Source organism: Paraburkholderia phymatum (assembly GCF_040965635.1).
GTDB classification, from domain to species: domain Bacteria; phylum Pseudomonadota; class Gammaproteobacteria; order Burkholderiales; family Burkholderiaceae; genus Paraburkholderia; species Paraburkholderia phymatum_B.
On record NZ_JBFRCH010000006.1, the window covers coordinates 1 to 57671 of the forward strand.

Genomic DNA, 57671 nt, shown 5'->3' on the forward strand with positions numbered 1-57671 from the left:
CGGATGTCGAGCCGCTGGGTAAAAGACGCGACCGGTAGTGGTCTGACGCCGTGCCAGTGATACCGCGATCCCTGTCTCGGGCGCTCGGCAGAAGTGCGATAAAAAAACGGGTTGTTCAGACCTTCCCTTACTTTCTTTGCGGCGGCAAAGAAAGTGAGTGCCGCCCCGCACAGGGGCAACGCCCGCGCCGCGAGGCGCATCGCGGATGCCAGCGACAAAGGCAAAAATCCAACCAGCGTCGCAAGCATCACCCCACCCCAAGCCACTCATGCATCACATCGGGACGCTGGCGAAACAGTTCGAGCGGCCCGTCGAACACGATCTCCCCGTGCCCCATCACAGCGACTCGGCTAGCGAGCCGATCTGCAATCACGAGCCGCTGTTCGATCAGCAGCATCGCGACGCCGCGTTCGCGCAACAGCTTCAACGCGGCCGCAAGCTGCTCGACGACCTGGCCCGCGAGCCCTTCCGTCGGTTCGTCGATCACGACGAGATCGGGATCGCCAAGCAATGCGCGCGCAACCGACAGCATCTGCTGCTCGCCGCCCGACAATGCGCCCGCCTTCGTGCGCGCACGTTCGCGCAACGCGGGAAACAACGCATAAGCATCGTCGGGCGTGAAGCGTGCCGCGCGCTGCATGCTGCGCGGCTTCAGGCCGAGCTGCAGATTCTCGCGCACGGAGAGCGTCGGAAACACGTCGCGCTGCTCGGGCACGTAGCCGATGCCGAGCCTCGCGATTTCGAACGCGCGCCGTCCCGCGAGCGATCGGCCCGCGAACTCCATCGCGCCCTGCGTGCGCACGAAGCCCATGATCGCCTTCGCGAGCGTCGAGCGACCCGAGCCGTTGCGGCCCGCGAGCGCCACGGCCTCGCCGGCTTCGATATGCAGGTTCACGCCATGCAGCACCTGGCTCGCGCCATACCACGCGCACAGATCGCGCATCGCCAGCAACGCGGTCATCGCGCGTCCCCTGGTAGCGCGCCGCCGAGGTACGCGGCGCGCACAGCGGGATCGGCGCGGATCGCGTCCGGCGTGCCCGTCGCGATCACCTGCCCTTGCACGAGCACGCTGATGCGATCCGCCAGTCCGAACACTACGTCCATGTCGTGCTCTACCATCAACAACGTGCGACCCGCCGTCGCCACGCGGATCAGCTCGACCGCGCGCGCTGCCTCTGCGCGGTTCATGCCCGCCGTCGGTTCGTCGAGCAGCAATGTGTGCGCGCCGCTCGCAAGCGCGAGCCCGAGATCGAGCGCGCGCTGTTCCGCGTAGCTCAGCGTTCCCGCGATCGCGTCGCGCCGCGCGCCGAGCCCGACGGCATCGAGCACTTCTTCGGCGTGCGCATCGGCGCCGCGCGTGACGGTGAAGCGCTGCCACCAGCGCGCGCGGTCGCGATTCGCGATCTGCGCGGCGCAGCGCAAATTGTCGAACACGCTGAGCTTCGCGAAGAAACTCGTCGTCTGGAAACTGCGCGCAAGACCGCGACGGCAGATCGCGGCGGGCGCGAGACGCGTGATGTCGGCGCCGTATAGTTCGATGCGCCCGGCGCTCGGCCGCTTTGCGCCCGCGATCAGATTGAAGAGCGTCGATTTGCCCGCGCCGTTCGGTCCGATCAACGCATGACGTTCGTGCGGCTCGATCGACAGATCGACGCCGCGCAAGATACGAGTCGCGCCGAAGCGCTTTTCGATGCCGCGCACCGCAATCGCGGGAATCATGTGCGGACTCCTGCGCGGGCATCGGCAGAAGTCCTTCTTTCGAAGCGCCGCGCGATGTTCAACGCGAGCCAGCCGATCGCAGCGAGACACGGCACGCCGATTGCCAGCCACGTGAAATCGATCGTCGAGAAGAACGCCGCCTGTTCTTCCGTGCCGAAGCGTCGCGCGTAGGCCCATTGCACGCACAGCGCGACCGCGAGCGACCACGCGCATGCGCTCGCCACTCGCAGGACGAGGGACGGCAGCGACGCGCGCCAGCCGTTGCGCGCGAAACGGGCCGCCTGGCGTTGCAACCATCCGGCGATGCCATCGGGCGAAGCCATCACGACGACGACGAACAACAGCCCGAGATACAGGAGCCATGCGCGCGTCGCGCTCGCGACGACGACGCTGAAGAACGCCAGCACGACGGCACCCGCGACGGGCCCGAAGAACGCGCCGCTGCCGCCGATCACCGTCGCGATCAGCACTGAGCCCGAGCGCAGCATGCCGACGCTTTCCGTCGATACCAGCTCGACATTGATCAGCCCCAGCGTGCCCGCGATGCCCGCAAAGAACGACGACCACACGACGACCTCGTAACGCATGCGCCCGGGAAAGCAGCCGATGGCCGCCGCGCGCACCGGGTTGTCGCGCACTGCATGCGCGAGCCGCATGAACGGCGTGCGCGACAGTGCGTACATTGCGAGCACGGACAGCGCGCACCATAGCGCGATCAGCGCGTACGCTTCGCGCGCGGGTCCGAATGTGAAGCCCGGCACCGCGACACCTGCCGTGCGATCGATCGCGACGCCCGCTTCGCCGCCGAACCAGTCCGGCAAGGTCCACGCGGCAGCCGCGACGAGTTCGCCGATGCCGAGCGTGATCATCGCGAATGTGGTGCCTGCGCGGCGTGTCGCGACGAGGCCGTACAACGCGCCGAACAGTGCGCCGCCGATGCCGCCCAGCAATGGCAGCAACGGCAAGGCCACGCCGATCCGATTGAACAGATGCGCCGCGATCAGCGCGCCGATACCCGACGATGCCGAATGCCCGAACGACAGCAGCCCCGCGCCGCCGAGCAGCAGGTTGTACGAGAGAGCGAACACGATCATCGACGCTGTCTGCGCGAGCCACGCGACGAGCCAGCTCTGCGTCGACACGCAAGGCGGCACGACGAGCAGCAACGCGAGCACGGCCCATGGCACGATGGCGCGCCAACGCAGCACGCGCGAAGAAGAACGCGGCGCATCGTGAACGTTACGCATCGTCTTCGCGCTGTCCGAAGAGTCCGCGCGACCGCACGGCGAGCGTCGCGACGAGCAGCAGATACGGCAAGAGCGGCGCGAGTTGCGCGACGGTCAGCGCGCTCCATGCGGAGGGCAGCGCGCGGTCGTAATCGCCGGGCAGAACACCCGGCAGAACGCCGAGCAGATCGCCGAGCGAGAGGTCGCTCGCGACGGCCAGCGTCTGCACGCAGCCGATCATGAGCGACGCGACGAGCGCGCCGCCCAGCGAGCCCAGTCCCCCCATCACGACGACGACGAACACGATCGAGCCCACTGATTCCGCCATCGCCGGCTCGAGCACGAAGAGCGGCGCGCCGATCACGCCAGCCAGCGCCGCGAGCGCGGTGCCCGCCGCGAACACGCAGGTGAACACGCGCGGCACATCGTGGCCGAGCGCCTGGACGGCATCGGGATGCGTGAGCGCCGCGCGCACGACGAGGCCTGCTTTCGACACGCGCAGCACCGCATGAAGCGCGACGAGCATCGCGACGGCCACGGCCATCATGAACGCGCGATAACGCGAGAACGCAATGCCGTACACGTCGAACAAAGGACCATCGAGCGCCTTGGGCACGACTGCGTTGAACGCCTGCAAGCCCCAGACGAGCTTCACGCCCTCGCCGATCAGATACGCCGCGCCGAAGGTCAGCAGCAGTTCCGCGAGATGTCCGTGCGGCCGCACGCGCCGCAGCAGCCAGCGTTCGAGCGCAGCGCCCATCAGCCCGACGGCGAGCGGCGCAACGACGAGCGCCCACCAGAATCCCGCGCGCGCCGCGACGGAAAAGCCGACATACGCGCCGAGCATGTAGAAGCTCGCGTGCGCGAAGTTCAGCACGCCGAGCATGCTGAAGATCAGCGTCAGCCCCGCCGATAGCATGAACAGCAGCAGCCCATAGCTGACGCCGTTCAGCGCATCGATGACGAACGACTGCACGCGTCAGTCCGCCCGCGCCTTATGCACGACGGGCACGTTGGGCACGACGAGCGGTTCGAGCGCAGCGCGCAGCTTCTCGGGCAGCGCGACGGGACGGCGCGTCTCGCGATCCACGTAGACGTGAACGAAATGGCCTTGCGCGGCGGGCGCGTCGTCGCCTTCCCTGAAGAGACCCACTTCGTAGCGCACGCTCGAAGTGCCGAGTCGCACGACGCGCAGTCCCGCGTCGATGCGATCAGGAAACACGAGCGGCGCGAAGTAGTTGCACTGCGTCTCGACGACGAGCCCGATCGTCGTGCTGTGCTCGATATCGAGCGCGCCCGCGCGGATCAGATACTCGTTCACGACAGTATCGAAGTAGCTGTAGTAGACGACGTTGTTCACGTGGCCGTAGACGTCGTTGTCCATCCAGCGCGTGCCGATGGCGAGGAAGTGCGGATAGGCGGCGCGCGCCGCGGGAACCGGTTTATTCATGTCGTGTGCTTCAGGCGTAAAAGTGGCGCGCTTACATCGACTCGATCAGCATCCGACGATAGTCGTCGGCCGTCGCTTCGCGTGGGTTCGTCTTGTGACAATGATCGGCGAGCGCGCCCTTGATCACCTTGTCGAACACGCTTTCGTCGACGCCCATTTGCCTGAGACCCGTCGGCAGCCCGAGGCGCGCCGTCATGTCGTGCAGCGCCTGCGCGAGATCGGCATTGTCCGGCAGGTTCATCACGCGCCGCATCCGCGCATAGCGCCGATTCGCGACGACCGTCTCCGCGCTTTCGTTGAAGCGCAGCACAGCGGGCAGCACGACCGCGTTCAGCGTGCCGTGATGCAGCGACGTGCGCCCGTTCACGGGCACGCCGCCGAGCGGATGCGACAGCGAGTGCACGCAGCCCAGTCCCTTCTGGAAAGCCATCGCGCCCTGCATCGACGCGCTCATCATGTGCAGGCGCGCGTCGCGGTTCTGGCCGTCGTGCGTCGCGAGCTCGATGTTCGCCCACGCGCGCTCCAGCCCGTCCAGCGCGATGCCGTCGGCGGGCGGATTGAACGACGGCGCGAGAAACGTCTCGATGCAATGCGCGATCGCGTCCATGCCCGTCGCGGCCGTCAGCGTCGAGGGCAGGCCGAGCGTCAGGCCGGGATCGCAGATGGCCGCCTTCGGCAGCAGATGCCACGAGTGAAACCCGAGCTTGCGCCCGTCGTTCAGAATCACGATCGCGCCGCGCGCCACTTCGCTGCCCGTGCCCGCCGTGGTCGGCACGGCGACCAGCGGCGCGGCCTTGTCGGTGATCCGGTTGCTGCCGCCTTCGACGGTCGCGTACTCCGTCATCGTGCCCGGATGCGCCGCCATGATCGCGACGCCTTTCGCCAGATCGATCGACGAACCGCCGCCGATCGCGACCAGTCCGTCGCAACCTTCGTCGCGATAACGCTGCGCGGCCGCCATCACCATCGCTTCCGTGGGGTTCGACGGCGTGTCGTCGAAGACGGGCACCCCGGGCACCTTCAGCGCGTCGATCGCCTGCTGCGCGACGCCCGCCGCCATCACGCCCTTGTCCGTCACCACGAGCGGCCGTTTGATGCCCGAGCGCTCGCATTCCGCAGGCAACTGCGCGAGCGCGTCGTAGCCGAGATGAATGTGCGTCAGATAGTAGATGTAGGCCATGTCAATGTGTCTCCTTTGTTATCGAAGATGAAGCACCGCTGCCTTTCAAAGAAGCCGCCGCGTGCGGCTACGACCCTCGCGGCGACGGGTTCTCGCGTGTTGCAACCGCTTGTTTGTCTCGTCTGCCAGATTCGACTAGCGGTTTCGTGGACGCAGCGCATGCTCGTGCTCGGGCTGCCCAGGGCCGGGTTCACGCGCATGCCGCGACCGCCGACGCGCCCGCTCACGCACACAGCGCGCGGACGTCGGCGGCGAAGCGCTCGACGGTCTCGGGCTGCGTGTCCCACGCGCACATCAGCCGGCAGCCGCCCGCGCCGATGAACTCATAGAACTTCCAGCCGCTCGTGCGCATCGCCTTCGCGGCGTGCGCCGGCAACTGCGCGAACACAGCATTCGATTCCGTCGGGAACATGATGCTGACGCCCGGAATCTCCGCGAGCCGCGATTCCATCAGCTTCGCCATCGCATTCGCGTGGCGCGCGTTGCGCAGCCAGACGTCGTTGTCCAGCAGGCCGAGCCACGGCGCGGAAATGAAGCGCATCTTCGACGCGAGCTGGCCCGCCTGCTTCAGCCGATACGCGAAATCGTCGGCGAGCGCGCGGTCGAAGAACACGACCGCCTCGCCGACGGGCAAGCCGTTCTTCGTGCCGCCGAAGCACAGCACGTCAACGCCCGCACGCCACGTGATCTCCGACGGATGCACGTCGAGCGCGGCAACCGCGTTCGCGAAGCGCGCGCCGTCCATGTGCACCTTCAGATGGCGGCGTTTCGCAATCGCCGCGATCGCGCGGATTTCCTCGACGCTGTAGACGGTTCCCACCTCCGTCGATTGCGTGAGCGTGACGACCTTGGGCTTCGGGTAGTGAATGTCGGCGCGGCGCGTGACGACGGCTTCGATCGCGTCCGGCGTGAGCTTGCCCGCGACGCCCGGCGCCGTCAGCAGCTTGGAGCCGTTCGAGAAGAATTCGGGGCCGCCGCATTCGTCGGTTTCGATGTGCGCGAGTTCGTGGCAGATCACCGAGTGATACGACTGGCACAGCGACGCCAGCGCCAGCGAGTTCGCCGCAGTGCCGTTGAAGACGAAGAACACTTCGCAGTCGGTCTGGAACAGGTTGCGCAGGCGGTCGCAGACCTGCTGCGTCCATGAGTCGTCGCCATAGGCCGGCTCGTGGCCGCTGTTGTTGGCGGCGATCAGCGCTTCGAGCGCCTCGGGGCAGATGCCGGCGTAATTGTCCGACGCGAAATGTTGCATGGCAGGCGGCGCACCCGGCGACAGGCGCGCGGAGATGACAGGAAAGCGCTCATTCTAGTGCGGCGGGTGCTGAATTTGTTTTTGTCGGATGCCGCCACCCGTTTCCTGCGCGCTTGCTTGTCCCTCCTGTCACGCCCTTTTTGCTCAGGCGCGCGGCCGCCGACGCACGAGTGCGACCACGACGAGGCCCACCGCGCCCGCAAGCAGAGCGCCCGCCGCCAGCAACAAGGCGGGCGTGAAAGAACCGGTGTGCGCGGCGATTGGCGCGGCGACAAGCGGGCCGGCGATCTGTCCGAGACCATAAGCGGCCGTCGCGTAACCCATCAGGCCCGCGGCGTCGTCGCCGTGCAAACGGCGTGCTTCGCGCATGGCGAACAGCGTGATCGCGGTGAACGGCAAGCCGATCAGCGCGCTGCCGATGGCGAAGCCGCCCGCCGTCGGCGATGCGATGCCCGCGACGATGCCGAGTGCCTGCAGCACATAGCAGCCCGCCAAAAGCGTGCGGTTGTCCCAGTGTCCGGGAAGTCGCGCGCCCGCGAGTGCGCCGACGACCAGCGCGCCGCCGAACATCGGCCAGAACAGATCCGGCCACGGCGAGCCTGCCGGCAGCGCCGCGCGGGCGATCACGGGAAGAAACGTCGCCGTGATGATGTAGCCGAAGCCGGGCACACCGTAGAGGACGATCAGCCAGAAAGCGTCGGCACGGTGCAGACGTGCGAGATGCGTTTGAGCGCGCGTCCGTTGCGCCGCATCGCGCGCATTGCGCGATGCGGCCGTCATGGTCGGCGTCGAAGCGAACGTGCGCCACACGAGCGCCGTCAGCACGGCCGACACGAGCCCGAAACCGATCCAGCCCGCCGACGCGCCGTATGCACCATGTGCGCCATGTGCGCCATGTGCGCCCGCCGCGCTGACGAGCAGCCCCGTCGCGGCAATCCCGACGCCCGGCCCCGTGTAGATCACGCCGCCCCACTCGTTTGCGCCGAGTTCGGCGAGCCGCCGCAAGCCCCATTGCGACGCGAACACGAAGGTCCACGCGCTGACGGCGCCCGCGACGAAACGCACGGCCGCCCAGATCCAGAACTGGTCCGTGACGCCCATGGCCAGCACCAGCAGCACCGTCAGCGCAAGGCCCGTCTTGACCATGCGCGCGGCATCGACACGCAATGCTGCGCAAGCGATCGCGCCGAGAAAATAGCCCGCGTAGTTCAGCGACGCGAGCCAGCCGCCAAGTCTGATATCGAGCGCGCCGCTATTAAGCATCAGTGGCAGGAGCGGCGTGAACGCAAAACGCCCGACGCCCAGTGCGACGGCCAGCGCCGCCATGCAGGCGAGCGCGGCGCGGCGGGCGGCGTGCGGCGACGCGTGAGGCTCAAAGGTATGGGCAGCGAAATCGGTCATCGTTGACAGCGTGATGGTGGCTCGCCGGCCGGATCGGCGGAGACGTGAAGCCGGCTTTTCAACGTCCCATCTTAGCTTGACCGTTCAATCTCATAAAATGAATAATAGGGATAGGTTGAATCTCATGGAGAGATCAATGGATCTTGCCGCCCTGACCATTTTCCGCGCCGTCGTGCGCGAAAACGGCGTGACGCGTGCAGCCGCGAAGCTCAACCGCGTGCAATCGAACGTGACGACGCGCATCAAGCAGCTCGAAGAGCAGTTGGGCACCGAGCTCTTTATCCGCGACGGACGCCGTCTCGTGCTGACGCCCGCGGGCGAAACGCTTCTGCCCTATGCCGAACGGCTACTCGCGCTCGCCGACGAGGCGCGGCACGCCGTCAAGGATGCGCGCCCGAGCGGACGTCTGCGGCTCGGCACGATGGAGAGCGTCGCCGCGACGCGACTGCCCGGACTGCTCGCGCAATACCATCAGACATGGCCCGACGTCGCGCTCGAACTGGAGACAGGCACGACGGGCAAGCTGATCGAGCGCGTGCGCGAATTCGAGGTAGATGCGGCCATCGTCTCCAGGCCGCTCGATCCTGCAGCGCTCGGCGGTCTGTTCGAGATCGTGCCCGTGTATCGCGAGGAACTCGTCATGCTGAGTCCGCGCGGACATCGCCCCATACGCGATCCCCGCGATATCGCGCTATCGACGCTGGTCGCGTTCGAACATGGCTGCGCGTATCGGATCTATGTCGAGAACTGGTACATGCAGCATGGCATCCGGCCAGCGCGCGTGCTGGAACTCGGCTCGTATCACGCGATCGTCGCGTGTGTCGCGGCGGGCGCGGGCGTGGCCGTCGCGCCGCGCTCGGTGCTCGCGCTGCTGCCCGAATCGAACGATATCGCCGTGCATACACCGGAAGGACTCGGCGGCATCGATACGCTGCTGGTCTGGCGACGCGGGCATTTTTCTTCGGCATTGAATGCGTTGCGCGGGATGCTGGTCGAGAGCAGCAATGCCGATGACGCCGTCACAACGACGATGGCGGTGGCCGTCTGATACCGGGCCAAGGCGCCGGATCGCTCGTCTGAAAGCAAAAAAGCCGCGAGTTTCATCGACTCGCGGCTTTTTATCGCTTGATGCGAATGCTGTCTAACGCGCTTAAAGCTGCGCCTCGACCCAGCCCTTCACGCCAGCCAGCGCGGCGGGCAGATTGGCCGGCTCGGTGCCGCCTGCCTGCGCCATGTCCGGACGGCCGCCGCCCTTGCCGCCGACCTGCTGCGCAACGAAGTTCACCAGTTCGCCTGCCTTCACCTTCTTGCTCGCATCGGCGGTGACGCCCGCGATCAGGCTGACCTTGCCGCCTTCGACGGACGCGAGCACGATGGCCGCGCTCTTGAGCTTGTCCTTCAGCTTGTCGACGGTTTCGCGCAGCGTCTTGACGTCCGCGCCTTCCAGCGTCGCAGCGAGCACCTGCACGCCCGACACGTCGATCGCCTGGCCCGCCAGTTCATCGCCCTGGCTCGACGCGAGCTTCGACTTCAGCGCGCCCAGTTCTTTTTCCAGCGACTTCACCTGATCCTGAACCTGCGCGATGCGCTGCGTCAGTTCCGCCGGCTGTGCCTTCAGTGCAGCGGCTGCGGCATTGACGCGCGCGTCCAGTTCCTGCACGAAGCGCACGGCGTTATCGCCCGTGATCGCCTCGACGCGACGGATGCCCGCCGCGACGCCGCCTTCCATCACGATCTTGAAGAAGCCGATATCGCCCGTGCGATGCACGTGCGTGCCGCCGCACAGTTCGCGCGAAAAGCCCAGATCGAGCACGCGCACTTCGTCGCCGTACTTCTCGCCGAAGAGCGCCATCGCGCCGCCCTTCACCGCCTCGTCGTACGGCATCACGCGCACGATGCCCGGCGCGTTCGCCAGCACTTCGGCGTTGACAATTTGTTCGACGCGGCGGATTTCGTCGTCCGTCATCGGCGCATTGTGCGCGAAGTCGAAGCGGGTCTTGTCCGCGTCGACGAGCGAGCCCTTCTGCTGCACATGGCCACCGAGCACCTCGCGCAGCGCCTTGTGCATCAGGTGCGTAGCCGAGTGATTGCGGGCCGTGCGCGCGCGGCGCACTGCGTCGATTTCCGCCTTCACGACTTCGCCGACTTTCAGCGTGCCCTGTTCCAGCGTGCCGTGGTGGCCGACGACGTCCGCCTGCACCTTCAACGTGTCGGCGACGGCAAAGCGGACGTTCGCGTTCGCGAGCACGCCCTGGTCGCCGACCTGCCCGCCCGATTCCGCGTAGAACGGCGTGTGGTCGAGCACGACGACAGCCTGCTGGCCCTTCGACACTTCATTGACGGGCGAGCCGTCGACGTACAGCGCCGTCACCTTCGCGTCGTCGAAGACGATCTCTTCGTAGCCGTGGAACGTGGTCTTCGCGCCCGTGTATTCGAGGCCTTGCGCCATCTTGAACTTGCCGGCCGCGCGCGCCTGTTCGCGCTGACGGGCCATCGCCTCGTCGAAAGCCGTTTCGTCGACGCTCACGCTCCGCTCGCGGCACACGTCCGCCGTCAGATCGAGCGGGAAGCCGTAGGTGTCGTGCAGCTTGAACGCGACTTCGCCGTCGAGCGTCTTGCCGCCCTTGGCTTCGAGATCGGCCAGCGCGCTTTCGAGAATCGACATGCCATGCTCGATGGTCTCGAAGAAGCGCTCTTCTTCCTGACGCAGCACGTCGGTCACGCGCTGCTCGGCGTCTTTCAGTTCCGGATACGCGCCGCCCATCTGCTCGACGAGGTCCGCGACCAGCTTGTGAAAGAACGAACCCTTGCGGCCCAGCTTGTAGCCGTGGCGGATCGCGCGGCGCACGATACGGCGCAGCACGTAGCCGCGGCCTTCGTTGCCGGGGATCACGCCGTCGACGATCAGGAACGAGCACGCGCGGATGTGATCGGCGATCACCTTCAGCGAGTTGTTCGACAGATCGGCGACGCCCGTTTCGCGCGCGGCGGCCTTGATCAGCGCCTGGAACAGGTCGATCTCGTAGTTGCTGTGCACGTGCTGCAACACGGCCGCGATGCGCTCGAGACCCATACCAGTATCCACGCACTGCTTGGGCAGCGGCGTCATGTTGCCCTGCGCGTCGCGGTTGAACTGCATGAACACGAGGTTCCAGATTTCGATGTAGCGGTCGCCGTCTTCTTCCGGCGATCCGGGCGGGCCGCCCCACACGTCCGGGCCGTGGTCGTAGAAAATTTCCGAGCAAGGGCCGCACGGGCCCGTGTCGGCCATCTGCCAGAAGTTGTCCGATGCGTAGCGCGCGCCCTTGTTGTCACCGATGCGGATGATGCGCTCGGGCGGCACGCCCACTTCCTTCGCCCACATGTCGTAGGCTTCGTCGTCTTCCTTGTAGACGGTGACCCAGAGCTTTTCTTTCGGCAGCTTGTAGACGCCCGTCAGCAACTCCCACGCGTAGTGGATCGCGTCGCGCTTGAAATAGTCGCCGAACGAGAAGTTGCCCAGCATTTCGAAGAACGTGTGGTGACGCGCGGTGTAGCCGACGTTTTCCAGGTCGTTGTGCTTGCCGCCCGCGCGCACGCTGCGCTGCGCCGTCGTGGCCCGCGAGTACGGACGCGATTCGGCGCCGAGAAACACATCTTTGAACTGCACCATGCCCGAATTGGTGAAGAGCAGCGTCGGGTCGTTGCCGGGCACGAGGCTCGACGAGCGGACGATCGTATGGCCCTTCGATTCGAAGAACTTGAGGAATTTCTCGCGGATTTCGGCGGCTTTCATAGCGTGCTTGGGGACGGTCCTGGCTTGAGCCGACGGCTGCGGAAGACTTACCGGCCGTCGCAATAGATTGTTTCCTGAACGGTCGATTATACGGGATCGGCGCCTCCGCGCGACGCCGCGGCGCGGCTTGCGCCCGGCATTGGCCATCCGGCCAGGTTTTCGACATGGAAGCGCCCGGAGCCAGGCCTGGCGGTCATTTGTCCTATGCCGTCAGGCCGAATGGGCGAGCCGCGTCCGATCGCTTAAGATGCACCACATCGATCGAATCGGGCGGCGCCCGTGCGGCGCGCCTCATCACATTGGAGACAGAGACACAACATGGGCGCACTCAGTCATATCCGCGTGCTGGACCTTACCCGCGTGCTCGCCGGTCCGTGGTGCGCGCAAACCCTCGCCGACTTCGGCGCCGACGTGATCAAGGTCGAGCGGCCAGGAGCCGGCGACGACACGCGCCACTGGGGGCCGCCGTACCTGAAGACGCCGGACGGCGCGGACACCCGCGAGGCGGCCTACTACCTCGCGGCGAACCGCAACAAGCGCTCGGTGACGATCGACATCTCGACGCCGGAAGGGCAAAAGATCGTCCGCGAGCTGGCGGCGCAAAGCGATGTCGTGCTCGAGAACTACAAGGTCGGGCAGTTGAAGAAGTACGGGCTCGACTACGAATCGCTGAAGGCCGTGAAGCCGGACATCATTTACTGCTCGGTGACAGGCTTTGGGCAGACGGGTCCGTACGCGCAGCGCGCCGGTTACGACTTCATCATCCAGGGCATCGGCGGCTTCATGAGCATCACGGGCGAACGCGACGGGCTGCCAGGCGGCGGCCCGCAGAAGGCCGGCGTCGCCATCGCGGACCTGATGACGGGCATGTACTCGAGCGTCGCCGTGCTGACGGCGCTCGCACATCGCGAGCGAACGGGCGAAGGCCAGTACATCGACATGGCGCTGCTCGACGTGCAGGTCGCGATGCTCGCCAACATGAACTCGAATTTCCTTGCGAGCGGCACGCCGCCCGTGCGCTGGGGCAACGCGCATGCGAACATCGTCCCGTATCAGACGTTCCAGACGAGCGACAGCTGGATCATCGTCGCGGTCGGCAACGATGGTCAGTTCCGCAAGTTCGTCGAAGCGGGCAATCGCGCCGATCTCGCCGACGACGACCGCTTTGCGACGAACCCCGCGCGCGTGCGCAACCGCGAAGTTCTGGTGCCGATACTCGCGGAGATGGTCCGCACGCGCGGCAAGCACGAATGGATCGACGCGCTCGAAGCCGCGGGCGTGCCGTGCGGCCCGATCAACGATCTGGGCGAAGTGTTCGACAACGAGCAGGTGGTCGCGCGCGGGATGCAGGTACAGTTGCCGCATCCGTCGGGCGGCACGGTAAAGCTGGTGCGCAATCCGATCCGGATGAGCGCGACGCCGCCCGAAGCGCAAGCCCATCCGCCGACGCTCGGCGAGCACACGGAGGCCATCCTGCGCGACGTGCTCGGCTACGACGATGCGCGCATCGAGGCGCTGCGGGAGCAGTCGGTGATCTGAGGGGGCGCCGGTGCGCCTGGAAGATGGCGTAGCCGACGGATGCGGCCGCGGCGCAACGCCTCAAGCCATCGTCGACGCGCCGGCGCAACGCGTCATGCGATCGCCGCATTCGACGCAGGTTGGCGCGAAGCCTCCGGCATCGATCTCAAGCCATCGACGCGAGCCAGCGCTGCCCTTCTTCCCAGTCGCCGAGCCCGCTATCGGCATTGATGTGGCCGCGCGGGCCGATGCTCTCCCAGCGGCTGCCCCATGCCGCCGCGCATGCCTGCGAGAACGGCACGCCACCGTACGGATCGTCGGTGCTGGCGACGACGATCGATCTGAACGGAAGCCTCTGCTGAGGCACGGCATCGAAGCCGCTTGCATCGGCGGGAAATTCAGGCCCTGCCGGATCGGGCACCGCGACGAGCAATGCGCCCGCCACTTTCGCCAGCGCATCCTTCGACGCATGGCGCGCCGCCCAGAACGCCACCGTCAGGCAACCGAGGCTATGCGCCGCAAAAAGAACGGGCCCCTTCGACGCGGCAACTGTCGCGTCGAGCGTCTCGCACCACGCGTCGCAAACGGGATGGTCCCAGTCGCGCATCGGCGCGCGGTCGAAATTCGGATACCGCGCTTCCCAGCGGGTCTGCCAATGCCCTGCGCCGGAATTCATATAACCCGGCAACACGATCACGTTCTGCTGCTCCAGCGCCATTCCTTTCCCCGTTATTCGTTTTGTTGTCGACAGGCGGCAGCGCGCCGCCAGCGCTATTGAATCACACGGCCCACGCCCGCGCCGCGCGGATCGGCGGCCGGCTGCGGCGTCGTGCCGTCGATGCGGATCATCTGCACGTCGCCGTTGAAGGTCTGGCCCTGCAGCGTATAGCCGCGCGCCTTCAGTTGCGCGGCGAGATCGCCGTCGATCGGCTGATACGGCTCGTAGTAGATCGTCTTCTGCGGCAGCAGCTGATGGTGAAAGCGCATCGCCGCGAGCGCATCGGCGGGCGGCATATTGAAGTCGTACAGGTTCGTCATCACCTGGAAGATCGTCGTGAGGATCCGCGACGCGCCCGGGGTGCCGATCACGAGCGACACCTTGCCGTCCTTGAGCAGGATGGTCGGCGTCATCGACGACAGCGGCCGGCGGTTCGGCGCGATCGTGTTGGCGTCGCCGCTCGTCACGCCCGACTGGTTCGGCACGCCCGCCTTCGCTTCGAAGTCGTCCATCTCGTCGTTCAGCACGAAGCCGCCGCCGTCCACCACCACGCCCGAGCCGAACGGCCCGTTCAGCGTGTACGTGTTCGAGACGGCGTTGCCCCACTTGTCGACGACGGAGAAATGCGTCGTCTGCGCCTTCTCCGGCATCGAGTCGCCGAGGCCCGGCTTGACGGATGCGGCGCCCAGCACTTCGTCGGGCGTGATTTCTTCGACGCGCTTCGCCAGGTAGGCGTCGTCGATCAGCCTGTCGACGGGGACGCGATACGAATCGGGATCGCCCATGTACTGCTGGCGATCGGCGAACACGCGGTCTTCGATCTGCGCGATCAGATGGATGTACGGCTCCGAGTTGAGCGCGAGCCCGTCGAACTGCGGCTTCAGGTCCGCCTTCATCTTCAGCATCTGGATCAGCCCGATGCCGCCCGAGCTGGGCGGCGGCGCGGTGACGATCCGGTAGCCGTTCCAGTCGGCCGCGAGCGGCTGACGCCAGACGGCCTTGTACTGCACGAGGTCCGTCTTCGTGATCAGGCCGTGTCCGTACATCTGCTTCGCGATCAGGTCGGCCGTCTGTCCCTCGTAGAATTCGCGGCCGCCGTCGGCAGCAATACGCGACAGCGTCTGCGCGAGTTCGGGCTGGCGGAACACGACGCCTGTCTTCAGGTTCGAGAAGTACGCGTCGAAATTGGTCTTGCCGGCGAACCCCTTCGCGGCAAGATCGCGGCGCTGCTGGAGCCACGCGTCGACAGTGAAGCCGTCGGTCGCGTATTTGATCGCCGGCGCGAGCACCTGCTTCCATTTCAGCTTGCCGAAGCGCTTTTGCGCCTCCCACATGCCGGCGACGGTGCCCGGCACCGCCACCGCACGATGCCCGACGAGGCTCAGGCCAGGGATCACATTGCCCTTCTCGTCCAGATACATGTCGCGCGTCGCGCGCTGCGGCGCCGTCTCGCGGTAGTCGAGAAAGTACGGCTTGCCGTCCACGTACAGCGTCATGAACCCGCCACCGCCGATATTGCCCGCGTCCGGATACGTGACGGCGAGCGTGAACGAGATCGCGACGGCCGCATCGACGGCATTGCCGCCCGCCGCGAAAATCTGCTGCGCGGTGTCGGCGGCATAGCGGTCGGGTACGGCAACGGCCGACGCGTCGAGCGCCGCCTTCGGTTGCGGCGTCTTTGCATCGGCGACGGGCGCGGCGACGAAGCCGGCTGTCAGTACGGCCGTCAGCGACAGGGCCGCCGCGACACTCGCGGCACGCGCGAGGCGCGCCGAGCGCCAGCTCACGTTCGAGCGGGAGTCGGCAAGGGCCGGTGCATGACCATCGGCGCAAAAACAGGCGCGGTCATCGGCATCAAAAAGCGCGCGAAATGCGCGCAGCGTCGGAAAAGACATCCGAGAAACTCCGGGCTCGGTGGACCTGTCCCTCGCGTGCGCAGCGGCAGAGGCTTCTTCAAGGCTCAAGGCGAGGACAGATCGCGTCATGCGGCTGGACCAGCCGCCGCGTCACCCGGGCGCAGCATGCCCGGGCCCTGGACAGAATAACGGAAACGCGGCGTTGGCCGGAAAGACGGCGCCCAGCGCGAAGGCCACGCGAATCGGATCATGCGCGGCCAGCACGCGATGGCGCGCGTCGCATGCTAAGCGTCTCCCGCCTGTGGCGCCAACGCGATTTACCTCCTGTTACAGCACCCGTTGCTGCCCCAAAAAGCGCCGATCCCGCGCCGATGTGGACCGCGCGCCGTACACGCAAGCCTAAAGACTGTCGTCGAATGTGTCGTCAGGTAGAATTGACAGACCAACGGACGCATATAGTGTCCACGACCGACTTTCTCCTTCTCGCATGAACAACGAACGCAAAGACGCCGAGCGCAACGACGCGCCGGTTTCCAACTTCATCCGCAACATCATCGACGACGACAACCGCTCCGGAAAGTGGGGCCAGCGGGTGGAAACGCGCTTCCCGCCCGAGCCGAACGGTTATCTGCACATCGGCCATGCGAAGAGCATCTGCCTGAACTTCGGCATCGCGCAGAGCTACGGCGGCGTCTGCCATCTGCGCTTCGACGATACCAACCCGGAAAAAGAAAGCTTCGAGTACGTCGAGTCGATCATCGACGCCGTGAAGTGGCTCGGCTTCGAATGGAACAAGGAAGGCAACGAGCATCTCTACTTCGCGAGCGACTACTACGACAGGCTCTACGAGTTCGCCGAGCTGCTGATCACGCGCGGCAAGGCGTACGTCGATAGCCAGACGGCCGAAGAGATGCGCCTGAACCGCGGCTCCGCGACGGAAGTCGGCAAGCCGTCGCCGTTCCGCGAGCGCAGCGTCGAAGAGAACCTCGACCTGTTCCGCCGCATGAAGGCGGGCGAGTTCAAGGAAGGCGAGCACGTGCTGCGCGCGAAGATCGACATGTCGTCGCCGAACTTCAACATGCGCGATCCGGTCATCTACCGCATCCGCTTCGCGCATCACTACCGGACGGGCGACAAATGGTGCGTGTACCCGATGTACGACTACACGCACTGCATCTCGGACGCGCTCGAAAACATCACGCATTCGCTCTGCACGCTCGAGTTCGAAGACCACCGGCCGCTCTACGACTGGATTCTCAACGAACTCGCCGACGCCGGCATCTTCACGCGTCCGCTGCCACAGCAAATCGAGTTCTCGCGTCTGAACCTCACGTATGCGATCACGAGCAAGCGCAAGCTGCTGCAACTGGTCAACGAAGGCCATGTCGACGGCTGGGACGACCCGCGCATGCCGACCATCGTCGGCGTGCGCCGGCGCGGCTTCACGCCGGACAGCGTCAAGCTGTTCTGCGAGCGCATCGGCATCACGAAGGTCGATTCGTGGATCGACATGAGCGTGTTCGAAGGCGCGCTGCGCGACGATCTCGACGAAAAGGCGCCGCGCGCGACGTGCGTGCTCGATCCGCTCAAGCTGATCATCGACAACTATCCTGAAGGCCAGACGGAAGCGTGCAGCGCGCCCGTCCATCCGCATCATCCCGATCGCGGCGTGCGCACGTTTCCGTTCTCGCGCGAACTGTGGATCGAGCGCGAAGACTTCAACGAGGCCGCGCCGAAGGGCTACTTCCGCCTGTTCCCGGGCAACCGCGTGCGGCTGAAGTACGGCTATGTCGTCGAATGCACGGGCGCGGACAAGGACGAGAACGGCAACGTGATTGCCGTGCACTGCAACTACTTCCCCGACAGCCGCTCGGGCACGGAAGGCGCGAACAGCTACAAGGTCAAGGGCAACATCCACTGGATCAGCGCCATCGAGGCCGTGCCCGTCGAAGTGCGCGTCTACGATCGCCTTTTCAAGGAAGCACAGCCCGACGCGGGCGGACGCGATTTCCTCGAAGCGCTCAACCCGGATTCGAAGCGAATCGTCAATGCGTACGTCGAGCCGGGCCTGCGCGACGTCGAGCCGGAGCAGCGCTATCAGTTCGAGCGTCACGGCTACTTCGTCGCGGACCGCTACGACACGAAACCGGGCAAACCCGTATTCAATCGCATCGTCAGTCTGCGCGACAGTTGGGGAAAGCCGGCGTAAGCCGCATGTCTGGCTGCCCGTCGCGTGTGTCGATGATCCGGCACTGTCCGGCATGCTGCGCCTGATGCGCCTAAGGCGCACGCATGCTGGCAAGCTGACGCCGCGCACGACGACACGCGGCGGGCGTCACGTTGCAGCCGGGTGATCGCCGCCGGCCCAGGGGGAACGATGAAGGTTGCAATCAAGAAAAAACTGGCGGCGATCGGGACTGTGGCAGCCGTGGCGCTGACGTCGCTCGCACCGTCCGCGCATGCTGACGAACTCACGGGCACGCTCAAGAAAATCCACGACGACGGCACGATCGTGCTCGGCGTGCGCGAAGCGTCGATCCCGTTCTCGTATGCGAACGGCGACCGCACGATCGGCTATTCGCAGACGATCGCACTCGCCATCGTCGACGAAATCAGGAAGACACTCGGCATGCCGAACCTGCGCGTGCGCGAAGTGACGATCACATCGGCGAACCGCTTTCTGATGCTGGTCAACAATCAGATCGACCTGGAGTGCGGCTCGACCACGCACACGCGCGAGCGCGAAAACGTCGCCGCGTTTTCTAACAGCTTCTTCCAGTACGCCGTGCGGATGATCGCGCGCAGGAACGCGGGCATCACCGATTTCGCCGATCTCGCGGGCAAGCCGGTCGTGACGACGGCGGGCACGTCGGACGAACGCCTCGTGCGTCAGCTGAACAGCGACAAGCAGTTGAACATGCGCATCGCGAGCGCGAAGGATCATTCGGACGCGTTCGCCGCCGTGAAGGCCGACCGCGCGGTCGCGTTCGTGATGGACGAACCGATTCTCTACGGCTTTCGCGCGACCGACCCGCGCCCAAACGACTTCATCGTGACGGGCACGCCGCTCGGCTATGAAACCTACGCATGCATGTTCCGCAAGGGCGACGAGCCGTTCCGCGAACTGGTGAATCGCGTCATCGCGAAGATGCAGACGTCGGGCGAGGCCGAGCGCCTCTACAACATCTGGTTCACGCAGCCGATTCCGCCGCACGGCATCAATCTCAACTATCCGCTGTCGGCGGAAATGCGCACGCTGTTCGCGCATCCAAACGACAAGGCGCTCGATTGACGCGCAGTTGTCTGGAACAACGGGTGTGCGTGAAGACGCGGTTATTGCGCGTCGAGTGTCCGGTGCAACTCGGCGAGCGATAGCGTCGTCTCAAAGAGCCGCGTGAGACTGCGGCTCGCGTAGTGCTCGACTTCATCGGGCGCGCACCAGCGGAACGCGTCCATCTCCGGAATCATCGTGCCGTCGAAGCGGCGCGGAAACATCGACGTGCACGTGCAACGCGTGAGGTCGAGTTCGTCGGCGCAGGCGCGCGCGGCGAACAGATGCAGGTCCTTGTCGCGCCGGTAGACGAAAAGGCCGAGGTCCTTCAGACGCCCGGCCGCCACGACGATGCCCGTTTCCTCTTCCAGTTCGCGCAGCGCGGCGACGTGCGGCGCTTCGCCCTCTTCGCCCTGGCCTTTCGGAATGTCCCAGTGATTGGTGTCCGTGGCGTGCGCCAGCAGCACTCGACCGTCCGGGTCGAGCAGCACGACGCCACAGGAAACCGTACGCGCGCTCAATGCTTCTTCTGCAGCACCCACGAGCCGCTGCCTTCGCGGCAGTACTGCGGGTTCAGGTTCATCGACTGCCCTTTGGCGCTCAGCACGACGCGCAGTGAACGGCACGTGCGGTCGCCCGTCTTCGACGTGGCGTCGGGCGTGATCTGCGCATCGATTTTCGTGCTGTTGCGCAGGCCGTCGTTGTTCCATGTGGCCGTTTCGCTGTCCTGCTTCTTGTTGAGCGCGTCGATGGCAGCCGCTCTCAAGGAGTCGATATCGGCCTGCTTCATGTACGACATCGGCGTGTCGTTCAGAAAACCGAGATTGGCAGCGTGCGCGCCGATTGCGCTCGCGAGCAGCAGCCCGCCCAGGGAAAGTTGAAACGCGGCTCGGGTTCGCATCGACATGAAGAGTCTCCGGAGAAGATCAGATTCGGCGGCAATTGGCGGCCATGCTACCGGCTCGCGATCTGGACCTCAAAAGAATAGCACGTGTGAATAGCTCGCCGCCGACACGCACGCTGCATGCGGACAGCCGTAGGCTCGCTCAGATCGAGCTTCGCGCGTAAGCGAAAACGAGATGTCGTTTTCGGCGTCGCGCCTATGCCGGTCAACCTCTTGAGCGCAATTTTAGGACACGTCTCATAGGCGCTGGAGCGGGCGATCCCTAACATGAGCCGCGTCAAATCCCGCAGCCGTTTCTGCTCGCGCGTCGAGACTCACGCTCATGGACCTCTTGTTCGCTCTCCAGTTTTTTGCCGCGATGCTGACGCTGATCTGCGTCGCGCTCGGCATCATCGTGATGCGTATCGAACCCGCGCCGATGCCGACCGTCGTGCGCATCCACGGCATGCGCCGCAGCAAGTGGCCATGCGTGGCGACGCGGGCAGGCCTCGTGTGTCTGCTCGCATCGTTCGCGTTGCCGGTCGGCGGCTGCTATTTGCTGCTGACGAGATGAGCGTCGGCATGTTGCTCGGGCGCGTCGGGCTGATAGCCGTCCGTCAGCGTCTTAAGGAACGCGACCACATCCTTGATCTCTGACTCATCCAATGCCGGCTTGTCACCCGGCTTGCGATCGAACGGCGGATCGGTATTCAGATTCGCCCAATACTTCTTCGGCAGATCGTCGAACTTCTGCACCTTCCCCTTCACGACCGGATAGAACTTTTCCGGATTCGTATCGCGCTGTGCGTAAAAGCGGACCACGTCTTCCAGCGAGTGATAAATTCCGTTGTGGAAAAACGTCTCGCGCAACGCGACGTTGCGCAGCGTCGGCGTACGGAAGATTCCGCAGTACTCGTCGCGTCCCTTCAGATCCGTACGCTCGGGACCGCATGCGCCCAGATCGTAGAAATGCGAATCGCGGTTCGCCGACAGCGCGCGATTGCGCGGCACGCCGATCGCGATCAGGCCGAAGTCGGTGAACGCGGGAGGCGCGCCGTCGAGTGCGCGCTGGCTCAGGTGACAGCTCGCGCAGTTGCCCTTCTTTTCATCGTTGAAGAGTTGCAGGCCGCGCATCTCGGCCTTGGTCAACTGCGCCTTGCCCGCGAGGTATGCGTCGTACTTGCTCGAATACGGATAGAACAGTTCCGGCGTCTGCTCGAACACTTCGAGCGCCTGTAGCACCGCCTTGAACGTCGCGTCGTCGCTGTCGAAGACGTGCTCGCCGAACGCGTCGCGAAACTGGGCCGCATACGGCGCGGCCTTTACGGCCGCCGCCACTTTCTGCGGATTGCTGCCCATTTCGAACGACGACATCAGCGGAAAGCGCGCCTGCGCATGCGCGCTATTCACGCGGCCGTCCCACATCAGGCCGCCCGTCGGCCCGGCATCGACGCTCTCGTCGCCTTCGTCGTCCGAATCGTGGTAGTGCTCGGTGAACGCCGGCACGTTCTGCAGATACTTGATGTTCGGCGCCGCGCGCAAACCCTGCTGGCGCATGTCGTGGCCGCCCAGTTGCACGGAGAGCGCATTCGGCGGGCCGAACGCATGCTGTGGGCTATGACACGACGCGCATGCCAGCTTGCCCGAGCCAGATAGCGACGGATCGAAGAATAGCTGCTTGCCGACAGCCGTCATTTTCCTGACGGACTCGAACACCTGGGCGCGCGTCTGGCCGCCTGCGGGCACGGGAGCAGCGCCGTTCGCCGCCACCTTTTGCGTCTGCGCGCCGCTCGCGTTCGCTGCCGCTACCACTGCCGCTGTCGCTGTCGCTGCTTTAGTCGACCCGGCCGCGCCGTCCTCAGATGTCGCTCGCGCATCGCACGCCGACAGCATCGCCGCGAGCATCGCGGTCAGGCAAGCCGCGCCGATCCATCCGGCGCGCCGCGCCCCTTCCTTCGACAACCACTCTTTCCGAATCCCCGTTACATCGCGCCACATGGTCTTGTTACCTGCTCGTTGAATCGACGCGACGAGCGTATTTCACGGACATGTCGTCCAAATGACATAAAGCCGACGCCGCACGGAAGGCCACAAGCTGAACAGAAGTTATATGTAAGAAATTAATCGTTCTGTCAAAAACGCTTGCGACACTCTCGCCGCCGGGCGTCCGACAAGGACTCGCCGCCGGTCCCCCTACGCGAGAGAGAGAAACCATGAACAAAAAACTGATCTGCGCGGCGCCTATTGCGCTCGCCGCAGCTGTCGGGCTGTACGCTTGTGGCGGTAATTCGGATTCCACACCGACGCTCTCGTCGGTCAAGAACGTCGTAGTCATCTATGCGGAAAACCGCAGCTTTGACAACCTCTATGGCAATTTCCCGGGCGCCAACGGCCTGCAGAACGTGACGGCCGCGAACTCGCGCCAGATCGACCGCGACGGCTCCGTGCTCGCGACGCTGCCGCAGGTCTGGGGCGGCCTGACGATCGCGGGCGTAACGCCCGTCATCACCCAGGCGATGACGGCGAACCTGCCGAATGCACCGTTCGCGATCGACGATCCGAACGGCTTCAACGTGCCGCTCAACGTCACGACGCGCGACCTATATCACCGTTTCTACGAGAACCAGATGCAGATCCATGGCGGCAAGAACGACATGTTCGCCGCGTGGGCCGATTCGGGCGGCCTCGTGATGGGCCATTACACGGCCAACGCCGACAAGCTGCCGCTCTACAAGCTCGCGCAGCAATACACGCTCGCCGACAACTTCTTCATGGGCGCGTTCGGCGGCTCGTTCCTGAATCACCAGTGGCTGGTCTGCGCGTGCACGCCGTTCTATGCGAACGCGAACGCGAGCCCGGCCAAGGGCTCGATCTCGGCAGTCAATGCCGACGGCGTGAGCCTGACGCTCGCGGCGACGTCCGCGGCATCGGCGCTGACCAACAAGCCCACCTTCGTCAACTCGGGCAACCTCACGCCGGATTTCTACGCGATCAACACGATGCAGCCGCCGTATCAGCCGAGCGGCAACAAGGCGGCGGCCGGCGGCGACGCGACGCTCGCCGATCCCTCCGCCGCGACGACGCTGCCGCCGCAGACCAGCCAGCACATCGGCGATCTGCTGAACAACGCGGGCGTCTCGTGGGCGTGGTATGGCGGCGCGTGGGGCCAGGCGCTGAGCGCGGCGCAAAGCGGCACGTCGGGCGTGATCTACGGCGCGAACAACAGCGCGCCTAACTTCCAGCCGCATCACCAGCCGTTCAACTACTTCGCCGATCTCGCGCCGGGCACCGACAACCGCGCGAAGCATCTGCTCGACGGCGGCGTGAACGGTTCGGAGTTCATCAAGGCCATCGACGCCGGCACGTTGCCGCAAGTCACGTTCTACAAGCCGCAGGGTAACCTGAACGAGCACGCTGGCTACACCGACGTCGCGCAAGGCGACCAGCACATCGCCGACGTGATCGCGCATCTGCAGAAGAGCCCACAGTGGAACAACATGGTCGTGATCGTCACGTACGACGAGAACGGCGGCTTCTGGGACCACGTCGCGCCGCCGAAGGGCGACCGCTGGGGTCCGGGCTCGCGGATTCCCGCGATCATCGTGTCGCCGTACGCGAAGAAGGGCTTCGTCGATCATACGCAGTACGACACGACGTCGATCCTGCGCTTCATCACGCAGCGTTTCAATCTGCCGGCTCTGCCGGGTCTGACGGCGCGCGACAACGCGCTCGTCGCCAACGGCGGCCAGGCGATGGGCGACCTGACGAACGCGCTCGACATCAAGAAGTAATCACGCAGGCAGGTCCGTCACCGGTAACGGGCACGCAACAGTCGCGCACTCATCCACGTTCGGTGCGCAACGCTTCGGGGCAGCTTCGGCTGCCCTTTTTTGTGGGCGCTCGCTGCTCGCTCGCGCGATGGACGCGGAGCGTGAAAAGACGTCAACGTTGGCAGAGAGGAGGAGGAGGAGGAGATGAATCTGCGCCGAACGGCGCAAGGACTGGATGGCCCCCCCACGAGGAATCGAACCTCGATTTCAGGTTTAGAAGACCCGTGTTCTATCCGTTGAACTATGGGGAGGCGAAGCCAAAATTTTAACCTGGCCAGCGACGGCAGGTTGAGCGCCAGACGCGCATCGGATATCGCGGGTTGCAAGCCCGAACATGCACGCGCCGGGTGACACACGCGTTCACGGCAGCGCGCTTCGACACACGGAATGTTGCGAAACGACGCGTCGCCCGAAAACAAAAACAAAAAGGCCCGGCGTCGCCGCCGGGCCCGCGATTATAACCGATCGCTTTAGCCGATCGCAGCAGTCGTCAGACCGGCTGTGGATGCGTCATGAACCAGCCGAGAAAGGCCACGCCCGCGAGCACGCAGTACACGCCGAACGACGCCAGCCGCCCGCGCCCTTCGAAATAGCGCATCAGGAAACGCACGCTCAGATACGCGGCGATGGCTGTCAGCACGCCGCCGAGCAACGCGTCGGCGAGCTGGTCCGGTGCATGGAAGAGCTTCGGCAGTTCGAGCACGCCCGCCGCGAAGATGATCGGCGTGCCGAGCAGGAACGAGAATTCGGCCGCCTTCTCCGCGGTGAGTCCGGCGCCGTTGCCGGCGATCATCGTCAGGCCGCTGCGCGAAAAACCTGGGATCAGCGCGCCGATCTGTGCAAGGCCGACCAGGAACGCCTGCTTGAACGTCAGCTTCTCGGGCGGACGATGCGCGCGTGCGCGCTGCAGGCGGTCGCCGAGCCACAGCAGGATGCCGTTGACGATCAGCGCGATCGCCACGATCCGCAGATCGTGGAAGACGCGTTCGAGCCGCTTTTCGAGCACCAGGCCCACCAAACCCGCTGGAACCGTCCCGATGATGAGGGCCCACATCATATGACCTTCGTCATTGCGGCGGCCCGACAGCGAGGCGAAAAAGCCGCTGAAAAGGGCAATCCAGCGATCACGGAAGTACCACAGCAGCGCGAACGCGGTGCCGAGATGCAGCGCGACGAGGAACGGCAGCAGTTGCGGCGCATGCTTGTCGATATGCATGCCGAAGACAGCGGGAACGAGCAGCGTGTGACCAAGGCTGCTCACGGGAAACAGTTCCGTGACGCCCTGCAGCACGCTCAAAAAGATCAAAAACGACAGGCTCACGCGTCGGTCCTTTTGAAAAGTAGGGAGGGAGAACAGCACGCCGGAGCAGGTGTCCGGCGTACGAAGTCGGGTCCGATTATGCCGGTGCGGCCTGGTCGCGCCAAGGACAAAAGTTCGCCTTTACGCGAACTTCGCCGCGCCGCAACAATTTCGAAAGACTCATTACGGCGATGAAAGCAAAAAGGCCCGCCTGGAAGGCGGGCCCGTGTGCGGAGGCTGCGTGGACCGTCGGTTCGTGCCGACGGCTCAACGTGGAATCTCGTCGCCCCGTTTCAGCGTGTAAATTTATAGAAGAAATAGATCGTACTGCCCGTAAACATGCCGAACAGTGCCACGCTCATTGCCATTGCGAGATCCATCGCCCCTCCTGAAAACCGAGTGTTCGCAACCGACGGCTACCCGTCGCAATACACATTATCGATTGCGCCGACTGTGCGGTAACACCCGCAATTTCCCCAGAAGGGTTTCCCCGTAGCCCAAAGGGGCGCAAAATCGGCGTTCGCCGCGCCGCTGCGTCGGAACCGTGTACGCCGACTCCTGTCTCAACCGCTTTCTATCGCCCATTGCCATGCCTCAATTCCAGCAACAGGACATCATCGAAATCGCCAGGGACGGCTCCCTGCTCCGCTTCGCGCCGCAAGCGGGCGGCCGCCTGCTGTCGTGGGACATCGACGGCCAGTCGGTGATCTTCTGGCCCGAGCGCGCCGACTGGAGCCAGCCCGCGCGCGTGCGCGGCGGCAATCCGCTGCTCTTTCCGTTTCTAGGACGGCATTTCGTCGACGGCCAGATCGGCCGCTGGAAGGACGCGCAAGGCACCGTGCGCGATCTGCCCATGCACGGCTTCGCGCGCGATCTGCCGTTCGAGGCGACCGTCGACGAAGCCACCCGCTCGATCAGCATGACGCTGACCGACGGCGATGCGACGCGCACGGGCTATCCGTTCAGCTTCCGCTTCGAAGCGACGTACACGCTCGTCGACGCGCACACGCTCGACGTCGATTTCGTCACGACCAACACGGGCGCCGCCGGCAGCGAGCCGCTGCCCTATTACGCCGGCCATCACTTCTACTTCACGCTGCCGCATACGCAGCGCGGCGAGACGGTGCTCGAGCTGCCGCGCACGGTGCGCCGGCACCAGGAGCCGGACGGCTCGCTCAGCGCCGGCGAAGCGGGCCAGCCGGATTACCGGCTCGACGATCCGGGCATTCTGGACCGCTTCCATTGCCTCGACGGCGCGCCTGACCATGTCGTGCGCGTGGTGGCGCTCGGCCTGAACCGCAGCATCACGATCGATCTGCAACGCCCCGGCTCGGTGCCCTGGTTCGCCGTTACGACGTGGACCGAAAAGCCCGACTCGGATTTCTTCTGCATCGAACCGTGGCTGGGTTTGCCCGATGCGATCCACAATCGTCAGGGTCTGCGCTGGCTCGAGCCAGGCGACACCGAAACGGCTTCGCTGCGTATCGTCGTCGGCATGCTGCCCTGAGCGCGCGATGCCGCGCTCGGCCCGTTCTTCGCGCCGCGCTGCGGCGAAAACGCGGCATGCCTTGCAAACCCGTTAGAATTGGACGTTTTTGCATCTGTCGCGTGATCGGGATCGCGCGCGGCAGCGTCTTGCGAGGTCCAATGTTGACAACAAGAATCCGACGGCTGGTCTGCGTGTCGATGATCGCAGCACTGGCCGCATGCGGCTCGGCCCCCGCGGGTCCGGGCTACTATCGCGTCGAACGGGGCGACACGCTGTACAAGATCGCGCGCAGCAACCGCACGTCGGTCCAGAACATCGCACGCTGGAACAACCTGTCGAACCCCGACTCGCTCGAGGTCGGCCAGGTGCTGCGCGTTGCGCCGCCGCCCGGAACGGCAACGGCGAGCACGGGCTCGGCAGGTTCGGCAAAGAGCAGTGGCAGCGCGGGAGCTTCGGCGAGTTCGTCATCGTCATCGACGCGCAGCGCCGCCGACGAGACGCCTTCGACACCCGCATCGTCGATCTCGCTAATCTGGCCGGCGAGCGGCAATGTGATCCGCAGCTTCGACGGAACGAACTCGAAGGGCATCGACATCGCCAACGTCGCGGGCACGCCCGTGTTCGCCGCGGCGGGCGGCACGGTCGTCTATGCGAGCAATGGTCTGCGCGGCTACGGCAACCTGCTGATCATCAAGCACAACGCGGACTACCTGACGGCGTATGCGCATAATCGCACGTTGCTCGTGAAGGAAGGCGAGACGGTGCAGCAAGGCCAGAAGGTCGCCGAGATGGGCGACTCCGACAACGACCGCGTGATGCTGCATTTCGAGCTGCGCTACGACGGCCGCTCGATCGATCCGGCGCGCTCGCTGCCGCCGCGCTGAGCGCGCAGGCCTGCTCGCGATGCAGCACAAGAGACGTCGCGCGCGGCGTGCGGCGCGCGTGGGACACAGACCACGGACGAGAGCCACGGGCTAAGGGCCACGGCAAAGACGCGCAACCGCGCGCACCGCGCAAGGTAACCCGGCGGCCCTTGCGCGGCTCCATCAGTCAGTCAGGCACGCGAGCACGTTCCGTGCGACGCGCGCCGGCACCGCGCGAATGCGCGCAACGATACAGAGAGGACATTCCGATGAAAAACGCCCTTGCGGCAGTTCGCGCGGTGGCGGCCAGCGCCGCGATCGTGGCATTGGCCGGCCTTGCGGGCTGCGCCAGCTCCGGCTCGACGACGCTCACCTATTTGCCGAACGGCGACACCGGCTTCGCGATCAACTGCAGCGGCAGCGATGCGAGCCAGAACTGGGGCGAGTGCTACAAGCGCGCCGGCGAAACATGCGGCGCGTACGGCTACGACGTAATCTCTAAGGACGTCGACAACGGCGCGACGGCGGGCGGATCGCTCGGCGGCGTGCTCGGCGCGAACGTGAAGAACCGTTCGATGGTGGTTCGCTGCAAGCAGTAGCGGCTAATACGTTAGCCGTCGCCGTATTGTTGTCTGATGTTTATCGCGCATGGCAAAAAAAGGCCCGGCGCAAAGGCCGGGCAAACGGGGGTTCGGCGCATATCGGCAAAGGACCGGTTCACCATGCGCCGAAACGAAATCTAGCAACGCGCCTATAGCCACGCAATCGATTAATTGTGCGAATAGTGTGAGTCGGCGCACGGTTTGAAGCCGGACTGAATGACGCGGCACTCAGTTTGGAAACCGAATCAACTCGACTCCTTTAGTCCGATGGTTAGTCCGAGCAATGGCCGATTGCCCGCAAACCCAGGCATAGCGGGCTTTCAGAAGTTCATAAAAATAGCGCGTGCGAATCGGCTGACACTGGCGCATTGCACGGATTCACGCATTTCACTTCGATGATGACATGCATGAAACTTGGTGCGCCAACGCACCCTTCCGTTGCGATTCTTTGCGGGATTTTTGTCAGATTTAATAAATGAAGATCTAGCGTCATTAGGCCATTCTCGTCGGTTATTGGAGCGGTATTAAAGCGCAAACGTTCGGCGGCTAATCGGCTTATTGACGTCGCAGTTCGAGCATCGCGCGGAACTGGCTTCGATATTGCATGGCGCTTCATGACGGCAAAGAAAAGCCGCGCGGCCAAAAGGTCGAGTCGTCGCCTATGGTTTATAGTTACGCCCGCCCGTGTCGGCGCTCGCCGCCCGCACGCCCAGTCACATCATGCTGTTCAACGATCGCCATGACTTCCTCCGATACGCCACAAAGCCCGCTCTACGAGAAACTGCTCGGTGAAACCGCGAAGATCGGCTGGACGGAACTCGAACGCTTCTTCGCGCGCGGCATGCTGTTGCGCGTCGCGCGCGATCTCGATCTCGTGAGTGTCGCCGAGGCGATCGCCAACGACGATACGACGCAGGTCACGCAATGGCTGTCGGCGGGCCTCGTCGAGCGTGTGCAGTCGGAGACGGCCGCTGACTTCGCCGCACGCGATCCGGACCTGTGGGCCGTCGTCGTGTCGCCGTGGGTTTGCGTGCAGGAACGCGATTGAACGATCGCGCGAACGATCGCGCCGAAGTCCCGGCCGCGCTGGACGCTCCGTCTGCCTCCGCCGTGCCCGCCGCCGTGCCCGTGCGCTGGCATCGGCGCGTGCTGACGCTTGCGTTTCCGATCGTCCTCGCCAATCTGACCCAGCCGATTCTCGGTGCTGTCGATACCGCCGTCGCCGGGCATCTGGACAGCCCGTCGTATCTCGGCGGCGTGGCCTTGGGCGGACTCTTCTTCAACTTCGTGTTCTGGGGATTCGGCTTTCTGCGCATGGGCACGACGGGGCTTGTCGCGCAGTCGTTCGGCGCCGACGATCAAGCCAGCCTGCGCATGAACATCGTGCGCGCGTTGCTGCTCGCATTCGCGATCGGCGCCGTGGTGCTGGCCCTGCAGGTGCCGCTGATCGACTTCGCGGTGCGCGCGATCGGCGGCAGCGATGAAGTGCAGGGCCATGCGCGCACCTACTGTCACGCGCGCATCTGGGCCGCGCCGCTCGCGCTCGCGAACTATGTCGTGCTCGGCTGGCTGCTAGGCACACAACGCGTGCGTGTCGCGCTCGTCACGCAGGTGTTCATCAACGCGGTGAACATCGTCGCCGTGCTGCTGTACGTGTACGCGTTCCATTGGGGCGTCGCGGGCATCGGCGCGGCGACCGCGACGGCCGACGCGCTCGGCTTCGCGTTCGGCGCCGTGCTGTTGTGGCAGATGCGTCCGCGCGGCCTGCCGCCGCTCGAACGCGCGGCGCTGCTCGATCGCGATGCGTTGACGCGCATGGTCGCGATCAACCGCGATATCTTCGTGCGCACGATGTGCCTGCTCGGCACGTTCGGCTGGTTCGCGCATCTCGGCGCGCGGCAAGGCGATGCCACGCTCGCCGCGAATGCGCTGCTGCTCAATTTTCAGACCTTCATGGCGTACGGGCTCGACGGCTTCGCGCACGCAGCCGAGGCGCTCGTCGGTGCGGCGATCGGCGCGCGCAATCGCGATGCGTTCCGCCACGCCGTCAAGGCGACGATGCTCTGGTCGGCGCTCGGCGCGCTGTGCTTCGCGATCGTCTACTGGGCGGCGGGAGCGTGGATCGTCGAGGGGCTCACCGACCAGCCCTCCGTCCGAGCGACGGCGCAAGCCTTCCTGCCATGGTCGGCGCTTTCGCCCGTCGTTTCGGTGTGGGGTTTTCTGCTCGACGGCGTGTTCATCGGCGCGACGCGCACGCGCGATCTGATGACGTCGATGATCGTGTCGCTGGGCGTGTTTCTCGCGGCGTCATGGGCGCTCGTCGGCGCATACGGCAACCATGGACTCTGGGCTGCGCTGCTGCTCTTCATGGCCGCTCGCGGCCTCACGCTGGCACGCTTGCTGCCGCGTCTCGCGCGCTGTGTCGGGCCCGACAGCGGGCCAGACACAGCGGGCCGTCACAGCTGAGCGGCGGCTGCCTCATGTCGATGCGAATCGCGCGCTCGGAGCGCGCTTCATTTCGGTGCGACGGGTGCGTCGATCATTGCGGGCGGGCGATCGTCGGTCGGCACGCCGTGATAGTCCGCCGGGTCCTTCGGCGGCACGCGATGATGAATGGTCGTATCGTCGGCACACGCCGATAGGGCGAACAGCGAAAACAGCGAGGCGGACAGCAGGAAGCGCTTCATAAACAGGTCGAAGAGATGTGAGCATCGACGGATGACGTTGGGGCCACGAGTCTACCCGCAAAGCGCATTGTGCGCCGCGTAAGCGGTCTTTATCCGCGTTGTGCCAACTGGCGGCGGTTGTTCTACTATGTAGCCATCGTTGCAGTCGCCGAAGGAGACAGCCATGGATGCCGAATCGATCGCAGGCCTGATTGGACTTGCCGTGGGATTGCTGGTGCTCGTCGCACTGTCGGTTTTCGAATCGCGCACCTATCGCCGTGAACATCACGGCGAAGGGATGATGCACCACTGGCTCGCCGAGCATCACGTCTTCGACAAGATGCACCGCAGGCACTGAGTCCGACGCGCCGCACTTGCGGCGCGCGTTTTTTGTTCGCCTGAATTTTCGCCGGGCGCGTGCGTCGGTCTGACGGGCGTACGATTCCGGCATGCTTGCGTCCGCGCTTGCCGAGCGCGGCGTTTATGCACGTTGAACGCGCGCTTTCCTCCCGCATTTCGCCTTCTCTCCCGTCGTCTCCGCTACACGTCGGGTATATGCCTTGCTCATTTGTAAGCCATGAAACGCGCATCGTGCGCGTTCGACGATCCCGCGGCGCGCGTCGTCATGCTGCTCTCGCGCACGTCGAGCGGTCTCCATTCGTGGCGCGGCCATATAAGGAGAGATAACATGACCCTTGGAACCATTCTGTTGATCGTGGTAATCCTGCTCCTGATCGGCGCCCTCCCAAGCTGGCCCTATAGCCGCGGGTGGGGCTACCGTCCGACGGGACTCGTCGGCGTGGTGCTGATCGTCGTGATCGTGCTGCTGTTGATAGGGCAGATATGACCGTCGTGCGACAGCGATCGATGTTAAGTGGTCCGTCGCCATCCCGGTCGTCTTTTCTGCCTTGCTTTGTGGGCTCGTTGCGGCCGAGATTGACGGGCGAACATCAATGCGGATAGAATCTCTGGCTCGCGTCGGAGCGTAGCGCAGCCTGGTAGCGCATCTGATTTGGGATCAGAGGGTCGAAGGTTCGAATCCTTTCGCTCCGACCACCAATAAAGCTGTCGATAAAACCCGTGTCGCCTTTGGTGCCACGGGTTTTTCTTTTTCGGCGTTGTCTGCGCGCGACGCTCGAAGCCGCCGACCGCATTCCCCGAAAACACCGACAAAACAAAACTCCCCTCACCGCACGTTGTCCATACTGTCGATATCAGCCGATACGTGTCTTGGAGACAACGCAATGAACCTGATCCTCTGGCGTCACGCCGAAGCCGAAGACGTCGCGTCGAGCGACCTCGCCCGCCAGCTGACGGCGCGCGGCCGCAAGCAGGCGCAGGCGTCCGCGAAATGGCTGCGCGCGCGCCTCCCCGACGATGCCGTCATCCTCGCGAGCCCTGCCACGCGCACGGTGCAGACAGCCGAATCGCTGACGGACCAATACCGTGTCGCGCGCGAAATCGCGCCGGACGCCAGCGCCACCGATATCCTCACGGCCGCCGGCTGGCCCGACGGCATCGCGCCCACCGTCGTCGTCGTCGGCCATCAGCCGACACTCGGCCATGTCGCCGCGCGCCTGCTCGCCGATAGCGGAGCGAGCTGGTCGATCAAGAAATCGGCGATCTGGTGGCTCGAAAGCCGCAACCGCGGCAATCACGAAACGGCCGTCCTGCGCGCGGTGATCGGCCCCGACTTTCTCTGATCCGCGCCGCGTGGCAGAAAAACAGCGAATGACCGTCGAAGGCCCCGCGAAAGCGTCGGCCTTACGACACGTCATCGAATCGTCATAGCATTGCCACGTGAGCGTCACCGGGCGTTACTACATTGGCGTCGAAGCGAATTTCACATTTTCGACCAGGAACGCCAATGCGAGAACTGCCGACGCCAACCCTGCCCTTCGCATCGATCCTCGAGCCGCGTCGCCGCCTGCCGCGCACGGAAGAAACGGTCACTGCCCAGCATCGTCTGCAAGTGTCGTGGGCGCGCACCGACGAGGAGCTTCGTGAAGCGCAGCGTCTGCGTTACCGCGTCTTCGCCGAGGAAATGGGCGCGCGCCTGTCCGGTCCCGCCGGCCTCGACGTCGATTCGTTCGACGCTTACTGCGATCACCTGATCGTCCGCGATCTCGACACGCTCAAGGTGGTGGGCACCTACCGCGTGCTGCCGCCGCACCAGGCGGCGCGCATCGGCCGCCTGTACGCCGAGGGCGAGTTCGACATCTCGCGCCTCACGCATCTGCGCTCGAAGATGGTCGAAGTGGGCCGCTCGTGCGTGCACCCCGACTATCGCAGCGGCTCGGTGATCATGTCGCTGTGGGCGGGTCTCGGCTCGTACATGCAGCACAACGGCTACGAAACCATGCTCGGCTGCGCGAGCGTCGCGATGGCCGACGGTGGCCACTACGCGGCGAACCTGTACGCGTCGCTGCAAGACGATGCACTGACCGCGCCGGAATATCGCGCGTTCCCGCACACGCCGCTGCCTGTCGACGAGTTGCAGACGGGCGCGAAGGTCGCGCCGCCGCCGCTCGTCAAAGGCTACCTGCGCCTCGGCGCGAAGATCTGCGGCGCGCCGGCATGGGATCCCGACTTCAATACGGCCGACTTCCTGACGCTGTTCCGCCTGTCGGAGATCAACTCGCGCTACGCCCGCCACTTCCTCGGCGACGCGCTGCCGCGCTGAGCGCCTTCGCGAACGTATTGCGCGGTTCGTCTCGCGCAATACGCAATACGCGCCATCGCGCCGCGTCCGCCGCATCGCAGCGAGACATTGAAGCGAAAAACAAAAGAGCCCGGTACCGACCGGGCTCTCTCGCTTGCAGCATGAGATGTGATGCACGCAGCAGCCTCCGCATCGGAAGCGCATGCCGCCTGAGCGATCAATCGTCCGTATAGACGACGCGATACGGCGTGCGAATCTTCTCCCACTCCGCCGCTTCCTGGATCAGGCTGTAGTCGGTCAGCGGATTGTTCGCGACCCACGAATTGGCCAGGCGCACTTCGTAGCCGCCGTTCGCTTGCGCGACGTGTATTTCCGGCAAGCCGGCGTCGGCACGGCGACGGCAAAACAGCGCCGCCAGCCGCAGACAGAACAGCAGCTTCCATTCGAGATCGCGCGTCTGCGCGAGCTTGCCGAGCTTGCCCGCATGACCGACGACGAGCGCCGCAAGGCGTGCCTGGTCCGTGCGCGAGAAGCCCGGCATGTCCGCGTTGCTCGCGATATACGCCGAGTGCTTGTGATACGCGCTGTGCGAAATCGATAGCCCGATTTCATGCAGCGCAGCGGCCCAGCCGAGGAACATCCGGTTCTCTTCTCGCACTTCCGCATCGGGCTCGTCGAGCTGATCGTAGAAGTTCACGGCGAGTTCGCCGATACGGCTTGCCTGCGCGCGATCGACGCCGTAGCGCCGCATGAAGCCTTCGACCGTGATCGTGCGCATGTCCTGATGCTGCGAGCGGCCGAGCAGGTCATACAGCACGCCCAGGCGCAATGCGCCGTCTGTCGTATCGACGTAGTCGACGCCGAGTTCGTCGAACACGGCAATCATGATCGAGAGTCCGCCCGCCAGCACGGGCACGCGGTCCGGCTTCAGCGCGACGAGCTTGAGCCGGTTGACGTTCTCCGCCTTGATCAGCGCGCGCTTCAGACGCTCGAGACCGCCGCGCGATATGCCGTGCGTGATGCCCGGATCGTTGAAGCCGTTCGCTTCGACGAGTTCCGCAAGCGCGCGCGCCGTGCCCGACGAGCCGATGCCCTGGTCCCAGCCCGTCGCCTTGTAGTCGGCCGAAATGATCTGGATTTCGCGCGAGGCCGCAAGCTCGGCCTGACGCATCGTGTATTCGTCGACGTTGCCCGACGGGAAGAACTGGCGGCTATGACTCACGCAGCCGATATACAGGCTCTCCATCCTGATCGGCGTGTAGTGCGAACCGATGATGAATTCCGTCGAGCCGCCGCCGATGTCGACAACGAGCCGCTTGCCCGCGCTTGCCGGCACCGAATGCGCGGCGCCCGCGTAGATCAGGCGCGCTTCTTCGCGGCCTGCAATGACTTCGATGGGGAAACCGAGCGCCGCTTCCGCTTCGCCGAGAAATTCTTGCGCATTCTTCGCGACGCGCAGCGTATTGGTCGCGACGGCGCGCACATGATCGGGATGGAAATCGCGCAGACGCTCGCCGAAGCGCTTGAGTGCATCCCAGCCGCGCACCTGCGAAGCACGGTCCAGCATTTTCTCGCGCGAGAGGCCAGCTCCGAGCCGCACCGGTTCGCGCAGCGCGTCCACCTGATAGATCTGGCTGCCCGCATCGGTTTCTTCGACGCGGCCCACGATCAGGCGGAAGCTGTTCGAGCCGAGATCGACGGCGGCGAGTAGTGGCGGAGTATTGACCATCGGGAAGGGGGACCTCATGCGCGCAGATGCTGCGCCCCTGGCGGGCACATTCGTCACCGCGTTGTTCAAAGTCGCCATTTTAAGCGTACTGGACATCGCGCTGTCACCTCCGCCATTGTCGTGCGCTATCGTCACATATAGTTACGTCATATTTACGACACGCGGAGTCAAAAGCGTAAAATTACGAAAACCTCAATTCACGCACCTGTCATCATACTGTGAGAATTTCCGAGCGTCCTTTCGAGTCACCTCCCGATCTCTCATTCTCACCGCCGATGTCCAACCGCTACCCTCTTTTGAATCGCGAGCTGGGCATTCTGGGATTCAACGAGCGTGTGCTCGCACAGGCTGCGGACCCGGCCGTACCTCTTCTGGAGCGCTTGCGCTTCATCTGCATCACCAGCAGCAACCTCGATGAATTCTTCGAAGTCCGCATGGCGGGGCTTCAGGAACAGATGCGCGACAACCCTGGCGCGCTGTCGCCTGATGGGATGTCGCTGCAGCATGTCTACGATCTCGTCGTCGAACGCGCGCAGAAGCTGGTGCATCGTCAGTACACGATGCTGCAGGACACCGTGCTGCCTGCGCTCGAAGACGAAGGCATCTACTTTCACGGCACGGAAGCATGGAACGAAGCGCAGACGCACTGGGCGCGCGACTACTTCTTCGATGAACTGCTGCCCGTCCTGACGCCGATCGGCCTGGACCCCGCACACCCTTTTCCGCGCGTGCTGAACAAGAGCCTGAACTTCGTCGTCGAACTGGAAGGCAAGGATGCGTTCGGACGCCAGGCCGTGATGGGCATCGTGCAGGCGCCGCGCGCGCTACCGCGCCTCGTGCGCATGCCGCAGGAACTGTCCGGGTATCCGCATGGCTTCGTGCTCCTCAGTTCGCTGCTGCAACGCTTTGTCGGCGAGCTGTTTCCGAATCTCGTCGTGCGCAGTTGCAACCAGTTCCGCATCACGCGCAACAGCGAACTGTTCGTCGACGAGGACGAAATCACGAACCTGCGCGTCGCGCTCCAGGGCGAGCTGCCCGCGCGCCATCTGGGCAATGCGGTGCGGCTCGAAGTATCGGCGGAAACGCCCGCGCATCTCGTGCGTCGTCTGCTCGATGAAAGCGGCCTCACGCAGAAGGACTGTTATTACGTCGATGGCCCCGTGAATCTCGTGCGTCTGATGCAATTGCCCGAGATGGTCGACCGGCCCGATCTGAAGTTCGTCCCGCATATTCCCGCCACGCCGCCGCAGATCGCCAACAGCGCGAGCCTCTTCGACGTGATCGATCAGGGCGACGTGCTGCTGCATCATCCGTACGAGAGCTTCCAGCCGGTGCTCGAATTGCTGTTGCAGGCCGCCAAGGACCCGAACGTCGTCGCGATCAAGCAGACCATCTATCGAACGGGCACCGATTCGCCGCTGATGGACGCGCTGATGCAGGCCGCGCGCAACGGCAAGGAAGTGACGGTGGTGGTCGAACTGCTCGCGCGCTTCGACGAAGAGACGAACATCAACTGGGCGTCGCAACTGGAAGCCGTCGGTGCGCATGTCGTGTACGGCGTGGTCGGCCACAAGTGCCACGCGAAGATGATGCTGATCGTGCGGCGCGTGTCCGAAGGCGGCAAGTCGATTCTGAAGCGCTACGCGCATCTGGGCACGGGTAACTATCATCCGCGCACGGCACGGCTCTATACCGACTTCGGTCTGATGACGGCCGACCAGAAGATCTGCGAAGACGTGCACCACGTGTTCCAGCAACTGACGGGCATCGGCGGCGAGTTGCCGCTGCACGAGCTGTGGCAGTCGCCGTTCACGCTGCATCCGAAGCTCGTCGACGCGATTCGCGCCGAGGCCGAGCATGCACGCGCGGGCAAACGCGCACGCATCGTCGCGAAGATGAATGCGCTGCTGGAGCCGACCGTCATCGCGGAACTGTACGAAGCCTCGCAAGCGGGCGTGAAGATCGATCTGATCGTGCGCGGCGTGTGCTCGCTGCAGCCGGGCGTCGAAGGGCTGTCGGAGAACATCACGGTGCGCTCGATCGTCGGCAGGTTCCTCGAACATCACCGCATCTTCTACTTCCACGACGACGGCCGCGAACAGGTCTATCTGTCGAGCGCCGACTGGATGGACCGCAACTTCTTCCGCCGCGTCGAAGTCGCGTTCCCGATCAACGACCGGCGTCTGAAGCGCCGCGTGATTGCGGAAGGCCTGTCGGCATTCCTCGGCGACAACCAGGCCGCGTGGCTGATGCAAAGCGACGGCCACTATCGCCGGCGTCGTCCGGGCAAGTCGTCGCGCAATGCACAGATGAGTCTCCTGACGAAGTTCTGCTCATAAGCGCCGCGATCAGGCGAACATGCAAAAGAGCCCGCAAATTGCGGGCTCTTTCGTTTCAACGGGCGGTGTCGCTGCCGGACGTTCGACTGAGTCTCAAGCGGCCGTCGTATGCAGCAACGCCGTGCGCGCGGCCGGAAAGCGCACCGTGAACGTGCTGCCGCGCCCTTCTTCGCTCTTCACGTCGAGTTGCGCGTCGTGCCGCTGCAGCACGTGCTTGACGATCGCGAGCCCGAGGCCCGTGCCGCCCGTGTCGCGCGAACGGCTGCGATCGACGCGATAAAAGCGCTCCGTCAAACGCGGGATATCCGCAGCGGGAATGCCGAGGCCGCTGTCGGCGACGACGAACGTCGCCTGTCCGCCTAGCGCACGCCAGCTCACGTTGATCGAGCCGCCATCCGGCGTGTAGCGGATCGCATTCGTGACGAGGTTGCCGAACGCGCTGAGAATTTCCGTTTCGACGCCCGTGACCGTGAGCGCTTCGTCGGCATCGAACGCGATCCGGTGACGTCCCGCCGACAGGCTTTCCGCATCTTCCTGCAAATGCCTGACCACCGCGCGCATGTCGACCATCTGATTGCTCGGCGGCTTGTTGTCGCCTTCGAGCGTCGCGAGCACGAGCAGATCGCTGACGATGTGCTGCATCCGCTGCGCCTGCTGCATCATCAGGTCGAGGTAGCGCGCGCGTTCTTCGTCGTCGAGCGGAATATCGCGCATCGTTTCGAGAAAACCGGCGAGCACCGTCAGCGGCGTCTTCAGTTCGTGCGAGACGTTTGCGACGAAATCGCGGCGCATCGCGTCGGTGCGCTCGAGTTCCGTGATGTCCTGCGACAGCACGAGCTTGCGGTTCTCGCCATACGGGAACACCTGCACGGAGAGCACGTTCTGCCGCTTGTCGCCCATGCCCCGCATGATCAGCATCTCATCGTATTGATGCGAATTCAGGTAGCGGACAAAGTCGGGATGACGCACCAGATGCGTGATGTGCTGACGCAAGTCGCGCTTGGCGTCGAGGCCGAAGTGCTGCTCGGAGATCGCGTTGCACCACTCGATCTGATCGTGATCGTCGAGCATCGCGACGCCGTTCGGCGATGCCTGGATCGCCTGAATGAAGCGCGAGTGCTGCTGCTCGACCTGGCGCACCTGCGCGTGCCAGCGCTTGGCGAGCTTGTGCAGACGGTAGTAGATTTCGCCCCAGATGCCGGGCGCGCTCGGCACTTCGCCATAGACGGGCGCATCGAGCAGCCGCCACAGACGCTGCTTGTGGAACGTGCTGAAGATACCCTGCGCGAGCAGCGCGATCACGGCGAGGCTCAGCGCCGCCTTCGTGTTGACGAATATGCCGACTGCCACGCACAGAACAGCGAGGAGCACGAGCGATACCAGGGAGCGCGCCCAGATGATGTTCATGTGTTCCTGCGATGTTAGAGACCTAACCTTGAGACATCAGAGACAACAAAGCGCGCTGCGGTGAGGCTTCGCAGCGCGCTTCGTATTGCCGGCCAGTTTACCTTATGCGCTCTTGGCCAGACGATAGCCGCTACCACGCACCGTCTCGATCATCGCATCGCAACCCGCGGGCTTGAGCGCCGCGCGCAGCCGCTTGATATGCACGTCGACCGTGCGCTCTTCGACGAACACGTGATCGCCCCACACCTGGTCGAGCAATTGCGTGCGGCTGTGCACGCGCTCCGGATGCGTCATGAAGAAATGCAGCAGGCGGAATTCCGTCGGACCGAGATCGAGCTTGATCTCGTTGCCTTCCGCATGCGCGGCCACGCGGTGCGTCGCCGGATCGAGCTTCAGACCGTTGATCGCAACGACGTCTTCCGTCAGTTGCGGCGCGCGACGGCGCAGCACCGCCTTGATGCGCGCCATCAGTTCCTTCGGCGAAAACGGCTTCGTGACGTAATCGTCGGCGCCGATTTCGAGGCCGAGCACCTTGTCCTGCTCGTCGCCGCGCGCGGTCAGCATGATGATCGGGATGTGCTTCGTGCGCTCGTTGTTGCGCAGGTCGCGCGCGAACGCGATGCCCGACTTGCCCGGCAGCATCCAGTCGAGCAGCACGAGATCGGGAAGCACATCGCTGATCAGGTTCTGCGCCTGTTCGGCGTTGTACGCACGAATCGGACAATGGCCCGCGTGTTGCAAATTGACCGAGATCAGCTCGGAAATCGCGGGTTCATCTTCGATAACGAGAATACTGCTGGGCATCGGCGCCTCTTGATAAACGTAATGCTATGGAAACGGTTTGCCGGATTCGATCGACTGCGTATCAAATGCACATCTCAGCTGAGCGCTTCGCGCTCGAGCGCGTCGCGCCCTTTGTGCCGTACGTCAGTGCCCTTCACGACATAGATGATGAATTCGGCGATGTTTTTCGCGTGGTCGCCGATCCGCTCGATCGCCTTCGCGATGAAGAGGAAATCGAGGCCCACGGAAATCAGCCGCGGATCTTCCGTCATGTACGAAATCAGCTTGCGGACGAAACCACGGAATTCCTCGTCGATCGCCTTGTCGTCGCGCACGATCTGCGCGGCGGCCACGGTGTCGAGGCGCGCGAACGCATCGAGCGCGCGGCGCAGGATGCTCACGGCCATCTCGCCCGACAGCTTGATTTCGGCGATGTTGATCGTGCGCGCCGCGCCGTCTTCCGCGAGGCGCTTCGTGCGCTTCGCGATCTTTTCGGCTTCGTCGCCGGCGCGTTCGAGATTCGTGATCGTCTTCGAGATCGCCATCAGCAGACGCAGGTCGCGTGCCGCCGGCTGACGGCGCGCGATGATGTTGCTGCACTCTTCGTCGATCTCGACTTCCATCGTGTTCAGGCGGTCTTCGGCTGCGATCACCTGATCGGCGATGCCCGTGTCGAAATCGTTCAACGCGTTCATCGCGGCGACGATCTGCGCCTCGACGAGGCCGCCCATTTCGAGCACCTTCGAGGACACCAGATTCAGGTCGGCGTCGAACTGGCTGGACAGGTGTTTATCCGTCATGTCGTACTCCCTAAGCACGTGCGCCGTGCGCTTAGCCGAAGCGGCCCGTGATGTAGTCTTCCGTTTCCTTGCGGACGGGCTTGATGAAGATCTTCTCGGTGTCGCCGAATTCGATCAGCTCGCCGAGATACATATATGCAGTGTAGTCCGAGCAACGCGCGGCCTGCTGCATGTTGTGCGTGACGATCACCACCGTATAGTCGCTCTTCAGTTCGGCGATCAGCTCTTCGATGCGGCCCGTCGAAATCGGGTCGAGCGCCGAGCACGGCTCGTCGAGCAACAGGACTTCAGGGCGGATCGCAATGCCGCGCGCAATGCACAGGCGCTGCTGCTGGCCGCCCGACAGGCCGTAGCCGCTCTGGCCGAGCTTGTCCTTCACTTCGTTCCACAGCGCGGCCTTCGTCAGCGCCCACTCGACGCGATCGTCCATCTCCGAGCGCGACAGCGTTTCGAACATCTTCACGCCGAATGCGATGTTGTCGTAGATCGACATCGGGAACGGCGTCGGCTTCTGGAACACCATGCCGATGCGCGCGCGCAAGAGCGAGATGTCGCGCTTCGACGTGAGCAGGTTTTCGCCGTCCATCAGGATTTCGCCTTCGGCGCGCTGCTCGGGATAGAGCGCGTACATCTTGTTGAACGTGCGCAGCAGCGTGGACTTGCCGCAGCCCGACGGGCCGATGAACGCCGTCACCTTGCCTTCGGGAATCTGCAGGTTGATGTTCTTCAGCGCGTGATACTTGCCGTAGAAGAAGTTCAGATTGTTGACTTCGATTTTCGGTTGCGCGGGCGCTGCCGCATGGCCGCTCTGGGCCGGGTCGAAACCAGCGGGTGACGCCGGGCGCTCGATGGGATTCAGGTGACTTTCTGCCATGTTCATCGGATCGCTCCGCCCTTACTTTTTCGAAAAGATCGTACGCGCGAGGATGTTGAGTCCCAACACTCCGAGCGTGATCAGGAATACGCCAGCCCACGCGAGCGACTGCCACTGCGCAAACGGGCTCATCGCGAACTTGAAGATCGTGACCGGCAGGTTCGCAACCGGCTGATTCATGTCCACCGAGAAGAATTGATTCGACAGCGCCGTGAAGAGCAGCGGCGCCGTTTCGCCGGCGATACGCGCAACGGCGAGCAGCACGCCCGTGACGATCCCCGCCACCGACGCCTTCAGCGTGATCGACAGCACCATCTTCCACTTCGGCGTGCCGAGCGCGAAGGCCGCTTCACGTAGCGCGTTCGGCACGAGCTTCAGCATGTTCTCCGTCGTGCGGATCACGATGGGAATCTGCAGCAGCGCCAGCGCGATCACGCCCGCCCAGCCGCTGAAGTGGCCCATCTTCGCGACGACGAGCGCATACACGAACAGACCGACGACGATCGACGGCGCCGACAGCAAAATGTCGTTGATGAAGCGCGTGATGCTCGCGAGCCAGCCCTTCTGGCCGTATTCGGCGAGATACACGCCCGCCATGATGCCGATCGGCGTACCGACGAACGTCGCGAGCACGACGAGCAGCAGGCTGCCGACGATCGCGTTCGCAAGACCGCCGCCGTCCGTGTTCGGCGGAGGCGTCGATTGCGTGAAGAGCTCGACGGACAGGCCACCGATGCCCAGACGCAGCGTCGTATAGAGAATCCACACGAGCCAGATGATGCCGAACGCCATCGCCGCGAGCGACAGCGTCAGCGCGACCACATTGACGGCCTTGCGGCGGTTTTGCAGCTTGTTGCGCATCGCTTCGAGCGCTGCGCTGTCGGTGCTGCCCGGCATGTTCAACGAGGGCTGGGTCATTTCGCGCCCTCCCCTTTCTCGAGGCGAAGCAGCATGATTTTCGAAATCGCCAGCACGATGAAGGTAATCACAAACAGGATCAGGCCGAGTTCCATCAACGCCGCCGTATGGAGCCCGGGGCTCGCTTCAGCGAATTCGTTCGCGAGCGCCGACGTGATGCTGTTACCCGGCGAAAACAGCGAAACGTTGTCGAGCAGGTTCGTATTGCCGATCACGAACGTGACGGCCATCGTCTCGCCGAGCGCGCGGCCGAGGCCGAGCATCACGCCGCCGATTACACCCGTCTTCGTGAACGGAAGGACGATCTTCCACATCACTTCCCACGTCGTGCAGCCGATGCCGTACGCCGATTCCTTCAGCAGCACGGGCGTGACTTCGAACACGTCGCGCATCACGGATGCGATGTACGGAATGACCATGATCGCGAGAATGACGCCCGCGCACAGAATGCCGATGCCGATCGGCGCACCCTTGAAGAGAGCCCCGATGACGGGCATGCCGGAGAGCAGCGAGCCGAGCGGCTTTTCGAACCACGTCGCGAAGATCGGCGCAAAGACGAGCAGACCCCACATGCCGTAGACGATCGACGGAATCGCGGCGAGCAGTTCGATCGCGATGCCGAGCGGCCTGCGCAGCCAGGCGGGCGACAGTTCAGTCAGAAAGAGCGCAATGCCGAAGCTCACGGGCACCGCGATGATGAGGGCGATGATCGACGTCGCAATCGTGCCGTAGATGGGCACCAGCGCGCCGAACTGCTCCGAAGGTGGGTCCCAGTCTGAGGTCCACAGGAAGGCGAGACCGAATTTCTGGATCGTCGGCATCGAAGCGACGATCAGCGACACGATAATGCCGCCGAGCAGCAGTAACGTGACGATGGCGGAAAGCCGCGCGAGGCCGCCGAAAATAATGTCGCCGGCTCGGCTGGGTGCCTTTTGCACCGTGCTGCCGGGCGGAGTCGACCGGGCCGCGTCAGAAGAGAGAGGGAGGTCGGACATGGGAGCTGATAAACCTGTTTCCGCGTTTCCGGTTGCCGCATGGCGTATGCCAGACGGCCAGTACTACGGCCGCCGGGCTTCATCGAAACCGGGCGGCCGGCCGCGCGCATCATGCACATCTCTTGCGCGCGGTAGATGCTGCTACGAGGTGAGGATTACTCGGCGAGCGACTTGCCCGATGCGTCCTTGACCTTTGCCTTCCATTGCGTCTTGATTTCCGACACGACCGATTCCGGCAGCGAGATGTAGTCCAGATCGTTCGCAGCCTGGCCGCCGTTCTTGAACGCCCAGTCGAAGAACTTCAGCGTTTCGGAGCCTTGCGGACCCTTTTCCTGCGTCGTGTGCAGCAGCACGAACGTCGCGCCGACGATCGGCCATGCGTTCTTGCCCGGCTCGTTCGTCAGGATCTGGTAGAACGACTTCGACCAGTCAGCGCCCGCTGCCGCTGCCTTGAACGTTTCCGTCTTCGGCTCGACGACTACGCCCGACGAGTTCTTCATGTCGACGTAGATCATGTGGTTCTGCTTCGCGTACGCCCACTCGACGTAGCCGATCGCGCCCGGCAGACGCTGCACGAATGCCGCGACGCCGTCGTTGCCCTTGCCGCCCGTGCCCGTCGGCCAGTTGACCGTCGTGCCTTCGCCGACCTTCGACTTCCACTCGGTGTTGACCTTCGACAGGTAGTTCGTCCAGATGAAGCTCGTGCCCGAGCCGTCAGCGCGGCGGACCACGGCGATGTCCGTATCCGGCAGCTTCGCCTTCGGGTTCAGCGCGGCGATAGCCGGGTCGTTCCACTTCTTGATCTTGCCGAGATAGATGTCGCCGAGCACTTCGCCCGACAGCGTGATTTCGCCAGCCTTCACGCCCGGAACGTTGACCACGGGCACCACGCCGCCGACGACCGTCGGGAACTGGAACAGGCCGTCCTTGGCCAGTTCGTCGTCCTTCAGCGGAGCGTCCGAGCCTGCGAAGTCGACCGTCTTCGCGACGATCTGCTTGATGCCGCCCGACGAGCCGATGCCCTGGTAGTTGACCTTGCCGCCGCCCGTCTTCTGATAAGCGTCAGCCCACTTCGTGTAGATCGGTGCTGCAAAGGTGCTGCCCGCGCCGGTGATGTCGGCGGCTTGCGCTGCGATCGCGAAGAGAGCGCCAGCCATGCCAGCGAACGCGGTTTGCATCAGTTTCATGTTTTCTCCGGTTGGTATGAGCGTGTGACACGACACCGCGAAGAATAGTGGCCGATTATGACGGTACTGTGACTATCCGTGACTTTCCCGTGACAGTCTTATTACGTACCCGAAAGGCGTCATGCCAGGGTTTCCACGGCCAAAACGAATGCGCCACGAATGGGCTGTATCTGACTCGAAACTGGCGAGCGACAACGTTTGCGCATCCGACGCATCGACTGCGCCGGCGCCCCGCGTTTTACCGCCGGGCGGACACGAAAAAGGGCGGCATGTGGCCGCCCTTCCGGTTGAAACGCTACGGCCGGAAATCAGGCGGTCGCCTGCTTCACCACTTCGGCGATCGTTTCGGCGTGGTACAAGGCATCTTTCTCTCGCGCGGCCTCGACCATCACACGCAGCACGGGCTCGGTGCCCGACGCACGGATCAGCACGCGGCCGCTGCCGTCGAGCGCGCCCTCCGCGGCGCTGATCGCGCGGCGAATCGCCTCGCTGCCCTTCCAGTCCGCGCCAGGCTGCATGCGCACGTTGATCAGCTTCTGCGGGAAGAGCGTGACGCCCTCCAGCAGCTGCTCGAGCGAACGGCCGCTGCGCTGCATCGCGGCCAGCACGAGCAGCGCGGATACGATGCCGTCGCCCGTCGAATGCCGATCCAGCGACAGAATGTGACCGGAGCCTTCCGCTCCCAGTTCCCAGTGATGCTCACGCAGCTTTTCGAGCACGTAGCGATCGCCGACGGCGGCGCGAACGAACTGCACGCCCGCCTTCTTCAGCGCCACTTCGACGGCCATGTTGGTCATCAGCGTGCCGACCGCCCCTTCGACCTTGCCTTGCGTCGCGATCCGGTCCTTCACCAGCACGTACAGCAGTTCGTCGCCGTTGTAGAGGCGGCCGTTCGCGTCGACAACCTGCACGCGGTCCGCGTCGCCGTCGAGCGCAATGCCGATATCCGCCTTGTTCGCGCGCACGGCGCGCACGAGCGCGTCGGGCGCGGTCGCGCCGACACCGTCGTTGATGTTGAAGCCATTCGGCGAGACGCCGATCGTGATCACATCCGCGCCGAGTTCATGGAACACGTGCGGCGCGACGTCGTACGCGGCGCCGTGCGCGCAGTCGATCACCAGCTTCATGCCGCGCAGATCGAACGCCTGCGGGAACGTGCTCTTGCAGAACTCGATGTAACGGCCTGCCGCGTCGTCGAGACGCCGCGCCTTGCCGAGACGCTCGGACGGCGCGCATTCGAGCGGCTTGTCCAGTTGCTCTTCGATCAGCGACTCGACTTCATCCGGCAGCTTGTTGCCGTCGGCGGAGAAGAACTTGATGCCGTTGTCGTAATAAGGATTGTGTGACGCGCTGATCACGACGCCCGCCGCAAGGCGCAGCGCGCGCGTGAGATACGCGACACCGGGCGTCGGCATCGGACCGGCCAGCATCACGTCGACGCCCGCTGCCGAGAAGCCCGACTCCAGCGCGGCTTCCAGCATGTAGCCCGACACGCGCGTGTCCTTGCCGATCAACACGGTGGGACGCGTGCCCGTTTTCGCCCACCTGTCGGCGCCCGCGAGCACCTTGCCGGCCGCATAGCCGAGCCGCAACACGAAGTCCGGCGTGATCGGCGCGTCGCCGACCTTGCCCCGTATGCCATCCGTTCCGAAATATCGACGTCCCATTGTGTTCTATTCCTTCCAAGCGTGGAGATCAGGCGCGTCGCACCGCGTCGCGCGTCGCTGCCCAAATTTTCAGTGCATCTACCGTCTGCGCGACATCATGCACGCGGATAATCGCGGCGCCCCGTTCGGCTGCGCACACGGCGGCGGCGACGCTCGCCGCTACCCGCTCCGGCGCGGGCCGGTTCACGACCGCACCCAGCATCGACTTGCGCGACATGCCTGCCAGAATGGGTAGCGGCGTACCGACGGTCGGCGCAAGCTGCTGCAGATGCGCAAGCAGCGCGTAATTATGATCGACCGTCTTCCCAAATCCGAATCCCGGATCGACGCTGATGCGATTTTTTGCAACGCCAGCGTTCAGCATCGTTTGGACGCGCTCGTCGAGGAACGCGCGGATATCGGCTACGACGTCGTCGTAGACGGGCTCCTTCGCCTGCATCGTTTGCGGGTCGCCCAGCATGTGCATTACACACAGTCCACACTGGCTGTCGCGGACGGCGTCGATCGCGCCGGGCATCCGAAAGCCCCAGATATCATTGATCAAATCAGCGCCTGCCGCCAGCGCACGGCGCATCACTTCGGGCTTGTAGGTATCGACGGAGAGCGGGACGTTCGCGTCGCGCAACTGCTCGACGAGCGGGATCACGCGCTCCAGCTCCTCATCGAGCGGCACGGGCGGTGCCCCTGGGCGCGTAGATTCACCGCCGATGTCGACGATATCGGCGCCGTCGAGCAGCATGCACTCCGCCTGGCGCAGCGCTTCGCCGCGCAGCACGTATCGGCCGCCGTCAGAAAAGGAATCAGGTGTGACGTTCAGGATGCCCATCACGAGCGGGCGTTCGAACGACAGCGTGAATCGGCCGCATTGAAGCGGTTCGGGGATCGGAAAAAGCGGGGAATCGGCGTTTGACACGAGACGTACTACGAAGAAGTTGGTGGGATCGCGACAGAACTGCAATGCGCGTAGCAGCATTAGAAATGAAAACGGGCCGGTGTGCAGCACACCGGCCCGTATAAACCACTCAACCCGTCATCAAGCGGGAGCCGTCGCGCTGCCCGGCTTCACTTCCGCACCCGGGCTGCTGCCACCCGACGATGCGTCGCCGGGAGAAGGCGTGCTCTTCGGCGAGCGCGGCGGACGGCCAGCCATGATGTCGTTGATCTGATCGGCGTCGATCGTTTCCCACTCCATCAGCGCGGCGGTCATTGCTTCGACCTTGTCGCGGTTCTCTTCCAGCAAACGCTTCGCGAGGTTGTACTGCTCGTCGAGCACGCGGCGGATTTCCGCGTCGACCTTCTGTTGCGTCGCTTCCGAAATCGAACGCGTGAAACCGCGACCAAACGGCGATTGCTCGTTCTCGTCGTCCACGTAGACCATCGGTCCGAGCGCGTCGGTCATGCCGAAGCGGGCGACCATTGCGCGGGCCGTGGACGTCGCCTTGTTGAAGTCGTCCGATGCGCCCGTGCTGATCAGGTTCAGAAACAGCTCTTCCGCTACACGGCCGCCGAACAGAATGGCGAGACGATCCAGCAGATAGTCCTTCGAATACGTTTCGTTGTCGTGCTCCGGCAACTGCCACGTCACGCCCAAGGCACGGCCGCGCGGAATGATCGTGACCTTGTGCACTGGGTCGGCCTTCGGCAGCAGTTTCGCAATCACTGCGTGGCCAGACTCGTGGTAAGCCGTCGCGCGCTTCGCGTCTTCGCGGATCACCGCCGACTTGCGCTCCGGACCCATGAAGATCTTGTCCTTCGCGTCTTCGAAGTCCTGCATCTCGACGATGCGCTTGCCACGACGCGCGGCGAACAGTGCAGCTTCGTTCACGAGGTTCGCCAGATCGGCCCCCGAGAAGCCCGGTGTGCCGCGCGCGATTACCGCCGCGTCGACGTCGTTCGCGATCGGCACCTTGCGCAGGTGCACCTTCATGATGTGCTCGCGGCCACGGATATCGGGCAGACCGACATACACCTGGCGGTCGAAACGGCCAGGACGCAGCAGCGCCTTGTCCAGCACGTCCGAACGGTTCGTCGCGGCGATCACGATCACACCCGAGTTCGCCTCGAACCCGTCCATCTCGACGAGCATCTGGTTCAGCGTCTGTTCGCGTTCGTCATTGCCGCCGCCCATGCCGGCGCCGCGATGACGGCCGACCGCGTCGATTTCGTCGATGAACACGATGCAAGGCGCGTGCTTCTTCGCCTGCTCGAACATGTCGCGCACGCGGGCCGCGCCCACGCCGACGAACATTTCAACGAAGTCCGAACCCGAAATGCTGAAGAACGGCACCTTCGCTTCGCCAGCGATGGCGCGCGCCAGCAGCGTCTTACCGGTTCCCGGCGGACCGACCAGCAGTACGCCGCGCGGGATGCGGCCACCCAGCTTCTGGAACTTCTGCGGATCGCGCAGGAAGTCGACAAGTTCAGAGACTTCTTCCTTCGCCTCGTCACAGCCAGCGACATCTGAGAAGTTGATCGCATTGTTGTTCTCATCGATCAGACGTGCCCGGGATTTACCGAACGAGAAGGCCCCGCCTTTCCCGCCCCCCTGCATCTGCCTCATCATGTAGAACCAGAACCCGATGATCAGGATTGTCGGCCCAAGATAGTACAACGCGGACACCAGCGCGTTCGGCTCGTCATCTGCCTTGCCGCTGACCTGCACGCCATACTTCATCAGGTCGCCGACCATCCAGATGTCACCCGGCGACACGATCTGATATTTCTGACCGTCGGCCGGCGTCACCGTGAGGTTGCGCCCCTGGACGATCACGCTCTTGACCTTGCCGCTTTTCGCGTCGTCCATGAACTGCGAATAAGAAACGCCTTCCTGGACGCGGGGCTTGTCGAACTGCTTGAACACCGTAAACAGCACCAGTGCGATCACAAGCCACACTGCTGCTTTCGAAAACATGTTGTTGTTCAAAGCACCACTCCTTCACTCATAGACAAGCGCCTACATTTGCCTTGCGGCACCACTCAGGCATTCTAATCCCTTCCGGGGACCCCTGCCATAAGCATTCGCTACCGCATAAATAGCGTACCGCGCAATCTCAGCGCTCTTATTTTCCGGCGTACCGGCATGCGGGCTCACATATCACTGGACCCTTTTCAACGTGGCCGTTTCAGATGCTTGCCCAGAATAAACGTCTCGGACGACTTGTCGCGGGACGCTTTCGGCTTGCGCGCGGCCACCGTCTTAAACTGGTGCTTGAACTTTTCGACAATCTGGCTATAACCGCTGCCGTGAAAACATTTGACTAAAAGGGCACCATCGGGTTTCAGGTGGTTTTGGGCGAATTCCAGTGCGAGGTCGCATACATGCTCGATTCGCGCCGCGTCCGCCACCGCCACTCCAGACAGGTTGGGCGCCATATCCGAAATTACAAGATCAACGGCGCGATCTCCGACAACTTCTTCCAGTTGCTGGAGGACATCGTCCTCGCGGAAATCGCCCTGGATGAAGTGCACATCCGCGATCGGCTCCATCGGCAGCAGATCGAGCGCGATAATCGTGCCTTCGATCCCGCCCTCACGCTGCGCGTCGCGCTGCTTGCCCTGGGCGAGCTTGTTGCGGACGTACTGGCTCCAGCTGCCGGGCGCCGCGCCCAGATCGACGATGATCTGGCCGGGGCGGATCAGCTTGTCCTGCTCGTCGATTTCCTTCAGCTTGTAGGCCGCGCGGGCACGATAACCCTCCCGCTGCGCCATTTTCACGTACGGATCGTTGATGTGGTCGTGCAGCCACGACTGGTTAAAGCGGTTTTTTGCCATTAAACGTTGAACTCTTGCTACGTGATGCCGCGCTTTTGGCGGATAATACGCGTTTAATTCGCGCGGCTGCTGCCTATGCCGTCTTCCGCGCTCGTGGTGCTGCTTGCAGTCCGCGCCGCCGTCCTGTTCATGCCGACGCCGGCGCCGTATTCATCGCAGTGTTCTGCGCAGTTTCTTTTTTCTCGCGCGCGCCCCGCTTATTCGTGGACCGTCGTGTCCAATCCAAGCCGCAGGCGATGCCATTTTAGTCGAGTCTTCCACTTCCCATGCCAGCCCTCAAAGTTTCTTCCGAACAACGCGCCGAGTTGCGCTCCCAGGCTCACGCGCTCAAGCCGGTCGTGATCGTCGGCGCCGAAGGGCTGACCGACGCCGTGCTGGCTGAAATCAAGGTCAATCTGAAGGCGCATCAGTTGATCAAGATCCGTGTATTCGGCGACGAGCGCGAAGATCGCATCGCGATTTACGAAGAGATCTGCAATCAGCTGAATGCGGCTCCCATCCAGCATATCGGCAAGCTGCTCGTGATCTGGAAGCCCGAATCAGCGCGGGCCGAACGTGCGCCTGCTGCGAAATCGAAGCGCGCCGCGCTGCCGAGCGCGCGCGAGGCCGTCTCGGAAGAGCCGTCGAACAAAGGCCGCGCGCCGCGCGTCGTCAAGGTCGTCAAGGCAACCGACAACCCGATGCGCCGTCCGAAGCCGCAAAAAGTACTCGTGCGCGGCAACGAGCGCGTGACGGCGGGCGGCAACATCAAAAAAGCAAAGAAACGCCAGACAAGCGCAAAGCGCATGCATCAGACGAAGTAAATCTGGAATGGCGCAGCGATCCGAATCGACGTTTGGACCGCGCTATTTGAACCAGAATCGCAGGCCGTCGCGTCGTCTCATGCGGCGATCGGCCGCGCTCCGTGGGGGACTTGCGAAATTAAATCAGCCTACGGGCCGAATGCGTCTTCTGCGAGTGCAGCTTATCCAGCCGTCCTGCCCGCTACGCGCCCCGCGCCCGGCTCCGCCGCGAGATTAGCGCCCGCCGGCAGCTTCCACGCGAGCACGATGCCCAACAGACTTTCGATCAGATAGAACACACTCGACACGCCGTGCAGCATGCCGAACCGGCTCGCATACACGGAGTGGCCGACGTCCGTGCCCGCCTCCTGCGCAGCGATGCGCAGCGCATTCATAAACGGCTGCAGCGCGAAGTAGCCAACCAGCACGCATACCAGCATGCCGGCGATCAGCCAGCGAAGACGCCGATACGCATCGCCGCCCCGCCGGATCAGCACATTGCACAACGCGAGCAGCAACACGCCACATACCACGCCGATTACGCCTTCGATCCGGAACAGCTGCGCCGCGACGGCGCCCGCCGTCATCCGGTCGAGTGACGTGAACAGCACGGGCGCCACTGCATAGCCGATGGTCAGCAGACTGCCAACCCAAACGACCGTCAGCAGCCTGAACAGACGATGCGGCATCGAAGACACGGCAGCAGCCTCAAACGTAGCGGACCGCGATGATTTCGTACTCGCGAACGCCGCCCGGCGCCTGCACCGCCGCGACATCGCCTTCGGACTTGCCGATCAGCGCGCGAGCGATCGGCGAGCTGATGGAGATGAGACCGTGCTCGAGATCCGCTTCATCGTCGCCGACGATCTGATAAGTCACCTCATCGCCCGAATCCAGATCTTCCAGATCGACCGTCGCGGCAAACACCACGCGGCCATCGGCCTCGAGCGCTGCGGGATCGATGACTTGCGCCGCCGCCAGCTTCGATTCAATTTCGGCGATACGGCCTTCGATAAAGCCCTGCTTTTCTTTCGCAGCGTCGTACTCGGCGTTTTCCGACAAGTCACCTTGCGCGCGCGCTTCCGCGATCGAACTGATGACGGCGGGACGCTCGACCGATTTCAGTCGCTGCAATTCGCCGCGCAGCTGGTCTGCGCCGCGCTTCGTCAATGGAATAGTGCTCATAAACAGCTCTTGTGGCAAAAAACAGCCATAAAAAAAATCACCGCGGTTAAGTGCATCCCATACCGGCGCTGGAGCGTGGCGCAAAGCCCGATCTGGCACCTCAGGGACGCCGCTTAACCGCGGCACTTACGTCTTTGACAGAACTCTGAAGCCTTAGTTTAGGCGAGCATGGAGTCCTTGTAAATCATAGACTTCCAGGTCCTTCAGATAACGCAGGCCTTCGACGGCCGCGCGCGCGCCCGACATTGTCGTGTAGTAAGTGACCTTGTTCGCCTGCGCGCTCATGCGAATCGAACGCGAATCGGCGATCGCGGCGCGCGTTTCGTCGACGGTCGTGAAGACGAGCGCGATCTCACCATTCTTGATCATGTCGACGATGTGCGGACGGCCGTCCTTCACCTTGTTGACGACGCGCACGGGTACGCCCGCTGTTTCGATCGCCGCCGCCGTGCCCTTCGTCGCGACGAGCGGATAGCCCAGCTCATGCAGCATGCGAGCGACCTCGACGGCCTTCGGCTTGTCGGCGTCCATCACGGTCAACAGCACCGTGCCCGATTCCGGCAGACGCGAACCCGCCGCGAGCTGCGACTTGAAGAGCGCTTCGCCGAACGTGCGGCCGACGCCCATCACTTCGCCCGTCGAGCGCATTTCCGGTCCGAGCACCGGGTCCACGGTCGGGAACTTGACGAACGGGAACACCGCTTCCTTCACGCTGAAATACGGCGGCTCGACTTCCTTCGTGACGCCCTGCTGCACAAGCTTCTGGCCGACCATCGCGCGTGCCGCGATCTTCGCGAGCGGCAGGCTCGTCGCCTTCGACACGTACGGCACCGTGCGCGAAGCACGCGGATTCACTTCGAGCACGTAAATGATGTCTTGCTTCGAGCCATCCGCTTGCGGGACCTGCTGGATCGCGAACTGCACGTTCATCAGGCCGACCACGTTCAGCGCCTTCGCCATCGCGCCCGTCTGGCGCTTCAGCTCGTCGACCGTTTCCTTCGACAGCGAGTACGGCGGCAGCGAGCATGCCGAGTCGCCCGAATGCACACCCGCTTGCTCGATGTGCTCCATCACGCCGCCGATGAACACCGTGTCGCCGTCCGAGATGCAGTCGACGTCGCATTCGATCGCATCGTTCAGGAAGCGGTCGAGCAGCACGGGCGAATCGTTCGACACCTTCACGGCCTCGCGCATGTAGCGCTCGAGATCGCGCGGCTCGTGGACGATCTCCATCGCGCGGCCGCCGAGCACGTACGACGGACGCACGACGAGCGGATAGCCGATTTCGTCGGCGAGCTTCAGCGCTTCGTCTTCCGCGCGCGCGGTGCGATTGGGCGGCTGACGCAGATTCAGGTCTTGCAGCAGCTTCTGGAAACGCTCGCGATCTTCCGCGGCGTCGATCATGTCCGGCGACGTGCCGACGATGGGCACACCGTTCGCTTCGAGATCGAGCGCGAGCTTGAGCGGCGTCTGGCCGCCGTACTGGACGATCACGCCGAGCGGCTTTTCCTTGTCGACGATTTCGAGCACGTCTTCGAGCGTCAGCGGCTCGAAGTACAGGCGGTCCGACGTATCGTAGTCGGTCGAAACGGTCTCGGGGTTGCAGTTGACCATGATCGTTTCGTAGCCGTCTTCGCGCATCGCGAGCGCGGCGTGCACGCAGCAGTAGTCGAACTCGATGCCCTGGCCGATCCGGTTCGGGCCGCCGCCCAGCACCATGATCTTCTTGCTGTTCGTCGGATTTGCTTCGCACTCTTCCTCGTAGGTCGAGTACATGTACGCCGTTTTCGTCGCGAACTCGGCCGCGCAGGTGTCCACGCGCTTGTAGACCGGGCGCACGTTCAGTTCGATGCGGCGCTTGCGCACGTCGTCGCCCGTCGCGCCGAGCAGCTTCGCGAGGCGGCGATCCGAAAAGCCGCTCTGCTTCAGATAGCGCAGTTCTTCCTTCGACAGGCTCGCAAGCGTGCGGCCTTCGAGCGCCTTTTCCTTGCGGACGATTTCTTCGATCTGCGCAAGGAACCACGGATCGATCGACGTCTCCTCGAACACTTCCTGTTGCGTGAGGCCCAGGCGGAACGCGTCGCCGACGTACCAGATGCGATCCGGACCGGCTTCGCCGATCTCGCGGATCACTTCATCGCGGCTCGTGGTCTTTTCGTCGAGACCGTCGACGCCGACTTCCAGGCCGCGCAGCGCTTTCTGGAACGATTCCTGGAACGTGCGGCCGATCGCCATCACTTCGCCGACTGACTTCATCTGCGTAGTCAGACGCGGATCGGCTTCGCGGAACTTCTCGAACGCGAAACGCGGAATCTTCGTGACGACATAGTCGATGGTCGGCTCGAACGAAGCCGGCGTCTGGCCGCCCGTGATTTCGTTCTTCAGTTCATCGAGCGTGTAGCCGACGGCCAGCTTCGCCGCGACCTTCGCGATCGGGAAGCCCGTTGCCTTCGATGCGAGAGCCGACGAACGCGACACACGCGGGTTCATTTCGATGACGATCATCCGGCCGTCTTTCGGATTGGTCGAGAACTGCACGTTCGAGCCACCCGTATCGACGCCGATCTCGCGCAGCACCGCGAGCGACGCGTTGCGCAGGATCTGATATTCCTTGTCGGTGAGCGTCTGCGCGGGCGCGACGGTGATCGAGTCGCCCGTGTGGATGCCCATCGGGTCGAGGTTCTCGATCGAGCACACGATGATGCAGTTGTCCTTCTTGTCGCGGACCACTTCCATCTCATACTCTTTCCAGCCGAGCAGCGATTCTTCGATCAGCAGCTCGCGCGTCGGCGACAGATCGAGACCGCGCTTGCAGATCTCTTCGAATTCCTCGCGGTTGTACGCGATGCCGCCGCCCGATCCGCCGAGCGTGAACGACGGACGAATGACGATGGGGTAGCCGCTGCCGCCCGTGAACGCGGCGATCTCCGCGTGCACCTGCATCGCTTCTTCCATCGAATGTGCGACGCCCGACTTCGCCGAGCCGAGGCCGATCTTCGTCATCGCGTCCTTGAACTTCTGGCGGTCCTCCGCCTTGTCGATCGCTTCCGGCGATGCGCCGATCAGCTCGACGTTGTACTTCTCCAGCACGCCGTGGTGATGCAGATCGAGCGCGCAGTTGAGCGCCGTCTGGCCGCCCATCGTCGGCAGGATCGCATCCGGGCGCTCCTTTGCGATGATGCGCTCGACCACTTCCCACGTGATCGGCTCGATGTACGTGACGTCGGCCGTGTTCGGGTCGGTCATGATCGTCGCGGGATTGCTGTTGACGAGAATGACCTTGTAGCCTTCCTCGCGCAGCGCCTTGCACGCCTGCGCGCCCGAGTAATCGAACTCGCACGCCTGGCCGATGATGATCGGACCCGCGCCGATGATGAGGATGTTCTTGATGTCTGTCCGCTTGGGCATAACGCTCTCGCTAATGTATTCCTGAGTTCTTACCGTTGGCGCGCTGGCGGTGTGCCGTTCGGACCTGGCCCAGATGGGCCAGCCGTTCGGCGTCGCGGGGCGCGCTCTTTCCCGTCGCTGCTCGCGAGCGGCTGCTGCCGGCGCTGCGCTCGACTCTTACGCCGCCGCCGACTTCTTGCCCTTCTGCTGGTCCATCAACGCAGTGAAGCGATCGAACAGATAAGCGATATCGTGCGGACCGGGCGACGCTTCCGGGTGGCCCTGGAAGCAGAACGCCGGCTTGTCCGTCAGCGCGAAGCCTTGCAGCGTGCCGTCGAACAGCGACACGTGCGTGACCTTCGCATTGGCGGGCAGCGTATCGGCGTCGACCGCGAAGCCGTGGTTCTGCGACGTGATCACGACACGGCCGTCGTCGAGATCCTTCACCGGATGGTTCGCGCCGTGGTGACCCGTTTTCATCTTCATCGTCTTCGCGCCGACGGCGAGACCCATGATCTGATGGCCGAGGCAGATGCCGAACGTCGGAATGCCGCGCTCGATGAACTCGCGCGTCGCGGCGATCGCGTAATCGCACGGCTCCGGATCGCCGGGCCCATTCGACAGGAAGATGCCGTCCGGGTTGAGCGCGAGCGCATCGGCCGCCGTCGCTTGCGCCGGCAGCACCGTGACCTGGCAGCCGCGTTCCGCGAGCATCCGGAGGATGTTGTACTTCACGCCGTAGTCGAACGCGACGACACGATAGCGCGGCGTGTTCTGCATGCCGTACCCGCTGTCGAGACGCCATTCCGTCTGCTTCCACTCGTACGGCTTTTGCGTCGACACGACTTTCGCGAGGTCCATGCCCGCGAGGCCCGGGAACGAGCGCGCGAGTTCGATTGCCTTCACTTCGTCATCCGAGCCTGCGAGAATCGCGCCGTTTTGCGCGCCCTTGTCGCGCAGCACGCGCGTGAGCTTGCGGGTGTCGATACCGGCGATTGCGACGACGCCTTCGGCCTTCAGGTAATCCGGGAGCGAGCGCTCCATGCGGAAATTCGACGCGAGAACGGGCAGATCACGGATGATCAGGCCAGCGGCATGGACTTTCGTGGCTTCGACGTCTTCGGCGTTCACACCGACGTTGCCGATGTGCGGATACGTCAGCGTGACGATCTGGCGCGCGTAACTGGGGTCGGTCAGGATTTCCTGATAGCCGGTGATGGCCGTATTGAAAACGACTTCACCGATCGTATGACCGGGCGCGCCGATCGAGTAGCCGCGAAAGACCGTGCCGTCGGCAAGCGCGAGAAGAGCGGGAGAAAATGACGGCAACACGGGAGACTCCTTGGGGGAGCACCCTGTTGCCGACCTGTCTATCCGACCGTGCGGGCCGCAGCGAGGCGCATCGGACGGTGCGCGCGCAGGCTCGCTAGCGTGTCGCTGTTCGTCGAGTCGCGTCAGGCACTGCAGAGCACGCAATCGGCCCATTGTGTAGGCGGACTGGCTGGCTGCGGGCCGCTGGCGACGGTAGCCGTTGCGTTCACGAAAACTTGACCGGAACTACAACCGGGTTGACTACCGGGTTGACTACCGGGTCGACTACCGGGTCGACTACGATACGCGGCGGATGAACGGTGTGGGAGAGGTAGGCGCTAGGGTGCGGGTTGATAAGCTCAAACCTTGAAATTATAGCCTGAAATGACCCTTCTCTTCAAATCCGAGATGGGCAACGACCTGGCCAACGCGGCCCGGACAAGCCCTGCAGGTACGAAGGACTTGCGATCCACGCGGCCTGCATGGCCGTTTCATTCGATATCAGAATACGCCTGCGAACTTTGAGGTTGGCGCTCGCCGTGGATGTGCGAAGGGCTTTTCGCGAGCACGCGGCTCGGCACCACGTACCAGACGGCGCTCGCCAGCTGCAGTGCAACGAGAATGCCCCACGCGGTCAGATGCGCAGCGGGCGGATAGTGGCCGCCGACGGGCGTCCAGATCGACAGAACCGCGCCCACGCCGATCTGAAAGCCGAAGATCAGCAGAAAAATAATCAGCGTCAGCGTCGTGTTGGCGCGGCCGATCAGATGCGACGGAAAGTGACGCGCGAGCACCGCGTAGCTCAGAATGCCCACGCCGCCGAAAATCCCATACGCCGCCCACAGCAGACCCGCCGGCAGCGGCGCGCGCAGCAT

At 64.1% G+C, this 57671-nt stretch carries 51 protein-coding genes and 2 tRNA genes (1 of these 53 running past the window's edge); 18 read left to right on the top strand and 35 right to left on the bottom strand.

What is annotated here, in order from left to right:
• The 9 genes from AB4Y32_RS13600 to AB4Y32_RS13640 all read right to left on the bottom strand — a co-directional run.
• On the bottom strand, positions 1-248 hold a 248-nt coding region (locus tag AB4Y32_RS13600; protein WP_368721842.1), incomplete at its 3' end, for a hypothetical protein.
• A complete protein-coding gene (locus AB4Y32_RS13605; RefSeq protein ID WP_368721843.1) occupies positions 248-961 on the bottom strand; it encodes an ABC transporter ATP-binding protein in 714 nt (237 codons plus the stop codon). The genes AB4Y32_RS13605 and AB4Y32_RS13600, both read right to left, overlap by 1 nt.
• On the bottom strand, positions 958-1719 hold the full coding sequence (locus AB4Y32_RS13610) for an ABC transporter ATP-binding protein (protein ID WP_368721844.1): 762 nt from the start codon (positions 1717-1719) through the stop codon (positions 958-960). Before AB4Y32_RS13610 ends, AB4Y32_RS13605 begins: the two co-directional genes overlap by 4 nt.
• Complete coding sequence (locus tag AB4Y32_RS13615) at positions 1716-2966, bottom strand: branched-chain amino acid ABC transporter permease (protein WP_368721845.1); 1251 nt, start codon at positions 2964-2966, stop codon at positions 1716-1718. Before AB4Y32_RS13615 ends, AB4Y32_RS13610 begins: the two co-directional genes overlap by 4 nt.
• Positions 2959-3921 carry a branched-chain amino acid ABC transporter permease gene (locus AB4Y32_RS13620; protein WP_368721846.1) on the bottom strand — a complete coding sequence of 321 codons (963 nt, stop codon included), beginning with the start codon at positions 3919-3921 and terminating at the stop codon, positions 2959-2961. Before AB4Y32_RS13620 ends, AB4Y32_RS13615 begins: the two co-directional genes overlap by 8 nt.
• Before the next feature lie 3 nt (positions 3922-3924).
• A complete protein-coding gene (locus AB4Y32_RS13625; RefSeq protein ID WP_368721847.1) occupies positions 3925-4395 on the bottom strand; it encodes an acyl-CoA thioesterase in 471 nt (156 codons plus the stop codon).
• Between the two features lie 31 nt (positions 4396-4426).
• Positions 4427-5575 (bottom strand): iron-containing alcohol dehydrogenase, encoded by a 1149-nt coding sequence (locus AB4Y32_RS13630; RefSeq protein WP_368721848.1) that lies wholly within the window; start codon positions 5573-5575, stop codon positions 4427-4429.
• A gap of 223 nt (positions 5576-5798) precedes the next feature.
• Positions 5799-6827, bottom strand: coding sequence for a low specificity L-threonine aldolase (locus AB4Y32_RS13635; protein ID WP_368721849.1), 1029 nt, complete (start codon positions 6825-6827; stop codon positions 5799-5801).
• Between the two features lie 144 nt (positions 6828-6971).
• Entirely contained in the window at positions 6972-8228 is a 1257-nt protein-coding gene (locus AB4Y32_RS13640; protein ID WP_368721850.1) for a YbfB/YjiJ family MFS transporter, read from the bottom strand.
• Positions 8229-8364: 136 nt separating this feature from the next.
• On the opposite strand from AB4Y32_RS13640, the gene AB4Y32_RS13645 reads away from it, so the two are divergent.
• Complete coding sequence (locus tag AB4Y32_RS13645) at positions 8365-9276, top strand: LysR family transcriptional regulator (protein WP_368721851.1); 912 nt, start codon at positions 8365-8367, stop codon at positions 9274-9276.
• A 102-nt stretch (positions 9277-9378) separates the two neighbouring features.
• Here the strand turns inward: AB4Y32_RS13645 and alaS are convergent, their stop codons facing one another.
• Positions 9379-12003, bottom strand: a complete 2625-nt coding sequence (alaS, locus tag AB4Y32_RS13650; RefSeq protein ID WP_368721852.1) for an alanine--tRNA ligase — start codon at positions 12001-12003, stop codon at positions 9379-9381.
• A gap of 318 nt (positions 12004-12321) precedes the next feature.
• Between alaS and AB4Y32_RS13655 the strand changes: the two genes are divergently transcribed.
• A complete protein-coding gene (locus tag AB4Y32_RS13655) occupies positions 12322-13542 on the top strand; it encodes a CaiB/BaiF CoA transferase family protein (RefSeq protein ID WP_368721853.1) in 1221 nt (406 codons plus the stop codon).
• A gap of 145 nt (positions 13543-13687) precedes the next feature.
• Here the strand turns inward: AB4Y32_RS13655 and AB4Y32_RS13660 are convergent, their stop codons facing one another.
• Positions 13688-14239 (bottom strand): RBBP9/YdeN family alpha/beta hydrolase, encoded by a 552-nt coding sequence (locus AB4Y32_RS13660; RefSeq protein ID WP_368721854.1) that lies wholly within the window; start codon positions 14237-14239, stop codon positions 13688-13690.
• A 53-nt stretch (positions 14240-14292) separates the two neighbouring features.
• The gene (gene ggt, locus AB4Y32_RS13665) at positions 14293-16134 is read right to left on the bottom strand and encodes a gamma-glutamyltransferase (protein ID WP_368721855.1); all 1842 of its coding nucleotides are present in this window, start codon (positions 16132-16134) and stop codon (positions 14293-14295) included.
• 448 nt (positions 16135-16582) lie between these two features.
• Here ggt and AB4Y32_RS13670 point away from each other — a divergent pair, with 448 nt between their 5' ends.
• Entirely contained in the window at positions 16583-18304 is a 1722-nt protein-coding gene (locus AB4Y32_RS13670; RefSeq protein WP_368721856.1) for a glutamine--tRNA ligase/YqeY domain fusion protein, read from the top strand.
• A gap of 168 nt (positions 18305-18472) precedes the next feature.
• Positions 18473-19387 (top strand): transporter substrate-binding domain-containing protein, encoded by a 915-nt coding sequence (locus AB4Y32_RS13675; RefSeq protein ID WP_368721857.1) that lies wholly within the window; start codon positions 18473-18475, stop codon positions 19385-19387.
• Between the two features lie 41 nt (positions 19388-19428).
• Here the strand turns inward: AB4Y32_RS13675 and AB4Y32_RS13680 are convergent, their stop codons facing one another.
• Entirely contained in the window at positions 19429-19887 is a 459-nt protein-coding gene (locus tag AB4Y32_RS13680) for an NUDIX hydrolase (protein WP_368722118.1), read from the bottom strand.
• Positions 19884-20273, bottom strand: a complete 390-nt coding sequence (locus AB4Y32_RS13685; protein WP_368721858.1) for an RT0821/Lpp0805 family surface protein — start codon at positions 20271-20273, stop codon at positions 19884-19886. Before AB4Y32_RS13685 ends, AB4Y32_RS13680 begins: the two co-directional genes overlap by 4 nt.
• A gap of 319 nt (positions 20274-20592) precedes the next feature.
• On the opposite strand from AB4Y32_RS13685, the gene AB4Y32_RS13690 reads away from it, so the two are divergent.
• Entirely contained in the window at positions 20593-20823 is a 231-nt protein-coding gene (locus AB4Y32_RS13690; RefSeq protein ID WP_368721859.1) for a hypothetical protein, read from the top strand.
• On the opposite strand, the gene AB4Y32_RS13695 is transcribed toward AB4Y32_RS13690, so the two are convergent.
• Positions 20802-22247 carry a cytochrome-c peroxidase gene (locus tag AB4Y32_RS13695; protein WP_368721860.1) on the bottom strand — a complete coding sequence of 482 codons (1446 nt, stop codon included), beginning with the start codon at positions 22245-22247 and terminating at the stop codon, positions 20802-20804. The genes AB4Y32_RS13690 and AB4Y32_RS13695 overlap by 22 nt on opposite strands.
• A 215-nt stretch (positions 22248-22462) precedes the next feature.
• Between AB4Y32_RS13695 and AB4Y32_RS13700 the strand changes: the two genes are divergently transcribed.
• Positions 22463-24040 (top strand): acid phosphatase, encoded by a 1578-nt coding sequence (locus tag AB4Y32_RS13700; RefSeq protein WP_368721861.1) that lies wholly within the window; start codon positions 22463-22465, stop codon positions 24038-24040.
• A gap of 215 nt (positions 24041-24255) precedes the next feature.
• On the opposite strand, the gene AB4Y32_RS13705 is transcribed toward AB4Y32_RS13700, so the two are convergent.
• Together AB4Y32_RS13705 and AB4Y32_RS13710 are read right to left on the bottom strand one after the other, a co-directional pair.
• Positions 24256-24330: transfer RNA gene (locus AB4Y32_RS13705), tRNA-Arg, on the bottom strand.
• Between the two features lie 239 nt (positions 24331-24569).
• The gene (locus AB4Y32_RS13710; protein WP_368721862.1) at positions 24570-25400 is read right to left on the bottom strand and encodes an undecaprenyl-diphosphate phosphatase; all 831 of its coding nucleotides are present in this window, start codon (positions 25398-25400) and stop codon (positions 24570-24572) included.
• A 568-nt stretch (positions 25401-25968) separates the two neighbouring features.
• Here AB4Y32_RS13710 and AB4Y32_RS13715 point away from each other — a divergent pair.
• From AB4Y32_RS13715 to AB4Y32_RS13735, 5 genes are all read left to right on the top strand, one after another.
• Positions 25969-26886, top strand: coding sequence for an aldose epimerase family protein (locus AB4Y32_RS13715; protein WP_368721863.1), 918 nt, complete (start codon positions 25969-25971; stop codon positions 26884-26886).
• 140 nt (positions 26887-27026) lie between these two features.
• The gene (locus AB4Y32_RS13720; RefSeq protein WP_368721864.1) at positions 27027-27752 is read left to right on the top strand and encodes a peptidoglycan DD-metalloendopeptidase family protein; all 726 of its coding nucleotides are present in this window, start codon (positions 27027-27029) and stop codon (positions 27750-27752) included.
• 248 nt (positions 27753-28000) lie between these two features.
• Positions 28001-28330: a hypothetical protein gene (locus AB4Y32_RS13725; protein ID WP_368721865.1), complete on the top strand. Its 330-nt coding sequence runs from the start codon at positions 28001-28003 to the stop codon at positions 28328-28330.
• A 742-nt stretch (positions 28331-29072) separates the two neighbouring features.
• A complete protein-coding gene (locus AB4Y32_RS13730; protein ID WP_368721866.1) occupies positions 29073-29381 on the top strand; it encodes a DUF2288 domain-containing protein in 309 nt (102 codons plus the stop codon).
• Positions 29378-30799, top strand: coding sequence for an MATE family efflux transporter (locus AB4Y32_RS13735; RefSeq protein ID WP_439899784.1), 1422 nt, complete (start codon positions 29378-29380; stop codon positions 30797-30799). Before AB4Y32_RS13730 ends, AB4Y32_RS13735 begins: the two co-directional genes overlap by 4 nt.
• 47 nt (positions 30800-30846) lie before the next feature.
• On the opposite strand, the gene AB4Y32_RS13740 is transcribed toward AB4Y32_RS13735, so the two are convergent.
• Positions 30847-31020 carry a hypothetical protein gene (locus tag AB4Y32_RS13740; protein ID WP_368721867.1) on the bottom strand — a complete coding sequence of 58 codons (174 nt, stop codon included), beginning with the start codon at positions 31018-31020 and terminating at the stop codon, positions 30847-30849.
• Positions 31021-31183: 163 nt separating this feature from the next.
• On the opposite strand from AB4Y32_RS13740, the gene AB4Y32_RS13745 reads away from it, so the two are divergent.
• The 5 genes from AB4Y32_RS13745 to AB4Y32_RS13765 all read left to right on the top strand — a co-directional run bounded on the left by AB4Y32_RS13745 (position 31184) and on the right by AB4Y32_RS13765 (position 33682).
• Positions 31184-31357: a hypothetical protein gene (locus AB4Y32_RS13745; RefSeq protein WP_368721868.1), complete on the top strand. Its 174-nt coding sequence runs from the start codon at positions 31184-31186 to the stop codon at positions 31355-31357.
• Positions 31358-31687: 330 nt separating this feature from the next.
• Positions 31688-31846, top strand: coding sequence for a DUF3309 family protein (locus AB4Y32_RS13750; RefSeq protein WP_368721869.1), 159 nt, complete (start codon positions 31688-31690; stop codon positions 31844-31846).
• 132 nt (positions 31847-31978) lie between these two features.
• Positions 31979-32055: transfer RNA gene (locus AB4Y32_RS13755), tRNA-Pro, on the top strand.
• A gap of 188 nt (positions 32056-32243) precedes the next feature.
• Positions 32244-32702, top strand: coding sequence for a histidine phosphatase family protein (locus AB4Y32_RS13760; RefSeq protein ID WP_368721870.1), 459 nt, complete (start codon positions 32244-32246; stop codon positions 32700-32702).
• A 164-nt stretch (positions 32703-32866) separates the two neighbouring features.
• Positions 32867-33682, top strand: coding sequence for a GNAT family N-acetyltransferase (locus AB4Y32_RS13765; RefSeq protein WP_368721871.1), 816 nt, complete (start codon positions 32867-32869; stop codon positions 33680-33682).
• Between the two features lie 196 nt (positions 33683-33878).
• Here AB4Y32_RS13765 and ppx read toward each other — a convergent pair whose 3' ends face one another.
• The gene (ppx, locus tag AB4Y32_RS13770) at positions 33879-35468 is read right to left on the bottom strand and encodes an exopolyphosphatase (protein WP_368722120.1); all 1590 of its coding nucleotides are present in this window, start codon (positions 35466-35468) and stop codon (positions 33879-33881) included.
• Between the two features lie 197 nt (positions 35469-35665).
• Between ppx and ppk1 the strand changes: the two genes are divergently transcribed.
• Positions 35666-37729, top strand: coding sequence for a polyphosphate kinase 1 (ppk1, locus tag AB4Y32_RS13775; RefSeq protein WP_368721872.1), 2064 nt, complete (start codon positions 35666-35668; stop codon positions 37727-37729).
• Positions 37730-37822: 93 nt separating this feature from the next.
• On the opposite strand, the gene phoR is transcribed toward ppk1, so the two are convergent.
• From phoR to AB4Y32_RS13830, 11 genes are all read right to left on the bottom strand, one after another.
• A complete protein-coding gene (gene phoR, locus AB4Y32_RS13780; protein ID WP_368721873.1) occupies positions 37823-39136 on the bottom strand; it encodes a phosphate regulon sensor histidine kinase PhoR in 1314 nt (437 codons plus the stop codon).
• Positions 39137-39238: 102 nt separating this feature from the next.
• Positions 39239-39940, bottom strand: coding sequence for a phosphate regulon transcriptional regulator PhoB (gene phoB / locus AB4Y32_RS13785; protein WP_007748110.1), 702 nt, complete (start codon positions 39938-39940; stop codon positions 39239-39241).
• A 74-nt stretch (positions 39941-40014) separates the two neighbouring features.
• On the bottom strand, positions 40015-40719 hold the full coding sequence (gene phoU, locus AB4Y32_RS13790) for a phosphate signaling complex protein PhoU (protein ID WP_152757066.1): 705 nt from the start codon (positions 40717-40719) through the stop codon (positions 40015-40017).
• Positions 40720-40750: 31 nt separating this feature from the next.
• Positions 40751-41599: a phosphate ABC transporter ATP-binding protein PstB gene (gene pstB / locus AB4Y32_RS13795; RefSeq protein ID WP_087733601.1), complete on the bottom strand. Its 849-nt coding sequence runs from the start codon at positions 41597-41599 to the stop codon at positions 40751-40753.
• Positions 41600-41614: 15 nt separating this feature from the next.
• The gene (gene pstA, locus AB4Y32_RS13800; RefSeq protein WP_368721874.1) at positions 41615-42511 is read right to left on the bottom strand and encodes a phosphate ABC transporter permease PstA; all 897 of its coding nucleotides are present in this window, start codon (positions 42509-42511) and stop codon (positions 41615-41617) included.
• Positions 42508-43506 carry a phosphate ABC transporter permease PstC gene (gene pstC, locus AB4Y32_RS13805; protein ID WP_368721875.1) on the bottom strand — a complete coding sequence of 333 codons (999 nt, stop codon included), beginning with the start codon at positions 43504-43506 and terminating at the stop codon, positions 42508-42510. The genes pstA and pstC overlap by 4 nt, the downstream gene beginning before the upstream one ends.
• A gap of 155 nt (positions 43507-43661) precedes the next feature.
• Positions 43662-44693 carry a phosphate ABC transporter substrate-binding protein PstS gene (gene pstS, locus AB4Y32_RS13810; protein ID WP_368721876.1) on the bottom strand — a complete coding sequence of 344 codons (1032 nt, stop codon included), beginning with the start codon at positions 44691-44693 and terminating at the stop codon, positions 43662-43664.
• A 308-nt stretch (positions 44694-45001) separates the two neighbouring features.
• Positions 45002-46360 carry a phosphoglucosamine mutase gene (gene glmM / locus AB4Y32_RS13815; protein WP_368721877.1) on the bottom strand — a complete coding sequence of 453 codons (1359 nt, stop codon included), beginning with the start codon at positions 46358-46360 and terminating at the stop codon, positions 45002-45004.
• A 28-nt stretch (positions 46361-46388) separates the two neighbouring features.
• Complete coding sequence (gene folP, locus AB4Y32_RS13820) at positions 46389-47273, bottom strand: dihydropteroate synthase (RefSeq protein WP_368721878.1); 885 nt, start codon at positions 47271-47273, stop codon at positions 46389-46391.
• Between the two features lie 120 nt (positions 47274-47393).
• Complete coding sequence (ftsH, locus tag AB4Y32_RS13825; RefSeq protein WP_368721879.1) at positions 47394-49283, bottom strand: ATP-dependent zinc metalloprotease FtsH; 1890 nt, start codon at positions 49281-49283, stop codon at positions 47394-47396.
• Between the two features lie 185 nt (positions 49284-49468).
• Positions 49469-50131 carry an RlmE family RNA methyltransferase gene (locus tag AB4Y32_RS13830; RefSeq protein WP_368721880.1) on the bottom strand — a complete coding sequence of 221 codons (663 nt, stop codon included), beginning with the start codon at positions 50129-50131 and terminating at the stop codon, positions 49469-49471.
• Between the two features lie 266 nt (positions 50132-50397).
• On the opposite strand from AB4Y32_RS13830, the gene AB4Y32_RS13835 reads away from it, so the two are divergent.
• Positions 50398-50934 carry a YhbY family RNA-binding protein gene (locus tag AB4Y32_RS13835; RefSeq protein WP_368721881.1) on the top strand — a complete coding sequence of 179 codons (537 nt, stop codon included), beginning with the start codon at positions 50398-50400 and terminating at the stop codon, positions 50932-50934.
• A gap of 161 nt (positions 50935-51095) precedes the next feature.
• On the opposite strand, the gene AB4Y32_RS13840 is transcribed toward AB4Y32_RS13835, so the two are convergent.
• The 5 genes from AB4Y32_RS13840 to AB4Y32_RS13860 form a co-directional block, all read right to left on the bottom strand.
• Positions 51096-51602, bottom strand: a complete 507-nt coding sequence (locus tag AB4Y32_RS13840; RefSeq protein WP_368722121.1) for a DUF4149 domain-containing protein — start codon at positions 51600-51602, stop codon at positions 51096-51098.
• 19 nt (positions 51603-51621) lie between these two features.
• A complete protein-coding gene (gene greA / locus AB4Y32_RS13845) occupies positions 51622-52098 on the bottom strand; it encodes a transcription elongation factor GreA (protein WP_368722122.1) in 477 nt (158 codons plus the stop codon).
• Positions 52099-52251: 153 nt separating this feature from the next.
• The gene (gene carB / locus AB4Y32_RS13850; protein ID WP_368721882.1) at positions 52252-55506 is read right to left on the bottom strand and encodes a carbamoyl-phosphate synthase large subunit; all 3255 of its coding nucleotides are present in this window, start codon (positions 55504-55506) and stop codon (positions 52252-52254) included.
• Positions 55507-55662: 156 nt separating this feature from the next.
• Positions 55663-56817: a glutamine-hydrolyzing carbamoyl-phosphate synthase small subunit gene (gene carA / locus AB4Y32_RS13855; RefSeq protein ID WP_368721883.1), complete on the bottom strand. Its 1155-nt coding sequence runs from the start codon at positions 56815-56817 to the stop codon at positions 55663-55665.
• A 470-nt stretch (positions 56818-57287) separates the two neighbouring features.
• Positions 57288-57671 carry the end of an MFS transporter gene (locus AB4Y32_RS13860; protein WP_368721884.1) on the bottom strand. 891 nt of this gene lie beyond the right edge of the window, so 384 of the gene's 1275 nt are visible here — the last part of the coding sequence; its start codon lies off the right edge, out of view; the stop codon is at positions 57288-57290.

What these genes read in the sequence shown, in the direction of transcription:
- AB4Y32_RS13605 (WP_368721843.1), bottom strand. Translation starts at nt 961, where the DNA reads ATGACCGCGTTGCTGGCGATGCGCGATCTGTGCGCGTGGTATGGCGCG.
- AB4Y32_RS13610 (WP_368721844.1), bottom strand. Translation starts at nt 1,719, where the DNA reads ATGATTCCCGCGATTGCGGTGCGCGGCATCGAAAAGCGCTTCGGCGCG.
- AB4Y32_RS13615 (WP_368721845.1), bottom strand. Translation starts at nt 2,966, where the DNA reads ATGCGTAACGTTCACGATGCGCCGCGTTCTTCTTCGCGCGTGCTGCGT.
- AB4Y32_RS13625 (WP_368721847.1), bottom strand. Translation starts at nt 4,395, where the DNA reads ATGAATAAACCGGTTCCCGCGGCGCGCGCCGCCTATCCGCACTTCCTC.
- AB4Y32_RS13630 (WP_368721848.1), bottom strand. Translation starts at nt 5,575, where the DNA reads ATGGCCTACATCTACTATCTGACGCACATTCATCTCGGCTACGACGCG.
- AB4Y32_RS13635 (WP_368721849.1), bottom strand. Translation starts at nt 6,827, where the DNA reads ATGCAACATTTCGCGTCGGACAATTACGCCGGCATCTGCCCCGAGGCG.
- AB4Y32_RS13640 (WP_368721850.1), bottom strand. Translation starts at nt 8,228, where the DNA reads ATGACCGATTTCGCTGCCCATACCTTTGAGCCTCACGCGTCGCCGCAC.
- AB4Y32_RS13645 (WP_368721851.1), top strand. Translation starts at nt 8,365, where the DNA reads ATGGATCTTGCCGCCCTGACCATTTTCCGCGCCGTCGTGCGCGAAAAC.
- alaS (WP_368721852.1), bottom strand. Translation starts at nt 12,003, where the DNA reads ATGAAAGCCGCCGAAATCCGCGAGAAATTCCTCAAGTTCTTCGAATCG.
- AB4Y32_RS13655 (WP_368721853.1), top strand. Translation starts at nt 12,322, where the DNA reads ATGGGCGCACTCAGTCATATCCGCGTGCTGGACCTTACCCGCGTGCTC.
- AB4Y32_RS13660 (WP_368721854.1), bottom strand. Translation starts at nt 14,239, where the DNA reads ATGGCGCTGGAGCAGCAGAACGTGATCGTGTTGCCGGGTTATATGAAT.
- ggt (WP_368721855.1), bottom strand. Translation starts at nt 16,134, where the DNA reads ATGTCTTTTCCGACGCTGCGCGCATTTCGCGCGCTTTTTGATGCCGAT.
- AB4Y32_RS13670 (WP_368721856.1), top strand. Translation starts at nt 16,583, where the DNA reads ATGAACAACGAACGCAAAGACGCCGAGCGCAACGACGCGCCGGTTTCC.
- AB4Y32_RS13675 (WP_368721857.1), top strand. Translation starts at nt 18,473, where the DNA reads ATGAAGGTTGCAATCAAGAAAAAACTGGCGGCGATCGGGACTGTGGCA.
- AB4Y32_RS13685 (WP_368721858.1), bottom strand. Translation starts at nt 20,273, where the DNA reads ATGTCGATGCGAACCCGAGCCGCGTTTCAACTTTCCCTGGGCGGGCTG.
- AB4Y32_RS13690 (WP_368721859.1), top strand. Translation starts at nt 20,593, where the DNA reads ATGGACCTCTTGTTCGCTCTCCAGTTTTTTGCCGCGATGCTGACGCTG.
- AB4Y32_RS13695 (WP_368721860.1), bottom strand. Translation starts at nt 22,247, where the DNA reads ATGTGGCGCGATGTAACGGGGATTCGGAAAGAGTGGTTGTCGAAGGAA.
- AB4Y32_RS13700 (WP_368721861.1), top strand. Translation starts at nt 22,463, where the DNA reads ATGAACAAAAAACTGATCTGCGCGGCGCCTATTGCGCTCGCCGCAGCT.
- AB4Y32_RS13715 (WP_368721863.1), top strand. Translation starts at nt 25,969, where the DNA reads ATGCCTCAATTCCAGCAACAGGACATCATCGAAATCGCCAGGGACGGC.
- AB4Y32_RS13720 (WP_368721864.1), top strand. Translation starts at nt 27,027, where the DNA reads ATGTTGACAACAAGAATCCGACGGCTGGTCTGCGTGTCGATGATCGCA.
- AB4Y32_RS13725 (WP_368721865.1), top strand. Translation starts at nt 28,001, where the DNA reads ATGAAAAACGCCCTTGCGGCAGTTCGCGCGGTGGCGGCCAGCGCCGCG.
- AB4Y32_RS13730 (WP_368721866.1), top strand. Translation starts at nt 29,073, where the DNA reads ATGACTTCCTCCGATACGCCACAAAGCCCGCTCTACGAGAAACTGCTC.
- AB4Y32_RS13740 (WP_368721867.1), bottom strand. Translation starts at nt 31,020, where the DNA reads ATGAAGCGCTTCCTGCTGTCCGCCTCGCTGTTTTCGCTGTTCGCCCTA.
- AB4Y32_RS13745 (WP_368721868.1), top strand. Translation starts at nt 31,184, where the DNA reads ATGGATGCCGAATCGATCGCAGGCCTGATTGGACTTGCCGTGGGATTG.
- AB4Y32_RS13750 (WP_368721869.1), top strand. Translation starts at nt 31,688, where the DNA reads ATGACCCTTGGAACCATTCTGTTGATCGTGGTAATCCTGCTCCTGATC.
- AB4Y32_RS13760 (WP_368721870.1), top strand. Translation starts at nt 32,244, where the DNA reads ATGAACCTGATCCTCTGGCGTCACGCCGAAGCCGAAGACGTCGCGTCG.
- AB4Y32_RS13765 (WP_368721871.1), top strand. Translation starts at nt 32,867, where the DNA reads ATGCGAGAACTGCCGACGCCAACCCTGCCCTTCGCATCGATCCTCGAG.
- ppx (WP_368722120.1), bottom strand. Translation starts at nt 35,468, where the DNA reads ATGGCGACTTTGAACAACGCGGTGACGAATGTGCCCGCCAGGGGCGCA.
- ppk1 (WP_368721872.1), top strand. Translation starts at nt 35,666, where the DNA reads ATGTCCAACCGCTACCCTCTTTTGAATCGCGAGCTGGGCATTCTGGGA.
- phoR (WP_368721873.1), bottom strand. Translation starts at nt 39,136, where the DNA reads ATGAACATCATCTGGGCGCGCTCCCTGGTATCGCTCGTGCTCCTCGCT.
- phoB (WP_007748110.1), bottom strand. Translation starts at nt 39,940, where the DNA reads ATGCCCAGCAGTATTCTCGTTATCGAAGATGAACCCGCGATTTCCGAG.
- phoU (WP_152757066.1), bottom strand. Translation starts at nt 40,719, where the DNA reads ATGACGGATAAACACCTGTCCAGCCAGTTCGACGCCGACCTGAATCTG.
- pstB (WP_087733601.1), bottom strand. Translation starts at nt 41,599, where the DNA reads ATGAACATGGCAGAAAGTCACCTGAATCCCATCGAGCGCCCGGCGTCA.
- pstA (WP_368721874.1), bottom strand. Translation starts at nt 42,511, where the DNA reads ATGACCCAGCCCTCGTTGAACATGCCGGGCAGCACCGACAGCGCAGCG.
- pstC (WP_368721875.1), bottom strand. Translation starts at nt 43,506, where the DNA reads ATGTCCGACCTCCCTCTCTCTTCTGACGCGGCCCGGTCGACTCCGCCC.
- pstS (WP_368721876.1), bottom strand. Translation starts at nt 44,693, where the DNA reads ATGAAACTGATGCAAACCGCGTTCGCTGGCATGGCTGGCGCTCTCTTC.
- glmM (WP_368721877.1), bottom strand. Translation starts at nt 46,360, where the DNA reads ATGGGACGTCGATATTTCGGAACGGATGGCATACGGGGCAAGGTCGGC.
- AB4Y32_RS13830 (WP_368721880.1), bottom strand. Translation starts at nt 50,131, where the DNA reads ATGGCAAAAAACCGCTTTAACCAGTCGTGGCTGCACGACCACATCAAC.
- AB4Y32_RS13835 (WP_368721881.1), top strand. Translation starts at nt 50,398, where the DNA reads ATGCCAGCCCTCAAAGTTTCTTCCGAACAACGCGCCGAGTTGCGCTCC.
- AB4Y32_RS13840 (WP_368722121.1), bottom strand. Translation starts at nt 51,602, where the DNA reads ATGCCGCATCGTCTGTTCAGGCTGCTGACGGTCGTTTGGGTTGGCAGT.
- greA (WP_368722122.1), bottom strand. Translation starts at nt 52,098, where the DNA reads ATGAGCACTATTCCATTGACGAAGCGCGGCGCAGACCAGCTGCGCGGC.
- carB (WP_368721882.1), bottom strand. Translation starts at nt 55,506, where the DNA reads ATGCCCAAGCGGACAGACATCAAGAACATCCTCATCATCGGCGCGGGT.